Source organism: Pseudoalteromonas sp. A757 (assembly GCF_004103285.1).
GTDB classification, from domain to species: domain Bacteria; phylum Pseudomonadota; class Gammaproteobacteria; order Enterobacterales; family Alteromonadaceae; genus Pseudoalteromonas; species Pseudoalteromonas galatheae.
The window spans coordinates 1-57,172 of sequence record NZ_QNQN01000068.1 but is presented as its reverse complement, the minus strand read 5'-3'; the positions used below and the strand labels follow the sequence as shown (position 1 = coordinate 57,172).

56 protein-coding genes, 1 pseudogene and 1 riboswitch are annotated in these 57,172 nt (G+C 42.6%); of the genes and pseudogenes, 31 read left to right on the top strand and 26 right to left on the bottom strand.

Annotation, left to right across the window (positions count from 1 at the left end; genetic code table 11):
* The first annotated feature begins 73 nt into the window (after nt 1–73).
* The 6 genes from DRB05_RS11220 to DRB05_RS11195 all read left to right on the top strand — a co-directional run bounded on the left by DRB05_RS11220 (nt 74) and on the right by DRB05_RS11195 (nt 6,837).
* Complete coding sequence (locus DRB05_RS11220; RefSeq protein WP_128727021.1) at nt 74–2,497, top strand: M1 family metallopeptidase; 2,424 nt, start codon at nt 74–76, stop codon at nt 2,495–2,497.
* Nucleotides 2,497–2,985 (top strand): DUF6702 family protein, encoded by a 489-nt coding sequence (locus DRB05_RS11215; RefSeq protein ID WP_128727020.1) that lies wholly within the window; start codon nt 2,497–2,499, stop codon nt 2,983–2,985. Before DRB05_RS11220 ends, DRB05_RS11215 begins: the two co-directional genes overlap by 1 nt.
* Before the next feature lie 111 nt (nt 2,986–3,096).
* Nucleotides 3,097–3,984: a hypothetical protein gene (locus DRB05_RS11210; protein ID WP_128727019.1), complete on the top strand. Its 888-nt coding sequence runs from the start codon at nt 3,097–3,099 to the stop codon at nt 3,982–3,984.
* 464 nt (nt 3,985–4,448) lie between these two features.
* Entirely contained in the window at nt 4,449–5,042 is a 594-nt protein-coding gene (locus DRB05_RS11205; RefSeq protein ID WP_128727018.1) for a 1-acyl-sn-glycerol-3-phosphate acyltransferase, read from the top strand.
* A 334-nt stretch (nt 5,043–5,376) separates the two neighbouring features.
* Nucleotides 5,377–6,081 carry a hypothetical protein gene (locus tag DRB05_RS11200; protein WP_128727017.1) on the top strand — a complete coding sequence of 235 codons (705 nt, stop codon included), beginning with the start codon at nt 5,377–5,379 and terminating at the stop codon, nt 6,079–6,081.
* Nucleotides 6,082–6,096: 15 nt separating this feature from the next.
* Complete coding sequence (locus DRB05_RS11195; RefSeq protein WP_128727016.1) at nt 6,097–6,837, top strand: reprolysin-like metallopeptidase; 741 nt, start codon at nt 6,097–6,099, stop codon at nt 6,835–6,837.
* A gap of 76 nt (nt 6,838–6,913) precedes the next feature.
* On the opposite strand, the gene DRB05_RS11190 is transcribed toward DRB05_RS11195, so the two are convergent.
* Complete coding sequence (locus tag DRB05_RS11190) at nt 6,914–7,534, bottom strand: arylesterase (protein WP_128727015.1); 621 nt, start codon at nt 7,532–7,534, stop codon at nt 6,914–6,916.
* On the opposite strand from DRB05_RS11190, the gene DRB05_RS11185 reads away from it, so the two are divergent.
* The 3 genes from DRB05_RS11185 to DRB05_RS11175 all read left to right on the top strand — a co-directional run bounded on the left by DRB05_RS11185 (nt 7,533) and on the right by DRB05_RS11175 (nt 11,515).
* A complete protein-coding gene (locus tag DRB05_RS11185) occupies nt 7,533–8,246 on the top strand; it encodes an ABC transporter ATP-binding protein (RefSeq protein WP_010376092.1) in 714 nt (237 codons plus the stop codon). The two genes, DRB05_RS11190 and DRB05_RS11185, sit on opposite strands and share 2 nt — an antisense overlap.
* Nucleotides 8,236–10,737: an FtsX-like permease family protein gene (locus DRB05_RS11180; RefSeq protein WP_128727014.1), complete on the top strand. Its 2,502-nt coding sequence runs from the start codon at nt 8,236–8,238 to the stop codon at nt 10,735–10,737. The genes DRB05_RS11185 and DRB05_RS11180 overlap by 11 nt, the downstream gene beginning before the upstream one ends.
* Before the next feature lie 160 nt (nt 10,738–10,897).
* Nucleotides 10,898–11,515, top strand: coding sequence for an HAD-IA family hydrolase (locus DRB05_RS11175; protein ID WP_128727013.1), 618 nt, complete (start codon nt 10,898–10,900; stop codon nt 11,513–11,515).
* 19 nt (nt 11,516–11,534) lie between these two features.
* Here DRB05_RS11175 and DRB05_RS11170 read toward each other — a convergent pair whose 3' ends face one another.
* On the bottom strand, nt 11,535–11,915 hold the full coding sequence (locus DRB05_RS11170; RefSeq protein ID WP_128727012.1) for a DUF3224 domain-containing protein: 381 nt from the start codon (nt 11,913–11,915) through the stop codon (nt 11,535–11,537).
* Between the two features lie 21 nt (nt 11,916–11,936).
* Between DRB05_RS11170 and DRB05_RS11165 the strand changes: the two genes are divergently transcribed.
* The gene (locus DRB05_RS11165; RefSeq protein ID WP_240036237.1) at nt 11,937–12,854 is read left to right on the top strand and encodes a helix-turn-helix domain-containing protein; all 918 of its coding nucleotides are present in this window, start codon (nt 11,937–11,939) and stop codon (nt 12,852–12,854) included.
* A gap of 59 nt (nt 12,855–12,913) precedes the next feature.
* Here the strand turns inward: DRB05_RS11165 and DRB05_RS11160 are convergent, their stop codons facing one another.
* Nucleotides 12,914–13,471, bottom strand: a complete 558-nt coding sequence (locus DRB05_RS11160) for a TetR/AcrR family transcriptional regulator (protein ID WP_128727010.1) — start codon at nt 13,469–13,471, stop codon at nt 12,914–12,916.
* A gap of 86 nt (nt 13,472–13,557) precedes the next feature.
* Between DRB05_RS11160 and DRB05_RS11155 the strand changes: the two genes are divergently transcribed.
* Nucleotides 13,558–14,091, top strand: a complete 534-nt coding sequence (locus DRB05_RS11155) for a dihydrofolate reductase family protein (protein WP_128727009.1) — start codon at nt 13,558–13,560, stop codon at nt 14,089–14,091.
* Nucleotides 14,092–14,125: 34 nt separating this feature from the next.
* On the opposite strand, the gene DRB05_RS11150 is transcribed toward DRB05_RS11155, so the two are convergent.
* On the bottom strand, nt 14,126–15,499 hold the full coding sequence (locus DRB05_RS11150; RefSeq protein WP_128727008.1) for an MATE family efflux transporter: 1,374 nt from the start codon (nt 15,497–15,499) through the stop codon (nt 14,126–14,128).
* 94 nt (nt 15,500–15,593) lie between these two features.
* On the opposite strand from DRB05_RS11150, the gene DRB05_RS11145 reads away from it, so the two are divergent.
* On the top strand, nt 15,594–16,466 hold the full coding sequence (locus DRB05_RS11145; protein WP_128727007.1) for a LysR family transcriptional regulator: 873 nt from the start codon (nt 15,594–15,596) through the stop codon (nt 16,464–16,466).
* A 208-nt stretch (nt 16,467–16,674) separates the two neighbouring features.
* On the top strand, nt 16,675–17,184 hold the full coding sequence (locus DRB05_RS11140; RefSeq protein ID WP_128727006.1) for a hypothetical protein: 510 nt from the start codon (nt 16,675–16,677) through the stop codon (nt 17,182–17,184).
* Nucleotides 17,185–17,281: 97 nt separating this feature from the next.
* Here DRB05_RS11140 and DRB05_RS11135 read toward each other — a convergent pair whose 3' ends face one another.
* Together DRB05_RS11135 and DRB05_RS11130 are read right to left on the bottom strand one after the other, a co-directional pair.
* Nucleotides 17,282–17,518 (bottom strand): helix-hairpin-helix domain-containing protein, encoded by a 237-nt coding sequence (locus tag DRB05_RS11135; protein WP_128727138.1) that lies wholly within the window; start codon nt 17,516–17,518, stop codon nt 17,282–17,284.
* A 39-nt stretch (nt 17,519–17,557) separates the two neighbouring features.
* A pseudogene (locus tag DRB05_RS11130) lies at nt 17,558–17,974 on the bottom strand (nuclear transport factor 2 family protein); the annotation flags it as partial.
* Nucleotides 17,975–18,141: 167 nt separating this feature from the next.
* On the opposite strand from DRB05_RS11130, the gene DRB05_RS11125 reads away from it, so the two are divergent.
* Entirely contained in the window at nt 18,142–18,633 is a 492-nt protein-coding gene (locus DRB05_RS11125; RefSeq protein WP_128727005.1) for a GNAT family N-acetyltransferase, read from the top strand.
* Between the two features lie 64 nt (nt 18,634–18,697).
* Here DRB05_RS11125 and DRB05_RS11120 read toward each other — a convergent pair whose 3' ends face one another.
* Nucleotides 18,698–19,522 (bottom strand): DeoR/GlpR family DNA-binding transcription regulator, encoded by an 825-nt coding sequence (locus tag DRB05_RS11120; protein WP_240036236.1) that lies wholly within the window; start codon nt 19,520–19,522, stop codon nt 18,698–18,700.
* Between the two features lie 75 nt (nt 19,523–19,597).
* On the opposite strand from DRB05_RS11120, the gene DRB05_RS11115 reads away from it, so the two are divergent.
* Both DRB05_RS11115 and DRB05_RS11110 read left to right on the top strand, forming a co-directional pair.
* The gene (locus DRB05_RS11115) at nt 19,598–20,245 is read left to right on the top strand and encodes an HAD-IA family hydrolase (protein WP_128727003.1); all 648 of its coding nucleotides are present in this window, start codon (nt 19,598–19,600) and stop codon (nt 20,243–20,245) included.
* Nucleotides 20,242–20,529, top strand: coding sequence for a hypothetical protein (locus DRB05_RS11110; RefSeq protein WP_128727002.1), 288 nt, complete (start codon nt 20,242–20,244; stop codon nt 20,527–20,529). The genes DRB05_RS11115 and DRB05_RS11110 overlap by 4 nt, the downstream gene beginning before the upstream one ends.
* A gap of 462 nt (nt 20,530–20,991) precedes the next feature.
* Here the strand turns inward: DRB05_RS11110 and DRB05_RS11105 are convergent, their stop codons facing one another.
* From DRB05_RS11105 to DRB05_RS11095, 3 genes are read right to left on the bottom strand one after another with little or no spacing between them, the layout of a single operon-like run.
* Nucleotides 20,992–21,324 (bottom strand): DUF3325 domain-containing protein, encoded by a 333-nt coding sequence (locus DRB05_RS11105; protein ID WP_128727001.1) that lies wholly within the window; start codon nt 21,322–21,324, stop codon nt 20,992–20,994.
* Nucleotides 21,324–22,907 (bottom strand): PepSY-associated TM helix domain-containing protein, encoded by a 1,584-nt coding sequence (locus tag DRB05_RS11100; RefSeq protein ID WP_128727000.1) that lies wholly within the window; start codon nt 22,905–22,907, stop codon nt 21,324–21,326. Before DRB05_RS11100 ends, DRB05_RS11105 begins: the two co-directional genes overlap by 1 nt.
* Complete coding sequence (locus DRB05_RS11095) at nt 22,904–23,209, bottom strand: hypothetical protein (RefSeq protein WP_128726999.1); 306 nt, start codon at nt 23,207–23,209, stop codon at nt 22,904–22,906. Before DRB05_RS11095 ends, DRB05_RS11100 begins: the two co-directional genes overlap by 4 nt.
* Before the next feature lie 201 nt (nt 23,210–23,410).
* Here DRB05_RS11095 and DRB05_RS11090 point away from each other — a divergent pair, with 201 nt between their 5' ends.
* Together DRB05_RS11090 and DRB05_RS11085 are read left to right on the top strand one after the other, a co-directional pair.
* Entirely contained in the window at nt 23,411–23,977 is a 567-nt protein-coding gene (locus tag DRB05_RS11090; RefSeq protein WP_128726998.1) for a uracil-DNA glycosylase family protein, read from the top strand.
* A 198-nt stretch (nt 23,978–24,175) separates the two neighbouring features.
* The gene (locus DRB05_RS11085) at nt 24,176–24,538 is read left to right on the top strand and encodes a hypothetical protein (RefSeq protein WP_128726997.1); all 363 of its coding nucleotides are present in this window, start codon (nt 24,176–24,178) and stop codon (nt 24,536–24,538) included.
* Between the two features lie 43 nt (nt 24,539–24,581).
* On the opposite strand, the gene DRB05_RS11080 is transcribed toward DRB05_RS11085, so the two are convergent.
* Complete coding sequence (locus DRB05_RS11080; protein WP_128726996.1) at nt 24,582–25,427, bottom strand: SDR family oxidoreductase; 846 nt, start codon at nt 25,425–25,427, stop codon at nt 24,582–24,584.
* 103 nt (nt 25,428–25,530) lie between these two features.
* On the opposite strand from DRB05_RS11080, the gene DRB05_RS11075 reads away from it, so the two are divergent.
* Nucleotides 25,531–26,427, top strand: a complete 897-nt coding sequence (locus tag DRB05_RS11075) for a LysR family transcriptional regulator (RefSeq protein ID WP_128726995.1) — start codon at nt 25,531–25,533, stop codon at nt 26,425–26,427.
* Between the two features lie 135 nt (nt 26,428–26,562).
* Entirely contained in the window at nt 26,563–26,982 is a 420-nt protein-coding gene (locus DRB05_RS11070) for a DoxX family protein (protein WP_128726994.1), read from the top strand.
* A gap of 51 nt (nt 26,983–27,033) precedes the next feature.
* On the opposite strand, the gene DRB05_RS11065 is transcribed toward DRB05_RS11070, so the two are convergent.
* From DRB05_RS11065 to DRB05_RS11055, 3 genes are all read right to left on the bottom strand, one after another.
* The gene (locus DRB05_RS11065) at nt 27,034–27,759 is read right to left on the bottom strand and encodes an ABC transporter permease (RefSeq protein WP_128726993.1); all 726 of its coding nucleotides are present in this window, start codon (nt 27,757–27,759) and stop codon (nt 27,034–27,036) included.
* A gap of 2 nt (nt 27,760–27,761) precedes the next feature.
* On the bottom strand, nt 27,762–28,649 hold the full coding sequence (locus DRB05_RS11060) for an ABC transporter ATP-binding protein (protein WP_128726992.1): 888 nt from the start codon (nt 28,647–28,649) through the stop codon (nt 27,762–27,764).
* Between the two features lie 148 nt (nt 28,650–28,797).
* A complete protein-coding gene (locus DRB05_RS11055) occupies nt 28,798–29,307 on the bottom strand; it encodes a DUF2141 domain-containing protein (protein ID WP_128726991.1) in 510 nt (169 codons plus the stop codon).
* A gap of 271 nt (nt 29,308–29,578) precedes the next feature.
* Here DRB05_RS11055 and DRB05_RS11050 point away from each other — a divergent pair, with 271 nt between their 5' ends.
* From DRB05_RS11050 to DRB05_RS11040, 3 genes are all read left to right on the top strand, one after another.
* Nucleotides 29,579–30,406 (top strand): pirin family protein, encoded by an 828-nt coding sequence (locus tag DRB05_RS11050; protein WP_128726990.1) that lies wholly within the window; start codon nt 29,579–29,581, stop codon nt 30,404–30,406.
* Between the two features lie 9 nt (nt 30,407–30,415).
* Nucleotides 30,416–31,399, top strand: a complete 984-nt coding sequence (locus tag DRB05_RS11045; protein ID WP_128726989.1) for a glutathione S-transferase family protein — start codon at nt 30,416–30,418, stop codon at nt 31,397–31,399.
* Between the two features lie 165 nt (nt 31,400–31,564).
* Nucleotides 31,565–34,963, top strand: coding sequence for an ATP-binding protein (locus DRB05_RS11040; protein ID WP_128726988.1), 3,399 nt, complete (start codon nt 31,565–31,567; stop codon nt 34,961–34,963).
* Between the two features lie 42 nt (nt 34,964–35,005).
* On the opposite strand, the gene DRB05_RS11035 is transcribed toward DRB05_RS11040, so the two are convergent.
* The gene (locus tag DRB05_RS11035) at nt 35,006–35,581 is read right to left on the bottom strand and encodes a DJ-1/PfpI family protein (protein ID WP_128726987.1); all 576 of its coding nucleotides are present in this window, start codon (nt 35,579–35,581) and stop codon (nt 35,006–35,008) included.
* 238 nt (nt 35,582–35,819) lie between these two features.
* Between DRB05_RS11035 and DRB05_RS11030 the strand changes: the two genes are divergently transcribed.
* A complete protein-coding gene (locus DRB05_RS11030) occupies nt 35,820–37,985 on the top strand; it encodes a M3 family metallopeptidase (protein ID WP_128726986.1) in 2,166 nt (721 codons plus the stop codon).
* A gap of 348 nt (nt 37,986–38,333) precedes the next feature.
* On the opposite strand, the gene DRB05_RS11025 is transcribed toward DRB05_RS11030, so the two are convergent.
* From DRB05_RS11025 to DRB05_RS11005, 5 genes are all read right to left on the bottom strand, one after another.
* Nucleotides 38,334–38,897, bottom strand: a complete 564-nt coding sequence (locus DRB05_RS11025; protein WP_128726985.1) for a manganese efflux pump MntP family protein — start codon at nt 38,895–38,897, stop codon at nt 38,334–38,336.
* A gap of 44 nt (nt 38,898–38,941) precedes the next feature.
* Nucleotides 38,942–39,075: riboswitch (yybP-ykoY riboswitch) on the bottom strand.
* A 76-nt stretch (nt 39,076–39,151) separates the two neighbouring features.
* Nucleotides 39,152–39,871: a nitrilase-related carbon-nitrogen hydrolase gene (locus DRB05_RS11020; protein WP_128726984.1), complete on the bottom strand. Its 720-nt coding sequence runs from the start codon at nt 39,869–39,871 to the stop codon at nt 39,152–39,154.
* A 7-nt stretch (nt 39,872–39,878) separates the two neighbouring features.
* Nucleotides 39,879–40,481, bottom strand: coding sequence for an alpha-ketoglutarate-dependent dioxygenase AlkB (locus DRB05_RS11015; protein WP_128726983.1), 603 nt, complete (start codon nt 40,479–40,481; stop codon nt 39,879–39,881).
* Nucleotides 40,482–40,526: 45 nt separating this feature from the next.
* Entirely contained in the window at nt 40,527–41,828 is a 1,302-nt protein-coding gene (locus DRB05_RS11010) for an ATP-binding protein (protein WP_235956694.1), read from the bottom strand.
* A complete protein-coding gene (locus DRB05_RS11005; protein WP_128726982.1) occupies nt 41,815–43,191 on the bottom strand; it encodes a sigma-54 dependent transcriptional regulator in 1,377 nt (458 codons plus the stop codon). The genes DRB05_RS11010 and DRB05_RS11005 overlap by 14 nt, the downstream gene beginning before the upstream one ends.
* 175 nt (nt 43,192–43,366) lie before the next feature.
* Here DRB05_RS11005 and DRB05_RS11000 point away from each other — a divergent pair, with 175 nt between their 5' ends.
* The 3 genes from DRB05_RS11000 to DRB05_RS10990 are packed head-to-tail and all read left to right on the top strand — an operon-like array spanning nt 43,367 to nt 47,745.
* A complete protein-coding gene (locus tag DRB05_RS11000) occupies nt 43,367–44,614 on the top strand; it encodes an HlyD family efflux transporter periplasmic adaptor subunit (RefSeq protein WP_128726981.1) in 1,248 nt (415 codons plus the stop codon).
* Nucleotides 44,615–44,636: 22 nt separating this feature from the next.
* Nucleotides 44,637–45,326, top strand: a complete 690-nt coding sequence (locus DRB05_RS10995; RefSeq protein WP_128726980.1) for an ABC transporter ATP-binding protein — start codon at nt 44,637–44,639, stop codon at nt 45,324–45,326.
* On the top strand, nt 45,319–47,745 hold the full coding sequence (locus DRB05_RS10990; RefSeq protein WP_128726979.1) for an ABC transporter permease: 2,427 nt from the start codon (nt 45,319–45,321) through the stop codon (nt 47,743–47,745). The genes DRB05_RS10995 and DRB05_RS10990 overlap by 8 nt, the downstream gene beginning before the upstream one ends.
* 109 nt (nt 47,746–47,854) lie before the next feature.
* On the opposite strand, the gene DRB05_RS10985 is transcribed toward DRB05_RS10990, so the two are convergent.
* On the bottom strand, nt 47,855–48,778 hold the full coding sequence (locus DRB05_RS10985) for a diguanylate cyclase (RefSeq protein WP_128726978.1): 924 nt from the start codon (nt 48,776–48,778) through the stop codon (nt 47,855–47,857).
* Between the two features lie 258 nt (nt 48,779–49,036).
* Here DRB05_RS10985 and DRB05_RS10980 point away from each other — a divergent pair, with 258 nt between their 5' ends.
* Genes DRB05_RS10980 through DRB05_RS10970 form a run of 3 tightly spaced genes read left to right on the top strand, consistent with a single transcriptional unit; the run spans nt 49,037 to nt 52,309 of the window.
* Complete coding sequence (locus DRB05_RS10980; RefSeq protein ID WP_128726977.1) at nt 49,037–50,134, top strand: PAS domain-containing sensor histidine kinase; 1,098 nt, start codon at nt 49,037–49,039, stop codon at nt 50,132–50,134.
* Between the two features lie 10 nt (nt 50,135–50,144).
* A complete protein-coding gene (locus tag DRB05_RS10975) occupies nt 50,145–50,564 on the top strand; it encodes a response regulator (RefSeq protein ID WP_128726976.1) in 420 nt (139 codons plus the stop codon).
* A gap of 11 nt (nt 50,565–50,575) precedes the next feature.
* Entirely contained in the window at nt 50,576–52,309 is a 1,734-nt protein-coding gene (locus DRB05_RS10970) for an EAL domain-containing response regulator (RefSeq protein ID WP_128726975.1), read from the top strand.
* A gap of 44 nt (nt 52,310–52,353) precedes the next feature.
* Here the strand turns inward: DRB05_RS10970 and DRB05_RS10965 are convergent, their stop codons facing one another.
* The gene (locus DRB05_RS10965) at nt 52,354–53,814 is read right to left on the bottom strand and encodes a dihydrolipoyl dehydrogenase (RefSeq protein WP_128726974.1); all 1,461 of its coding nucleotides are present in this window, start codon (nt 53,812–53,814) and stop codon (nt 52,354–52,356) included.
* Between the two features lie 290 nt (nt 53,815–54,104).
* Nucleotides 54,105–54,833 (bottom strand): glutathione peroxidase, encoded by a 729-nt coding sequence (locus DRB05_RS10960; RefSeq protein WP_128726973.1) that lies wholly within the window; start codon nt 54,831–54,833, stop codon nt 54,105–54,107.
* A gap of 186 nt (nt 54,834–55,019) precedes the next feature.
* Here DRB05_RS10960 and DRB05_RS10955 point away from each other — a divergent pair, with 186 nt between their 5' ends.
* Entirely contained in the window at nt 55,020–55,553 is a 534-nt protein-coding gene (locus DRB05_RS10955) for a DinB family protein (RefSeq protein ID WP_128726972.1), read from the top strand.
* Between the two features lie 137 nt (nt 55,554–55,690).
* Here DRB05_RS10955 and DRB05_RS10950 read toward each other — a convergent pair whose 3' ends face one another.
* The 3 genes from DRB05_RS10950 to DRB05_RS10945 form a co-directional block, all read right to left on the bottom strand.
* On the bottom strand, nt 55,691–55,954 hold the full coding sequence (locus DRB05_RS10950; RefSeq protein WP_128726971.1) for a hypothetical protein: 264 nt from the start codon (nt 55,952–55,954) through the stop codon (nt 55,691–55,693).
* Nucleotides 55,955–56,216: 262 nt separating this feature from the next.
* Nucleotides 56,217–56,342 (bottom strand): hypothetical protein, encoded by a 126-nt coding sequence (locus DRB05_RS23090; protein ID WP_275669081.1) that lies wholly within the window; start codon nt 56,340–56,342, stop codon nt 56,217–56,219.
* Nucleotides 56,343–56,722: 380 nt separating this feature from the next.
* On the bottom strand, nt 56,723–57,172 hold a 450-nt coding region (locus DRB05_RS10945; RefSeq protein WP_240036235.1), incomplete at its 5' end, for a T6SS immunity protein Tdi1 domain-containing protein.

Here is a 57,172-nt window from a genome sequence, read left to right as displayed (position 1 = left end):
CACTCCAAGCAAAAAACTGAAATAAAAATGTTTATCGGTCAATACCTTGGCAAGATAAAAACGGGAAATAATAATGAAAAAATCAACGCCAGTCGTGCCTTTATTGGTTGCTCTAGTGCTGTCGGGTGTCGCACACGCCAGCGCTATTTCACAAAGCAAAGGGCACTTTGAAGATAAGTTTCGCCAATTAGATGAGACTTTACCAACCCCAAATACCTACCGTAGCGCAGCCGGTGAGCCTGGAGAGCGTTATTGGCAACAAAAGGTGGATTATGATATTGATGTAAACTTGGATGAGAAAGCCAAAAGATTAACCGCTACACAAACCATACATTATAAAAATAACTCTCCTCACACACTCAAATATTTGTGGCTACAGTTAGACCAAAATATCTTCAAAAATGATTCTATCGCCGAGCGCACTGCGACTTTTGGGAACGAATTACAGAGTAATCCGGTTACAAAACATGCAAAAATTTCACTAAATCAACTCAGACGTCAGCAGTTTATGGATGACACAGAACTTGGTTTTGTCATCAATAATGTTAAGGATGGTCGCGGTAAACCGCTTAAGATCACGATTGTTGATACTATGATGCGTGTTGACCTAAACGAACCGCTCAAATCAGGTAAAGATCTACAATTTAGTATGGACTTCGCCTTTAATATTGTTGAAGAAGATGCGGTTGGCGCACGTTCGGGTTATGAGCACTTTGAAAAAGACGGTAATGACATCTTTTTGCTCGCGCAATGGTTCCCTCGTCTCACGGCATATACAGATTATGAAGCTTGGACCAATAAGGCCTTTCTTGGCAGAGGTGAATTCACGCTCGAGTTTGGTGACTATGACGTTGAAATTACGGTACCGGCTGACCATATCGTTTCTGCAACTGGTGAGTTAGATAACCCAAAGCAAGTTCTGAGCAAAACCCAGCGTGACAGGCTAGCGCAAGCAAAAACAGCAAAACGCCCAGTATTCATCGTTACTGAAGAAGAAGCGCTAGAAAACGAAAAAGCCGGTACAGATGACACCAAAACATGGCGCTTTAAGGCCAAAAATGTGCGTGATTTTGCCTGGGCATCATCCCGTAAATTTATGTGGGATGCTAAAGGTTATCAGCAAGGTGGTGACGAGCAGCCTCTGGTGATGGCCATGTCATTTTTCCCTAAAGAAGGTGGTGACTTGTGGAAAAAGTACTCCACCGAAGCCGTTATTCATACCATGGAAGTTTATTCACGTTTTTCCTTTGATTATCCCTACCCAACTGCGCAGTCGGTAAATGGTCCTGTCGGTGGGATGGAATATCCAATGATCACTTTCAATGGTCCTCGTACGAAATTACAAGACGATGGCTCTCGCACCTATTCACTAGCCGAAAAACGTTTTTTAATCGGCGTTGTCATTCACGAAGTTGGACACATCTACTTCCCTATGATAGTCAACTCAGACGAAAGGCAGTGGACATGGATGGACGAGGGCCTCAATAGCTTCTTAGATGGTGTTGCCGGCCGTGAATGGGATCCCACCATACCTTGGGGCGTTGAGCCAAGGGATATTGCTGCTTACATGAAATCTGAAGATCAGTCTCCAATCATGACGCAGTCAGACAGTGTATTGCATCTTGGTCCAAATGCATACACTAAGCCTGCCGCGGCTCTTAACATTCTGCGCGAGGTGATTTTAGGCCGTGAGCTATTCGATTTTGCATTTAAAGAGTATGCCCTACGCTGGAAATATAAACGTCCAACGCCTGCCGACTTCTTTAGGACAATGGAAGAGGCTTCTGGGGTCGATTTAGATTGGTTCTTGCGGGGTTGGTTTTACAGCACAGATCATGTCGATATTTCACTAGATAAAATCTATCAATTACGCCTAGACACCAAAAACCCAGACATCGACTTTGGTCGCCTACGTGAGTTTGAAAAGAACAAGCCAATGTCGTTGTTTGTCAAGCGTAATCAGGAGGAAGGGCGTTCACTTTGGGTTGATAAAAATCAGGACATAACGGACTTTTACGATAACAATGACCAGTTTACGGTTACTAATGAAGAGCGAAATGAGTATCGTGAGTTTTTATCTGAACTTAAACCTTGGGAAAAACGTGCCCTTGAGCGTGCTGTAAAAGAAGACAAAAACTATTACGTGCTTCAGTTTAGTAATGTCGGTGGGCTTGTAATGCCAATCTTGCTTGAGCTTACTTATCAAGATGGGAGCAAAGAAGAGCGGATTATCCCTGCCGAGATTTGGCGTCGCAATGCCCGCTATGTCAGCAAGCTAATTGTTACCGATAAAGATAGGCCGCTCGCGTCCGTGACCGTTGATCCACGATGGGAAACAGCTGACGTTGATATCGAGAATAACCATTACCCAAGACGCATTATAGAGTCACGCTTGGAGCTTTATAAAAAGAAAGCGCGTGAAGGCAAAGTATATCGCGATATCATGCAAGACGTGAAAGCCGAACTAAAACCATTTGAAGAGAAAAAGGATAACTAATGAAAACCTGGCTCTTTGCCTGTCTACTTGTGCTGATTTCGCCATTTGGTCAGGCGCACCAATTAAAGGCAGCGATCACTACTGTGTTATTTAATGAACGCAGCGGCAGTATCGAAATTATGCATAGGTTCTATCTCCATGATACTGAGCACGCCGTAGAAAGCCTATTGAGTCACAATGCCGACATCTTTAACAATCCTGCTGATAGAGCAAGCTTTGCAAATTATGTCAGTAAGCGCGTTGAATTAAAAACAGGCGCAGGTAGAGTGCTACCGTTAAACTTGGTAGGTGCGGAAATCGATGGCCAATTCTTTTGGGTGTATCAAGAAACCCCGTTGTTTTCACCAATAACTGAGCTTAAAATGCGCCATAATGCGCTGAGAGATGTATGGTCAGAGCAGGTCAACTTGGTCAATTTTGAAGGCAAAGGAAAAGTGAGGTCACTGCACTTTGATGGTAATGACGATTGGCTAAGTGTCATGTTTTAGGTTATCTTACTCGCTAAAATAAAAGGCACTTCGGTGCCTTTTTTACTTTATCAACTGACGCTCTGCGCTAAAGTTAAAGCATATATTGTTAATGAGTGGTGAGGGAAAGGAATGATGGCCTCAACAAAGCTGATTTTGACTTTTATATTACTAACGTCATACAGCATCTGTGCAAGCGATCTGGTGCGCTATAACATCTCTAAAGAATTTGCTGATCCGAAACAAGACTACTACATCGCGTTGTTAAGACTGGCTTTAAATAAGAGCCGCGATAAATATGGCGCTTACCAACTAAGTGAAAACTCGTTCGATCATACTCCACAAGGACGCACCTTGGAGATTGTCGAACAAGGGAAGCTCTTAGATGTTCACTGGAGTATGACGTCAATCAAGAGGGAAAAGAGTTTAGCCACGATATATGTGCCGCTATTAAAAGGGATGATGGGCGCGCGTTTATTTCTTATCCACAAAGATACTGAAGAAAGGCTCTCTCAACTAAATTCGCCCGCCCAATTAATGAGTTTCACGCTAGGCAGTGGTATTGACTGGCCCGATACCTCAATCTATGAAAAAAACGGCTTTATTGTCGTTACCAGTAAAGCCTCCTTATTACCAGACATGCTACAAGAGAAACGCTTTGATCTCTTCCCTCGCGCACTTCATGAACCGTGGACTGAATTACTAAGCATGAATAGTACCGTAGTAGAGTCCAGATTTGCGTTTTGCTATCCCACTGCCATGTACTTTTTCGTCAATAAAGGTAACCGTCGGCTCAAGGAGCGCCTCTCTTATGGACTGAATAAAGCCATAGAGGATGGCTCATTTGATAAGCTGTTTTTCGGTCACCCAATTACCCGTGAAGCCATTACAAAAGCAAAATTTGACGATAGAAAAGCATTAAAACTTCAAAACCCAAACTTGAGTGGTCATACAAGGGATATTCTGTTTCACTCCAAATATACTTGGCAACCTATCCACCAGTGTATATCACCCAACTAGGGCTTATCCTGAGTGACAAACTGTTGAAACGAGAGCTATCAGTTTTGTTAGCTTGACCTGATCCTTGGATAAGGAATGAGCTAGCTCGTTGTGTTTAATACTCGCTTTAACTTCTACTCTTGTCCAGCCTGAGAGTTTTAGAGGTAATACTGCGCCCTGCTCTCGCTAAGGAAGCTACTTCCTGTCAGCAAGGCAAATTTACGCATCAATAGTTGTCTAAAGGAAGGAAGTTCAACGCGGCTAGCGCTAAAATTGGTAGCTAGTAAGGCGGTAATTATAGAGTTTCAGGTTACTTGGGGCTTGGATGGGATTCAAAAGCTAACAATTCAGTCGCTCTTCAAAAGCTCCTCCTTATCCAGCTATTGGTTCGTTTTTGGGTAATGGCTACCTACGTTTTGCTAGCCAAAATTTTCAGTTAGAATAAATCCATTGCCAGCAAATAAAAAATAAAGAAGGGCATTATCTTGATCAATATTCCACCTAATATCCCGCGCTCAAACAGCCCTTTCGGTCGAAAGCTTGGAAACTTAATGCTCAAGGCGATGGGATGGAAGATAGTTGGCACCTTTCCAAGTGAAAACAAATTCGTAGCAGCCGTCGCGCCACATACATCAAACTGGGATTTTTTTATTGGCATCGCCGTCAAGCTTTCACTTGATGTTGAAATTTGTTTTCTAGGTAAGCACACCATTTTTATCCCACCATTTGGCTGGTTATTACGCAAGTGGGGCGGTATTCCAGTTAGGCGAGATACACCTCATGGTATGGTCACGCAGGTTCGCGATATCTTCAATGCCAACGAAAAATTGATTTTGGGCTTGGCCCCTGAGGGAACTCGTAAACACACCCCAGAATGGAAAAAAGGTTTTATCCATATCGCACAATCTGCCGAAGTCCCCATTGTACCTATGGCAATAGACTATCGGAGTAAAACTTTTGTAGTTATGCCTGCAATTGACAATGCTGCAGAGCTCAGCCCTGATCAATTACTTAACCAAGTTAAACAACAATTTTCAAAACGAATGGCAAAATACCCAGAACATGCATCAGGACTATGAATAAAATCGTTAGCTAAGGTAATAAATTTTAAATATGTAAATCAAGAAGATGGAAGGTGGTGGATAAACAATGTTATTTATAGAAAAAATAAAGTTAATCTAATCAATTGGTTTTGAATAATTTAGTCTAGTTACATTGGTGTGACAACTATACTACGTATCACACTTAACTACACTATATTGTAAAGATTTGTTAATGTAATTTATATATGTATATCATGAAGATATTTAATTTTAGCAAATCAAAATGAAAACTTTTAGTAAATTAAAAGTTGATCAGAAACCCTCATCATGAATAGTATTTCACCACTTATTAACGTATTCGTGGTGAATTATGCGATGGTTCATTGTTGCATTACTTGTTGGTTTTATTGGAGTAGCTTTTTGGAAAATGATGCCAGAAGCTCAGTCCCCATATGCAAACATAATTCAAGTTTCAAACAACTCGGAAGATGAGCTTAAGACAAGCCCTACGCTTGATATCCTCGAGCTTGATCCTAAGCAAGCTGTCATCGCAGCGGCACCGCCAATACAAAAAAGCAACGACTTTTACGCTGTGAATAAAGTATCGACGCAAGCAAAAGCAGTGCTTTCAGCCGCAAAGGTTTTACCACAGGACCTAAACAATGAAGCTTATATTGAATTTGATTTACCGACACTCAGAAAATTAGAAGGTGGCGATAACTTTGAATTGCTTATTCCGCAAACACAAGAGTCATTTGTAGCAGAGGTGACTGGTATATCTCTGGCGGGAAACGGCGACAAAAGCGTATTCGGTAAAGTAACTGGTGCTGATGGTCGCTTCCACACCACCGTTTTAACTGTGGGCAAAGACGCCGTATATGGTCAGCTCACGGCACCAAGTGGCAACTATGTATTTGAATCAAAAGACCAATATGGTTGGATTGCGGCAAAGCGAGACCTTTACCGCTCCCATAAAGAAGAAGAACTGCATCCACATGATAGCCATGATGAAACAGAACATCACTCAGTTTCTGTGAAGGAAGATATTTTTCAACCCAAAAGTAACGTTAATTAAAAGAAAGGAAAAACAATGAATACAACAGTAAAGGCAGCGTCGCTGGCAACAGCGCTCGCACTATCTGCAAGTGCATCAGCAGTCACCATTGATATCGGTATTCTTTATACTGATCAATCAGCAGCAGCTACATCAAACATTAATACTAAAATCAATCAGCTGATTGCATTTACAAATCAAGTTTACAGCCAAAATGGTATCGACTTGCAGCTACGTCTTGCTGGTACCGAAAATCTAGGTAATCATAATATTACTCCAACCAGTGCATGGCTAAACAGCATTACTAACAGTAATTATGTAGCTAACCTACGCAACACTTGGCGTGCAGATATGGTTGCTGTACTTGGTACAGGTGAGCGCAATGGTAACTACATTACATGTGGTCTAGCTTGGGTAGGTCAAGGTAGCAATGGTAATTTATATTCAAGTATGAACAACCGCATGTTCAGCATTACAGGTATCGATTGTGGTGCAACAACATTTGTTCATGAACTTGGTCACAACCAAGGCCTTACACACTCTCGTAAGCAAGGTGATACCAGCGGTGGTGTTTACGTTGATGGTATGGGCCACGGTGTTCAAGACAATTTCGCAAGTATCATGGCTTATCCACATGTATTTGGTAGCGCAACACAGTATGACTATTTTTCTAACCCAAACTGGTCTCTCGGCGGCGTTCCTTATGGTGTAGTTGGCCAATCATATGCTTGGAAAACGGTGGATGCGACTAAAACAAGCATCGCAAACTTCAAGTAGTTGCTATACGTTCAAGTTTCAAACTAAAACACACCAAAACCCGCGATCTTAGCGGGTTTTTTTGTGCGATATATACTTATTTTGCTAGCCATTTATTGATTTCTTCGTACATAAAGTCACGAATAAGAGGTTGTGCTTCTTTATTTGGGTGTAGGTTATCGCTTTGCATTAATTCCGGTTTGTCCGCCACTTCTAGCATAAAGTAAGGCATAAGATAGCTATTGGTTTGCTCAGTTACTTGTTGGTAGCTTTCGGTAAACATACTGGTATAACGAGGACCTAAGTTCGGAGGAATTTGTATTTCCATTACGGCAACGTTAGCACCTACTTGTTGGCTAGATTGCACTAGTTGTGTGAGATTCGCCTTCAACCTTTTTACAGGGAAGCCGCGCAAGCCATCATTACCGCCCAATTCGATTAGTACATGAGTAGGCGAAATAGCTTTCAATTGCTGATTTATTTTTGCTACAGCATTACCAGTTGTTTGACCGCTAACGCTAACATTGATAATTTCGATCGGATTTTGTTCTGTTTCGTATTTATTTTGTAACAATTTAACCCAACCATCATCTTGTTTCAGGCCATAAGCGGCGCTTAAGCTATCACCAACTATCATGAGTTTTTGCTTGGCATTTGCGCTTAACGGCGTCATTACAATAACAAGTATGAACAACAACTTTAGGAAATAGTACTTCATGTCAGTGCTTTCTCAGTTAAATATGATCCAAGTAAAAGGCCTTACTAAACAGGTCTCTACCGTTGAAGGTAATCTCACTATCCTTAGTGATATCGATTTCACTGTCAAGTCAGGAGAGTCCGTGGCTATCGTTGGCGCTTCTGGCTCTGGTAAGTCAACCTTACTTAGTTTACTTGCCGGCTTAGATATCGCATCCAAAGGAGAAGTTCACTTAGATGGCGAATCATTGCAAAAAATGGATGAAGAAGCTCGAGCTCAGCTGCGAGCAGAAAAAGTCGGCTTCGTATTTCAGTCATTTATGCTAGTGCAGAGCTTAACGGCACTTGAAAATGTGATGCTTCCTGCTGAATTAGCTGGGGACAAAGGTGCAAAAAATCAAGCTACAGAGTTATTAGAAAAGGTTGGCTTGTCTCATCGTCTAACGCACTATCCTTCACAACTTTCGGGTGGTGAACAGCAACGAGTGGCCATAGCCAGAGCCTTTGTTGGTAAACCCAAAATCTTATTCGCCGACGAACCATCGGCCAATTTAGACAGTAAAAACGGCCATCTTATCGAACGTTTACTGTTTGACCTAAACAAAGAGAATGGCACCACTTTAGTGCTCGTTACTCATGATGAGCAACTCGCCCAACAGTGTGACCGCATTATTCATATTGAAGCTGGGAAACTAGAAGTAATAAAACAAGGAGCAGCAGTCAATGTGGTTTAAGTTAGCACTTACTTTATTCTCTAGGGAGTTTAGACGAGGCGAGCTAACCATCATTTTAGCTGCAATTGCGCTTGCAGTATTGACTGTGTTTAGCTTGTCTTCCATTACTGAGCGGATCCGGTTGAACATAGAACAAAAGTCCGCTGATTTTATCGCTGCTGATAGGCGGCTTTCAAGCAACCATGATTTTGACGACAGAGTATTAACCACAGCACGAGAATTTGGCTTAAATACCGCCAAGCAAGTTTACTTTGACTCTATGTTATTTGCCAACGATGAGTTAATACTTGGCTCATTAAAAGCCGTAACAGAGACATACCCGCTTAGAGGCAAGCTTACTTTAAGAGACAGCTTAGAGGGCGAGAATTACCAAATACAAGCTGCCCCAAAGAAGGGCAATGTATGGCTTAGCGAAGGCCTCTTTTACTCACTAGGCCTAAAAATTGGTGATGAAGTAGAAATAGGGGCAGGGCAATTTACCGTGAGTAAGGTGCTCATTAACGAGCCTGATGCGCCTTTCTTTTCGCTGGCGGGTAACAAACGCGTTCTCATCAATTATGATGATATTCCGGTGACTAAAGCCATTCAACCCGGTAGTCGGGTATTTTATCGCCTACTATTTTCGGGCTCAGAGCAACAATTGGGAGAGTATTACACTTGGCTCAAGCCGCAACTCAAAAGCAATCAATCTTGGCAGGGAATAAAAGACAGACAATCACCTTTAGGTGAAAACTTAGCTCGCTCAGAGAGCTTTTTGCTCCTTGCTGGGCTCTTTGGGATCATGCTTGCTGCTGTGGCGATGGCGGTATCTGCAAAGCGCTATTGTGAACGTCAATATGACCCCGTCGCCATGATGAAAACGCTCGGCGGTAGCCGAAAAACTATTCGCCGAATTTATCTTTTACATCTCTCTTTAGTGACCTTTTTCTCTGTTGTGGTTGGTCTCGTCATTGGTTATGGACTGCAAAATGTTGGTGCCTCTTACCTAATTAACTTTATGGATACAGCTTTGCCAGAAGCAGGGTTTAGGCCTTGGCTGCTGAGCATTGCCGTGGGTGTGGTGTGCGCCATGATGTTTTCACTGAAACCACTATTAGATTTGTTTGATATCCCGCCGCTACGCGTCCTAAGACGCAACCTTGGAGATACTATCGCGATTAGTCGAATTCATATGGCACTCTCAGTTTTAACTATCTTTGGATTGATGTGGTTATTTAGTCGTGACATTAAGATCACCGCGATTTTATTCGGCGCAACCTTGCTACTGATGGTCGTGTTGTACGTGATCTCACGACTCTTATTTTCAGCGGGTAGGAAACTGGGGTTGAGCCCAGGCTCAAGTTGGTCTCTTGCCATTGCTACGCTACAAAAGCGTGCTAATGCAAATGCGGTACAGCTCATTAGCTTTGCCCTCGCTATCAAATTAATGTTGTTTTTAGTGGTGCTAAAAAATGACATGATCTCAGATTGGCAGATGCAAGTGCCAGAAGACGCGCCCAATGCGTTTTTTATCAACATCACGGAACAAGAAATTCAGCCAATGCAAAGCAAACTCGATGAAAGTGGCATCAAACATGAACATTTTTATCCCGTATTTTTGGGTCGTGTCAACGCGTTAAATGGTGAAGAGTTTGCACGCCGAGTCTCACTGCAAGAAGGTGAAGAAAAAGACGAAGATGCTCGTGATGGGGTAGGGCGTGAGCTCAATCTTACTTGGTTAGATGAATTGCCAGCGGGCAATGAAGTAGTCGATGGCAAGTGGTTTGATGACTCTGATGCGCTTCAAGTTTCCGTTGCTCAGGGGCTTGCAGAGCGAGTAGGAATAAAAGTGGGTGATACGCTTAGCTTCCTAATCAATAGTCAAACACTTGAAGCTAAAGTGACGAGTTTACGTAGTGTCAACTGGGGGTCGCTGAAGCCTAATTTTGTGATGATATTTAATGATAAAATCGCCGGCCAATTCCCAGTGACTTACTTTACTGCCGCGAAGCTTGAAACAACCGACACTAAGGTGATTAGTCAATTCTTGAAAGCGTATCCAACAATTAGCATGATAGATATTCAGAGCCAGCTTAAACAGGCACAGTCGATGATTTCTCAAGTCTCATTGGCGATTAGCTTTGTACTGAGTATTGTACTTATCAGTGGCTCTTTGGTACTAATTTCTCAGGTTCAGGCAAGCCTCGCCGAACGTATGCAGGAAATCGTTATTTTACGTACGCTTGGTGCTAAAGGTCGTTTAATAAAGCTCGCCACGCTTTATGAGTTTTTATTACTTGGCGGATTGGCAGGGCTGGTAGCTGCTGTGGTCAGTGATATTGCACTTTTTGTGATCCAAGTTCAAACGTTTGATGTGGATGGTCGCTTTCACCCTTATATTTGGCTGTTAGGGCCAGCCACAGGCGCAGCGTTCGTTGCCGTGATTGGTTACTTTATGGTGGCGAACACCATGAAACAAAACACGCAAGGGCTACTACGCAAACTCGCATAAAGCACTTGTCAGGCTTAAAAAGTGGCTCACTGTTTTCATCGATGAGCCACTTATCTCGCAAAAGCAAAACTCCATCGCCTTGATCTTTACAAACTTCAATTACGTACCTACCTTTAAGTAGGGCTACGCAGTACATATGCGAAACCAAAGGATATTAAAAATGGATAGGATACCGGTTAAAGGCATCATTTTTGACCTAGATGGCACCCTAGTGACATCTGAACTCGATTTTTCACTTATTCGGGCGCAAATAGGCTGTCCAGTGGGACAAGACTTACTCAGTTTTATCAGTGCATTACCTTCACCTTACATGCGTGAAGAAGCTATGAACATCGTCCACCAACATGAGTTGTGTGATGCACAGCACTGTGATGTTATTCCTGGAGTTAAGGAGTGTATTGCACAACTTTCGAGAATGGGAATTCCGCTAGCCGTTGTGACCCGAAACTTTGCAAAAGCGGCGCGATTGAAGCTTAAAACAGCGGGATTGCCAATTCCATTGATTTTAACGAGAGACGACGCGCCAGCCAAACCAGACCCAGCCGCACTGCTGCAAGTTGCTCAGACCTGGCAAGTGCCACCTTATCAATGTGTTTATGTTGGCGATTACCTCTACGATATAGAGGCGGCACATAACGCCAATATGCCGTCATGCTTGTTTGCCCCCAATGACAAACCTCACTACGCAGAGCAAGCAGATGTTGTCATTAGTCACTTTGCAGAGTTAGTTGATGCGCTGCACACGCTAGACATGAGAAGGCACCGCTACTTAGCCTAACGCGATAATATTAAAGCTATCAGTTATGTGTTATTTGATAGTTTGCTTTTTTGCCTTCAGTTGACTCAAATGATCCTTTGTCACCCACAGCAATATCGTCAACATCGCTCTGTATCACGGTAAAGTTGCTCTGTGCTTTCCCGTGCTTAAAGCGGCCGTTGTGCATCAATACAACCTTACCTTGTTGCCCAGAAAAGCCCCCGATTACTGCTTCAAAGCCATTAAACTCAACATCTCCTGCTTCGGTATAGTGAAGTTGATAATAAACTTCGCTACTGCCTTCAATTTCGCCTTCATAACTGAGGCTCACCACGGCTTTTGAGAGTTTAGCTCCATCATCAAATTGTTTTTCTGTGGTTTCTTGCCAATTGATAATTTCGTACACACCTGTTAGTTGCATCGTTTATCCCTTAATTTTATAGTGGAAAAGTTTGACCTTGCTCTGCAGTTTTATGCAGCTTGTTTTAAATCTAGCACGCGATTTCAAATTGGTATTGTAAAAACGCGACAACAAGCGAAGAGCTTTATCCATAACAAGGCAGCGATGAAATCTAACCATAGCCAAATTAACGGCGTACTTCACCAACAACAAAGCGCGCCAAATTACCAGCTCAGACGGTATTTCCCATCTACAGAGTTAGTAGGTCTTATCGAGCAGTTTTGGTTTGTCGACTGGTGTTTGCCGGATAATAAAACCCATACACAAAGAAACCTACCAGATCCTAACTTTCATTTGCTGCTAGTCAGTAATGAAATAAAAATTATTGGTCCTGTAAGCAAAGTATACGATTACACAATGCGCGGAAAAGGACAGATCTTGGGGGTTAAATTTAGGGTCGGTGCCCTAGTGGAGCAATTTGATATCACCCCTTTGACATGTATAGACAAAACCTTTTCTTTGGAGTCTCTCTGCGATGTACCGTCGAGCTCACTTATTGCTCCATTAACGATGGCGAATGATGATGCAGAGCGGGTAAAAGTACTATCACAGTTTTTAATGCCATTGACACCCCCCTTAAGCATAGGTGCAGCTATGGCTGAAGATATTCTCAACACCTTACAAGATCGCAGCGATATTTTTACGGTTGAGCAACTGGCCGAACAATGCGACATGCCAATACGAAAAATACAAAGGCTCTGCCAACATTACATCGGCTTTAGTCCCAAATGGCTAATTCGGAAGTATCGCCTGCACCAAGCGCTTGCAATGCTTGAATCCGATACGAGCACAATGGCAGACATTGTGGCTCAGTTGGACTATACCGATCAGTCCCATCTTATAAGAGATTTTAAAGAAATAATCGGCACCACTCCCAATCGTTATCTCAAGCTTCCCTAACAGGTAGTGTGCCTATGTGTGTTGTAATGCCCCTTTACAACACCACAACGCAATGACAATTAAGCTTCAATCGCTTTACAAATTAGTGCAATTGCACCGCTTGTCATCGAGGCATCCAACGCTTCTCTATCTGGGTTACACTCCATAGCAAGTGCAAAACCATGTAGATAATCAACCAGTAAGTTAATCGCATCTTGTTGTGCCTTTCCTTGTAAATCAAGCGATTGAGTGATCTCCTCAAATCGAGTTTGAAATACTTGAGCTGGACCTACAGAGTCCATTGACAGTAGCACAGTTAGCAATCCTGGATAGTCGTCGAGTAGCTGTAAATAACTTGCACTGAGCTGTTGTAGTTCTGTTTGCCACTTTTCAGCGCAGCTAGGTTCATAGATTTCATCGACTAAAGAGCAAGTCAAAGCCTCGAGCAGAGCCTGTTTGTTTTTAAAGTAGTGATAAATAGCCATTGCATCGACATTTAGGCAGCTCGCCAACGCTCGAATACTAGGCACTTTTCTACTTTCCTTCATCTGCAATTTGGCTGTTTGTATGATCCGCTCCTGACTTAGTGCTTCATCTTCCGCTAGCGGTCGGCCACGCTTTTTATCCTTGACACTCATTGTTTACTCTCGCTAAGATAAAATAAATTCTACAGTGTAGAATTTATTTTATCTTGAAATGGTATAGGGTTCAACCGGAGTATAAAATGGCAAATATCGTCTATATTGGGGCAAGCCTCGACGGCTTTATCACGGATAAAAATAACCGCTTAGACTGGCTACACGAATTACCTAACCCTGAAGGTTTAGACTTGGGGTTCGCCGATTTTATGGCCCGTGTAGATGCCATCATCATGGGGCGAAATACCTTTGAGACAATCCAAGGGTTTGATTGCGAATGGCCATACAACAAACCTGTTTTTGTATTGAGTAATACACTTAAAGAGGTACCAAAAGTCTTTGCGGATAAGGTATCGCTTGTGCAAGGTGAACTGACAGATATCGTCGAACAACTTGCTCAGCAGGGCTTTAAAACCCTTTACATTGATGGCGGAAAAACCATACAAAGCTTTCTACAACAAGATCTCATTGATGAGCTAATAATCACAACTATTCCAACTATTTTAGGTGGTGGAACACCTTTATTCGGAACACTAAATGAGCCGCTTAAATTTAAACATGTGAATGCTGTGAGATATTTAGATTGCGTGGTAAAAAATTACTACGTACGGCAAAGATAACGCCAAGAAGGCGCTTAAAATAAGCGCCTCAGTATTAAGCGCACTGCTTATCACCTGACGTAGCTTCCATATCTGCATGCTTTAACTGATATAAATCACGCCAAAGCAGAGGGATGATAATAACAGTTAACGTGATGTTTGAAATAGGTACCGCAAGCCACACCCCATCAACACCAAACCAAAAAGGTAATACGTATAAAAACGGCAATTGCACCAACATGTTTCCAAGCGAAATAGCCAAGGCTTTACCGCCTTTGCCAACCGCAACAAAGTACATTGAGGTAAGAAATATAAAGCCATCCAAGAATAACGTGGATAGATGTAGCTGCAAACCACGCTCGGCCGCGTTGAGCAAAGCTAAATCCTCACTAAAGAGCCCAAGTACATACGTCGGAAATAGATAAAACACCGTTACCATCACCACACCAAAACCCAAGCTCACTTTGAGCGCTAGCTTAAACATAGTGCGAATGCGCTGGTAAAGGCCAGCTCCAAAATAATAACTGATGGGCGGCTGGACACCACTGGCCACACCTTCTGCAATAAAATAGTAAATAACGCCAAGGTAACCAACCACAGCGAAAGCCGCCACCTCAACTTCACTGGCAAATATCAGCAACTGCTTGTTATGTAACGCAATGATAAAGCCAAAATACAAGAACATTACCAACCCTGCAGCGCCTTGCTTAAATATTTCGAAGATTAGAGAGAGGTTAAGTGCCCCTCTCGGCTTATTTTCTCCACAGGAGTTGAGTAAAAAGTAAAGCGCGCCAAGTGCAACTATCCCTTGTGAAATTAGCGTAGCAAGTGCAGCGCCGAGTAGTTGCCAACGTAATTCTACAATCATAAAATAATCGAGTACTATGTTGCAGAGCGCCCCTACAATCAGCAAAGCCGTTGCAATTTCCGGTTTACCATTGTTTCTTAGTAGCAATGGTAATGCACCTGCTGCGATTGTGACCCCGGCCCCCCAGTTCAATATCTGTAAGTAGTCTAAACTGGAGTGTAAAAGTTCACCTGAAGCACCTTGTATCTCTAGTAATGTCGGTCCGAATAATACAAGGATAGTTATTACAAACACAGTCAACATGGCGATAAGCCAAAAGCTTGTGCTTATCAATTGCTGCGTATTTGTATTGTCGTCAGCACCACGATAAATCGATAGCAAACTACCAGATCCCATCCCCACTAGAACACCAAAACCGATAATGATCCCTATAATGGGCCAAGCAAGGTTTACAGCGGCCAACCCCTGAGCACCAAGGTAGTGACCAATAAAAATACCATCGACGATTTGGTACAATCCATTGACCATCATTGCGACAACGGCAGGGATGGTGTAGCGCCAAAAAGTGCGGGTAACGTTAGCGTCCTCAGTTTGTGTTTTGCTCGTTGAATCTAACAACATGATGAAATCCTTAAGCGTGAAAAGTGGTTATTATCCTTGAAATTGAGATTGGTCAAAGTTAGTATCCATCCGAAATTCGGATAGGTTAATCATTATGCATTGGACACTCGATCAACTTGAAGCCTTTGTCACCGCAGTAAGGCTGGGGTCATTTTCAGCTGCGGCAAGGCATTTGGGAAAAGCGCAATCTCGTGTCAGCACCTCAATTGCCAATCTGGAAGCTGATCTAGGTTTTGCACTTTTTGACCGCTCAGCCAGACTACCGGTGTTAAATCAAGCTGGTCTCGATCTGTTTAAAGAAGCCGAAGCGGTGCTTATGCAATGTCAGCGACTGCAATCAAGAGCCAATTCACTTAATTATGGTGAAGAGGTGTCTCTCACCGTTGCTATGGATGAAGCTGTACCCATCATCGCATTTGAGTCTTTGTTTGAACGACTAGCTCAGCAATTTCCGCTATTAAAATTAGCTATTATCAACGGCTCCCAAGACGATATTGCGCAATGGGTGAGTGCAGAAAGGGCTGAGATAGGCATTTTATTTCACCAGAAACCATTACCAGAATCGCTGGATTTCACCTCAATTAGCAGTTTTAAACAAGTCTTGGTCTGCTCCCCTCATCATCCGCTTGCACAACACCCAGCCCCGAGTATTGAGGAGTTAAATCTGCATCGACAGCTTGTAATACGTGATCGTATTGGAAATACTCAGTCACAAGCCATATCTACAAGTCACTGGCATATCGATAGTTACTATTACATCATGGGTTTAGTGATTAGAGGGGTTGGTTGGGCGTTGGTACCTGAGCATGTTGTCAACACGCCGTGGTATATGGGCGAACTCGTTGAGCTGTCAACTGAGCATATTCCTAACCCTCTAATTGTCGAAATGGGTATAGTACAACGTAGAGACCAAAGTAAAGGACCTATCGTCCAGTGGCTCTATAACGAAATAGCAAACTTATTCTGATCTTCATGCTTGCGTTAGACTTAGACTATATTTGCTGTCGTTAAGCTGGCGTTTTTAGTAAACAGATGGTTAAATTAGCGTGTTTTGGATAAATCGCTTTTAGTGCGGTAGCATAGGTTCACGTATACGTAGTAGAGTGGCATATAGCCAGCACATCATATTTAGGAGAGCGTGGTCTTAGCATTTAAGACCGCAGTTAGGATACATTATGTTTGATAAAAATACGCTTATTGAAGCCTATGAAAATGTTTTAATTACACTTATTAAAAAGCGCATCAACGAACTACAGTTTTATGTAAATCAAAGCGCCTACTCGCATATGTTATTATCTGTTGAGTTTTGGCATTACGATGTAAATTGGAATATCTACAGCCTGCCGGAAAGTCATTTTGAACAGCATAAAAACGTTGCCTCAGATGAATTTATTATTTTATCTGACTTTGAAGAGGACTGCCCAGAAGTCGCTAAGTTAAGAGATATTTTTGAGAGTTGGGAGGAACTAGAGCTCGCTGAAGATGAAGATGAGAACATGGATCTGTTATTCAAGCTTTCTCATGGAGCACTCGCCGAAGCGCTATGCGGAAACGAAGTTAAACCACTATTGTCAGACCTCTTCGCTGAAAATAAGGCGCTAAAAAATAGACCATTTAACGAGCTTATCAAAGTAGAAGATCCAGACGGACGTTTTGATCTCAACTTTGTGGAGGCTGTTGCTTAGCAAACCATTAAATAAACCTATACAAGATACTTATTGGCTTGCTTTAAAGTAGGTAAATTTCACTGTGTAAACCCCTGTTGTAAAGGGGCTTTACACGCTAGTTCATTTCACGTGCCTTTGTGATGGCGATTTGAATCGCAGCTTTGGCCTGTGGGCTGTTTTTCCAACAAGTTGTTCGCAACATAGAAGCGACCCGCTCAGCAATTTCTTCAACTTCATAGGTCGCAAGTTCGCTTAAACTACAAATACCGATTTCTTCAAAACGCTTTATCACCGTAGGGCCGATTCCCTTGAGGGCAAGTAAGGTGTTTTTTTCACTGTCAGAGAAAACCATAGAACAGCTATTCTTTTCTTTATCCAAACATTCAACATTGCGCGATAATATTGAAATTCTATCACTATCTTGACTTGAGAAGTCTGGGTCAACATAAATGTACATTCTTGTGATCAAGTTATCAGAGAGTTCGAACACACTACAAAAACGGCCAGACGAAATTTGATTATCAGGCCAGTGTGTACCATCACGCATTACTCCACCTTCTTGTCCTTCAACAACTACTGTTTTTCCCGACACGATGAAATTAAAATGTGCAATATCGTGCCAAATACTGTTTAGTGAGCTGCCTATTTTATCACCAAATTCAAGTAATGCTTGTTTACCTACGGCGTCACCAAACTTTGGAAAAAAGAACGTTACTTCATCATGAAATAGGTCTAAATAGCTAGAGTCTCCAGCATCAACCTTTTTAAAGTACTCGGTTACTGACTCAATTAAGGTATTTTTATCCATAGTGTTTTCTTCCTAATCCTTGCAATTAATTTGTGATCTCACTCTCTTTATTAGGGCAAACGAAATAAAAACAATATAAGCAATCTCAATTACAAGGTTTGTATACCACAATAAGGAGTGGTAACTTATTGATGAATATAAGCTAAAATCGATTTAAAGGGAGTTCAATGTTCAAGCTAAGACCATTCCGAGCCAATGATGTCGCCAATATAGTCGCGATTTTGAACGATCCTGATGTTGTTCGGTATTTATCAACAAAAATTCCGCAACCTTACACCGAGCAAGATGCAATATGGTGGATAAATGAGGGAAGTAAACACGGCCATATTCGAGCGATATGCGATGGTCAGCAGCTTATCGGCTGTATAGGTGTTAATCCTGGCGAGTTTGAATATCAGCGCTCTGGTGAAATAGGCTATTGGCTCGCAAAAAGTCATTGGCGTAAAGGAATTACTCATAAAGCCATTTTACACATTACGTCAGAGGTATTTAACGAGACCAGTATTGAACGGATCTTTGCCGCCGTATTTGACGACAATCATGCATCAATGAAGCTACTAGAGAAGTCAGGTTTTGAGCAAGAAGCGGTGTTAAAACGCGCTATATTTAAAAATGAGCGTTTCTACAACAATCACATTTTTGCCTTATTAAAGCCTTAAAGGGGCGGTTGCTTAGTTCAACCGTAAGTAGGCTACTCAAGCAACCCAGTAGCTCCGTATTAACCTAGACCAAAGTAAGCGCTATCTCTAGCGACTCAATCTGCTTTTTTAAGCTTGGATTGATTTCTTCATCGGTAATAATTGTGTTAATTTCGTTAGCGGTAACAATCTGATAAGTAGCGACTTTATCTAGTTTATGGCTCGGTCCCATAATCACAGTGTGATCGCTTTGACGAATAGTCGCAGAGAGGATCTCCGCTTCTTCGATATAGCTTGCACTAAAACCGTGGTGAATATGGAACGAGCAAATCCCCATAAAAACAATATCAAAACGGATCCGTTTCACCATTTCGATCGCCGTCATGCCTACCACCCGCATTGCAGGTTTAAACATAGGACCGCCTAACACAATCACATCCACTAATGAATGGTAGGCCAGCTCTTTGGCGATTAGTGGACAACCCGTAACCACCGTCAACGGCATATTTTTAGGTAAGTGCTGAGCCAAATAACGGCATGTCTCGCCAGAATCAATCACTATCGTTTGTCCAGGCACGAGCATCGCTAAGGCAGGTTCAATATAACGAATTTTACTGGTATCGGGCTTATCTAAACGCTCAATATAGTCAGGAGTATTATCCTGCAGCGCTAAAGCGCCACCATGAACGCGCCGCAGGAGCTTAAGTTCAGCCAGTTTGTTTAAATCCCGACGGATTGTGTCTTCGCTCACATCAAGCGTTTGCGCCAAGGACACTGAGGTGATCCGCCCTTGTAAATTAAGCTGATCGAGAATGAATTGATGACGTTCTGCCAATAGCATTGCATGTTCCTGCATGTTTTTGCGTAATTTTACTTGAAAAAGATCGAGATACAAGCGTATTATTTGCATGAATATGCATTTTAAAGCTGGTTTAATATAGGTTAATGCCTGTTTGTGCATGAAACATTATCATAAGGAGTAAAAATGGCACTAAATTCACTCAACCTGAACCACTATCAGGGATTGATATTCGATATGGATGGCACACTTGTTGATTCTGAAGTTGCAGTACGACAGGCCGTCGCGCCTTGGTGTGAGAAACATCATGTCGATTTAGAAATGGTATTAACTACGGGCAGAGGTGCACGTTTCAAAGACTTTATAGAACAATTTACTCCGCATTTAGATTGCCAGCATGAAGTCGAGCTGTTGGAACAAGCAGAAGCCGATCTTGCCCATACCGTAACAGCCATTCCCGGCGCTAAATCGTTTTTAAGCGAAATAAAAGCACAGCAACGCAAGTGGGCCGTTGCAACTTCTGCAAATCGTCATAATGCAATTGCACGACTCACCACAGCAGGTTTATCTATTCCTGAAATATTAATTACCGCAGATGATGTTGGGCAAGGTAAGCCTCACCCTGAGCCATTTTTATTGGCGGCCAAACGACTGGGAGTGGCAACCTCTAAATGTCTTGCATTTGAAGACTCAGATCAAGGGGTAAGATCCGCACTTAACGCAGGCTGTGAAGTAGTCGTAGTTAACCGTTTTTGTACCATTCAACATGACCATATTGTTGCCCGTATCAATCACTATCAGGATATCTACTTATCAGAGGAAGTAAGCAAATGAAAACATGGCTGACAGGCTTTTATCAAACGAAAGATACCTACTGGGATTTCGCCGGTGTGCTCTTCGGCGGTATCGGGTTTATCGCATTATTAGGTCAGCTATTCAGTGAACTTGAGCGCCAAGGCCCAACCAACTTGTCCTATACGTTTTTAATCGGGTATGTTCTGGTATTTAGTTTTTGGCTGATGTACGGGCTGAGATTTCAGCGGCTGGCAATTATTGTTACCAATGTACTTTGCTTATTCTTGCAGATCTTAATTTTACTAACTGCAATTTTGCGTTGAATTATTGGTAAAGCTGTTCCAACAATGGAGCGTAGTTAATCTTATCGGTGGTCTTCTTATTTTCAAATAGATGGCAAAAATAAAAGAATTTACTCTACATAGGGATAGTAAAGATCGAGTGTGATTTTTGCTTTAAGTCGACGATGGTGGCTTAGATTGTTGTTGTTGAGGGGTTGGATCAATATTTAACTAACGGGCCCAACTCCTTTAGCCTCTTGGATCAGAATTTTACCAAGCTAATTCTAAAAATAGATTAATAGATCATATTTTTACTAACTAATGAGGAGAATTTAGTTGGGTAGATCACTATTTTACTAACAATATCGTAATTGAGTTGGTAAATTTGCGGTGTATAGCGCAATTGTTGCTGATATTTTATGCTAAGTGGTGTGGTTTCAATAGCTTAATGGAAAAGTGTTAGTAAAATAATGATCTAAAAAGGCGCCAAAGATGGCGCCTTAGTTAAAATATGATCCAGTACAGCGTACTAACCAGCATACCTATGATGACTAGGTAAAATAGTGATCTGAAATAACTCGGTTTAGTTGCAAAGATAACGACAAGGAGTAGCACAGCTAAGGTCGTATAACCAATAAACTCTAAGCTACCGTAGGTTCCCTGAGTTGTAAGGGCCAATGCTAAACTTCCGCAAAGGCAAAGCCAGCTGGCAATGGTTAATTGGCTTGTTACGTTACCTTTTGGGCGTGTGCCAAATACTTCTTTATAGTGATTGGGTTTTGCTACTGCAAAACCCATAAACGCAAGTAGACAAAGTAAAAACGTTAGCCATTCCATTAGGCAGTTACCTCGCGCTTTGCTTGGCGACGTGGTGTCGTTGGCGCTGCTTTGGTACTGCCGAGCTTTTTAGCTTGAACTAAGAAACCGATAGCGATACCAATAGCTATTGCATCAAAACCAAATAATACCCACTGACCATTAATGAAATAGCTTACAAGGTTGCCCTCTGTGGTCAGCATATTTACGACAGGCAGTAAGCCCCACACGATTGCATTCACTTTCGCAGATAGCAGCCACGCGAGCCTATTCGACTTAAAGAGCGCGGCCAGAGTGAATACTCCCCAGGTAACAAAGAACGCCAGAACTTCTTTGTCTGCACGGCTCGATAACTCCATTGGAAGCAAACGGTTTGCATAAAAGAACATTGCCGTTGCGGCTGGTAGTCCCATAATGGTGCCTAAATTGAGCGACTCCACAAGCCTAAGGCCTACACCCGGCTTGTCACCACCTTTGAGCTTTTGGCGCAGTCTTTTTGCCCACATAACAGCACCCGTTGCAATCATGGCACAGCCTGCCAATCCCGCGATAAAGTACAGCCAACGCAAAAGCGGCTCTGCTAAGCGCCCTGTATGCAGTGCTATCATTCCGCCGTAGAGATTTTCAGCGCCAGACAGTGTCACATTGTGTGTTTTTAACAACTCACCTGATGCTGCGCTATACATCCAACTTGGTGGATCGTCCTGCACGGCGCGTTGAGCATTGGCATAAAGCTTTATCGTTGCACCTGAGTCTCCTGGTGATGAGATCACAATGCGGCGAAGTGGTGCGTCGCCAGAGTTAGTAAAATAATGATCTAATGCTTTGTTTAATGCTAGATCCGTTAGTGGCTGTCCTGTTTCAGGGATCTCAGCAAGAAAGGGGTAGCGCTCGGCTCTGAGCGTTTTTGTATCTTCAAAGCGCTGTTCTGCAGGTTGTGGCAGTAACATAAAAATAAGCGTTACTAAGCCGGTGTAAGTGATCATAATATGAAACGGTAATGCCACTACTGAAGAAACGTTGTGAGCGTCAAGCCAGCTTCTCAACCCTTTCCCGTTTCTAAATTGGAATAGGTCTTTGAAGATGCGCTTATGGATCACCACGCCAGAAATAAGCGCAATTAGCATAAACAGAGTTGCAAAACAAACAATCCAACGCGCGGTGATTGCGCTCATGTAATGCAAATCAAAATGCAGTCGGTAGAAAAAGTTACCGCCTTTGGTCTCCCTAAACTCAGGAAGCGCCTCCAGCGTTACAGGGTCAAGATACTCAGAGTGACGTTTTCCGCGCCTTTCTCCTTCGGCTGGCTTTTCGGAGTACATCAATAGCAAGCTCGGGCGACGCTCTGTTGGCATCTCAATACGCCAAGACTCGGCGTTTGGCGCTATCTCTTGAAACCGTTCGATACTCTTTTTGACCGTTTCATTTTGTTGGGCACTATCATAATGAGGTAAATGGTGCGTTGCTGGTTGCGCCCATAGACTGATCTCATGTCTGAAAAAGCTCGCAGTACCGGCAAAAAAGATTAAAAACAGCAACCAACAAACGAGTAAACCCACCCAAGTGTGTAACCAAGTCATACTACGAAAAAATGACTCTCTCACAGGGAGCCTCCAAAATGCGTCAAAGTGCCGTAGAGAATACAAAGTAGTCCGATCATGCCAAGAAATACCTTTTTAAAAGAGCGGCATCCAAACACCCAAATAAAGACAATGGCGTAAAAGACGATGCCGGTTGTTAATGCATATAAAAGCGCATCTAGGCGCGTAGTTGGTAAAGTTAAAGCCAATAAAGATGAAGCTAAAACGGTCACATAATAGCCGCCGAAAATAGCGATGAAAAAGCGTGCTAGTACTTCAGCTTTATATAAAATAGCCTTATTATTTGTGTTATCCCGACTAGGCATAGCACCCCTTTAAAAGACAGCAAACGTAATAGAATATTATCCAATAATTTGCATCTAAATGATAGTGATTCGCACTTGTTTTAAGTCGAGTGGAGTTGTTTTAACGACTAAGTACTTTAAGTTTTGCTAGTTAAATGGGGTTTTGAATATGGTTATGTCATAATGATCCTTGGTGATGTTGGGTAAAATAAATAAGGGAAGATGGAAGTTTTTGAACGTGTTAGGCAATGCAAGCTGTGCGATAAAACGCTTCCTATGGGGGCAAAACCTATTATTCAAGGCAGTTGCAAGGCTAAAGTGTTGATTATTGGTCAAGCACCGGGATTGAAAGCACATCAAACCTGCCAGCCGTTCAATGACCCTAGTGGAGGTAGATTGCGAGACTGGCTTGGTGTAAGTCGAGCGCAGTTTTATAACCCAGATCTATTTGCCATTATGCCAATGGCATTTTGTTACCCAGGTAAAGGGAAGTCTGGAGATTTACCACCGCCGAAAATTTGCGCGCCAACTTGGCATCACCAGGTGCTAGCTACGCTCACTCAGGTGTCGCTGACACTACTTATTGGGCAATATGCGCAAAAGTGCTACTTAACGCAATATTCATCGGTAACTGAGGTGGTTAAAAATGCTGACTTTTCCAGCCAAAGTCATCTGCCATTACCGCACCCAAGTCCTCGCAATCAAATCTGGTTAAAAAAGCACGATTGGTTTGAAAAAGACAGTGTACCGCAGCTAAAGACAAGAGTTTCAGTTGCACTATCGTCTTGATAGTTATGAAATTAATTTTTAATTAATGCTTTTTACTTAGATTTTAAGTTAAAGGTAGTTATATAGGTTTAAAACTAAGGAATAAAGGTCATATCAGTCAATATTCATAATCATTTAGTTGCGTAATTACGAGTATTACCTCATACTCCATCCTGTTTACATAACGAACATTTATTAACATTTTCAAAGGACTTGATAATGATATACAAAACTACCGGTTGGGCTGCTGTATTACTCTCGCTCATCGCATTTTACCCTAGTATACAACCTGGTGCGTTTTCTGTAATGGGCTTCTATCTGTGCTTATTTTCCCTCATTATCGCAGCGTTTGCGAGCCACATGGATAAACCGATTTATTTTCGCAGCGTGATCACATTGTCTCTTATTAACATTCTATTGGTTAATGATGGGACTCGTGCAAGTCTTTGGTTTGGCCAAAGCGATTGGGTTTATATTGGCTCTATGTACGGGATCTTTCTAGTCGTAGTAAGCATTTGTGGCTTTTTGGTCAGTCGAGACCTTTTTGTATCGACGCTAGAGGGCAAAGCTGAGACCGAGTAGGATTCAGTGCACAAGCGGGAGCTTGTACACTGGGTCTATGCGCTTAATGTGCAACTAGCGACTGGGCCACACTTGTGGTCGGGCGACCAATCAACTGGCTGAGCGCATTACTCTGGGTTGCCAAATATCCTTTTTGCGCTTGTGCCTCTGCGTCAACCAGTAATGCGGCAAAAGTTGCTGGCACGCCTAGATCAACCAAGTGGACCAAATATTCTTCATCAGATACAAACTTTGCTTTTACTTCAACATGAGTATGCTTTGACACAGCTTGTGCCAAACCTTCAATTGTAAAAGCGTTATCGCCAGCCAGTTCATAGACTGAATTATCATGGCCAGCGCTACTTAATACGGTGGCAGCAGCCAGTGCGTAGTCTGCACGAGCGGCGCTGTTGATTTGAGCTTGCGGCGCAATTGAGGTAATGGCATTATTTGCTGTAAATACAGGCACTAAATCAGTGTAGTTCTCGTTATACCATCCATTTCTCAGCATGCTATAAGCCACGCCGCTTGCCCTCAAATAAGCCTCTGTTTCTTTGTGCTCTTTAGCCAGCTCCAGTGGTGAATCGTCCACATTCAAAATACTGGTATAGGCAATTAAGCGCACTTGGTTTTTCACAGCGGCGTCAATAACTGCTTTGTGTTGAGGTGTGCGGCTTCCGATCTGGTTGCCGGAGATTAGCAGCAGTTTTTCAACACCTGCAAGTGCTGCGTCAAGTGTGTGCGGTTTGTCGTAATCAGCTTGCCTTACGGTGACCCCTAAATTGGTGAGTGCCTTTCCTTTATCGAGATCTCTGACTAGAGCCACAATATGTTTGGCTGGTATCTTCTGTGCCAAAAACTCGATAACTAATTGACCTAATTTACCTGTTGCGCCTGTGATTGCGATCATGATGTATACCTCTTTTTAAAATGAGAATGTATTGGATGTGGCTATTATGGGTGGTAATTTTTGTTATCATAAGTGGGTTAATTCGATATGGTGAGTTCTGAAATTGAGTACAATAGACTTAAATGCATTAAAACTCTTAGCAATATTTGCAACGGTTGTGGATGTGGGAAGTTTTGCTCAAGCCGCTAGAAAGCTCGCAACTAGCCGTTCTAGAGTGAGTGAACAAGTGTCTCAGTTAGAGACTATGCTAGGCGTTAGACTACTGCAGCGTAGTACGAGGCAACTCACGCTAACGCGAGAGGGGCGTGACATTTTGGCTCAAGCACATTCATTACACGCTATTTTGGATGATGTTGAGGTATTACTAGATAACAAAGAGCCTCATGGTATGGTCTCAATAACCATGACACACGACACCGCACATAAATTTCTGTTACCAAAACTACCTGAGCTCACGGCGCGATATCCGAAGATCCAATTAAATATCATTGTTGATGATGACAAGCGCGATATTATTAATGACCAAATAGATCTCGCTATCAGGGTTGGCTTTCCTAAAGACAGCGCACTGGTTGCAAGGCAATTACATCAAGAATGTTTTAAGCTCTATGCAAGTCCTAAACTGATAGCATTGCATGGTTTACCGAGCAAAGACACACAGCTAAATCAGTTACCTTGGTTACTGTTAGAGCAGGCTAAATCAACGGGGATGACACAATTTTATCGTGGTGGTGAAACCATAAACTTTACACCAACTCAAGTGCATTGGTGCAATTCTCCTATGTTGTTACAACAAATGACAGTGGCAGGATTAGGAGTTGCGCAGTTATTGCCTTCTACTGTGAAGCAAGAAGTTGAGCGTGGGGAGTTACAAATGATCTGTCCAGAGTTAAGTAGCGAGCAATTGGTGTTTTCTCTCATTTATCCATCGCGTAAACAAATTCCACCTAGGACACGGGCGGTAATTGACTACCTATTGGAAGCGAATCTGTTTGGATAGCTTTAATTCTTCTTAATAGAATGATTCATGATGTTTTTACTAATTTAATTATTTTAAAGCGAACGTATACTTTCTTCCATCGGCTCATCACCGAGAGCCAATCCAATACAGTCTATATTTATCGAGGAAAGTATCATGAACCTAATTAACATCATTAAACCGAACAGTACAATGGCATCAGTATTATCTTTATTTGGCCGAGTAGGGCTATCAGCCATTTTTATACTGGCTGCGATTAATAAAATCCAATACTTCGAAGGTAATGCTGCATACATGGCTTCAAGCGGATTACCAAGCGAGCTGCTGCCATTGGTTATAGCCTTTGAATTGATAGGAGGGCTTTTCATTCTTGCGGGAGCATTTACTCAACTGACAGCAATTGCATTTGCAGGGTTTAGTATTGTCAGTGCGTTGCTGTTTCACTTTGATCTGGCCGACCAAATGCAGTTCTTAATGTTTTTTAAAAATATTGCCATGGCTGGTGGTTTTCTCGCACTTGCCGCGTCAGGTGCTGGTAAATTCAGTATCGATAGTAAGCTCGTAGAGAGTAAGTAATTACAAAATAAAAGCGCACAGGGTTGGGACCGTGCGCTTTTGGTTGTCCTGTTACGCCTGCTTAAATTTAATTTGCGCGACAAAAAATAATGCTAGCGTTTGTGTAATTAGGACGGTCACGTGAAGGTAAACAGGAAAACCCAAAGTTGCATCGATGGTCGAAAGCGCCAACTGGGAAATATGGAAAGTGGGCAACAGCCAAGCAAACCATTGCATTGCTTCAGGAAATAGCCCGATAGGCAGCCACAGACCTGAAAGCAGCGAAAGTGGTAGGTAAACTAAATTAACCACCGCAGGTGCCGCTTTTGCTGACACTGACAGCCCAACTAACAACCCTAACATACACAAAGGCAAGGTGCCGAGCAGGGAAATTGTAACCACGAGTAACCATTGAGCTAAACTTAAAGACAAGACGGAAAATAATGCCAGTAAGCTCATTAGGCAGGCTACGAGCAATGAAAAAGCCGTCGCACTCACACATTTTGCGAGCAGATACTGATAGGGAGAAACGGGAGATAGTTGTTTGAGTATCAGCCAGCCATTTTGCTTTTCAAGGGCGACGTTAACGCCAAAGGAAAATAGCGCAGGTCCTATCATGCCAAATATCAGATAATTGATATACATATAGTTATGGGAGTCACTATGACTGAACACCACGCCGAAGAAAAGATAAAATAAGCAAGGAAATAGTGTGGCTGGGATCACAAAACCCTTACTTCTAAATGTGCTCAAAAGTTCAGTTTTGCTTTCAAGTATAAAAGATGCAGTGTTTATCATGGTTAAGCGCTCCTAGCATTCATCAGTGATAAATAAGCCTCTTCGAGGCTCATTGGGGCTACATGTAAATTGCGAATAGAAAATTTTTCTAATAACTGCTGCAAAATATGATTTGGCTCATCCGTCAAGATAGTGAACTGATCGCCTTTAATATTCAGGTCTATCATAGGTATCGCATTAACCAGTGCTGCAGCAGACAGGTCGCTGGTGAACTTGATTTGTGAACGACGATAGGTGTTGGCAAGTTCAGGTATGTCGTTAAGCTTGGTACATTTTCCTTCTTTTAAAACTAACAATTCATCCGCTAATGCTTCTGCCTCGTGAAGATAGTGTGTGGTAAGGAGTACCGTTTTACTTTGTTGTTTTAACGTGCGTACGGCCTGCCACAGCTGCTGTCTTGACTCTACATCCATACCAACACTAGGTTCATCCAAAAAAACAATGTCGGGATTGCCTACGAGTGCAATTGCCATAAACAGTCGTTGTTTTTGCCCCCCAGATAACGTATCGAAAGTTTGTTCTAAAAATGGTGTTAATTGGCAGAGTGAAATTAAACTCTCTAATGGAATTGGGGCTTGATGGTAACTTGCAAATAACGCCAGAAACTCCCTCACCTTGGTTTGCAGAGGTAGCCCGCCTAATTGCATCATGGCACCCACGCGCTGGCGGCAAAAGTCAGACTCAGGTTGGTGGCCAAGAACAGAAACTCGTCCTGACGTGGGTCTTAGTCTGCCGAGCATTATGTTGATCAAGGTGGTTTTTCCTGCGCCGTTTGGGCCAAGAATGGAATATACCTTACCCTGTTCAAGCGTAAGGTTTAGATCTGCTAATATCGGCTTAGTATTGTCGTATGCAAAACTGATATTTGATAACTCAATGGCATTGCTCACCGTCTTCGCTCCTACTTAACTGTACGATTTGCAGTATGCTTTGCTTTAAGGTGAGATGTGAGTGAGGGTTGTCAGAAAATAAAATGACAAATGTAATGACTTGAGAGGATAACTCACAGGCGTAGAATTATCTGTGAGTTATAGAGTATTACAGCCCTGTCATTTTTGATAAATGCGTGGAGAGGACTAGCTGAATTTTAGTGTCAGGGGCCTTTACAGTAAATAAAGCCTCTTCGAAATCGCCTTTTGACAAGCTATCGTGAATGTTGTTTGACAGTGCGTAAGGCTCACTAGGCATCCCCATAAATGGGAAAATCATTCGATCCATGCCACCGTCACTATCTTCGTCGTGGATAACCTGAATAGCGTATTGACCTGCAGGTACGTTTTCAAAAGTGACTCTGGTGTTGGGCGTTTGCGGCGTAACAATCAATTTGCGAAAAAAGTTAGCATCAGGATCATTCACATTTTTGTCGCTGTGGTAGTCAGCGCTGTTGTCAAATAACAGTACCAGCATTTGACCATCGGTATTGGTGACATCCGTAATTTCAACCGTTAGATTGGTTGGGGGACCTGTAACCGTATTTACACTTACCGGACTTGTTGAACTACACGCCGCAAGTAATGCCAGCGCAAACAATAGACTTAGGGACCTCATCCTTTGCTCCTATTAAGGGTTAAATTGTAGCCCCTCTAGCTTGTCAGAGAATAATCTAATTACAATTAAAAATTGTTCAATATGGTCGGTATCAGAAGCTGTTCAGACCAGTGATTGACGGCGCTACTTATGGTTTGTGATGTTCGTTCTTTTTAATCGAACAAAATAGCCAAATTTGACTAATTTTATTCTCTCGCAGGTTTGATAGGCTAACCATTAAATTATTGAGCTGAACGTATTACTTCATGTTCAGGCGAATTTGAGAGCTATTATGAAGATTATTCGAATTAACAAGGCACAGGCGACACGAGATGGTGCTGGTGTAAATATTAACCGCATCGCTGGATTTGATGGCAAGAGTTTAGATCCTTATCTCATGATTGATGAATTAAAGTCAGATAATCGCAATGACTTTGTGGCTGGCTTCCCACCGCATCCACACCGAGGCATTGAAACCTTTACCTATATTCGCAAAGGTGGCTTTGAGCATAGAGATCAAATGGGTAATATCAAAGCCATTCGCAGCGGTGATGTACAATGGATGAGTACTGGGCGTGGTGTGGTGCATTCAGAAATGCCGCTAAGTGACGCAGAGGGCATGCATGGCTTCCAGATTTGGTTAAATATGCCAGCAAAAGACAAAATGCGAACGCCTAAATACCAAGATACAACTGAGCACCCTGTGCCGCAAATAGCGATAGCAAAAACAGGTCATTTCAAAGCATTGGCGGGCACATGGCAAGTGGCAGGCGAAGTACTGACATCGTCATTACAGTCTCTTTCAGGCGGGGGAGCACTTGCAGATGTGGCTTTAGCTGCGGGAAGTCAATTGCACCTTGAACTGGTTCAGTTTGGCAAGGTGATGATTTATATTCATACGGGCAAACTTGAAAACTATGGGGAGCAAACGTTGCTTGAGCTTGACCCAAGCCAAAATTTTGATCTCCTCGCGACGGATGATGTTGGCTTTTTGATCCTTGCTGGGCAGCCAATTGAGGAAAAAATAGCGTATATGGGACCATTTGTGATGAATACTCAAGAGGAGCTTCATCAAGCAGTAAAAGATTATCAACAAGGACGCTTCGGCGATATTGTATAGGGGGTTTACATGGGATTATTAATCGAAGGTCAATGGCATGATAAATGGTATGACACAAAAAGTAGCCAAGGCAAGTTTGAGCGTGAGTCTGCAAAGCTAAGAAATTGGGTAACAGCAGACGGCAGTGCGGGGCCAACGGGTAAAGCGGGCTTTAAAGCCGAGTCCGGACGTTACCATTTGTATGTTTCTCTTGCATGTCCATGGGCTCATAGAACGCTCATTTTCCGAAAGCTTAAACAGCTAGAGGCGCATATCGACGTATCGATTGTTGACCCTGATATGTTGGACCAAGGGTGGCGCTTTACGAGTCAGCGTCCAGAAGTCGGTGATAGCCTGTATCAGCTCAGCTTTATGCATCAGCTGTATACTAAAAACGATCCAAGTTATTCGGGCCGAGTCACGGTGCCTGTCCTTTGGGATAAACAAACGAAGCAAATCGTGAGCAATGAATCGAGTGAAATTATTCGTATGTTTAATCATGCGTTTAATCAGATAACGGGAAACGACACCGATTATTACCCAGAGGCGTTAAAGCATGAAATCGATGAAATAAATGAGTTTGTTTACCACAATATCAATAATGGTGTATACAAGGCCGGATTTGCAACTACCCAAGATGCCTATAGTAGTGCTGTAAATGCGTTATTTAACGCGCTAGATAAGCTCGAGGCAAGGCTTGCTGCGCAACGTTATCTTGTGAAAGGACAATTAACGGAAGCCGACTGGCGATTATTTACGACTCTCATCCGTTTCGACAGCGTGTACCATGGTCACTTCAAGTGCAATATTAAGCAAATCGAAGATTACCCCAATATTTCTGCGTATGTGCGTGACTTATATCAACATCAAGGTATTGCAGATACGGTTGATTTTTACCACATTAAAAGACACTACTACTTTAGCCACACGATGATCAATCCAACCCAAGTAGTACCAGAAGGGCCAAGCATTGATTATCACCGTTTTCATAATCGTAAAGGTATTTCGTTGTAAATGACCTGACTTATTATGCTGAGTTCATGGCAAGGAAGCTTTGTCTTTGTTTCTATTTGGACTAGATTTAATAATGCGTTTGCTTGTAGCTGCCTTTTGTGCTTAAGTGCGAACGCATTTTAGGTCTTTATGCCTAACACTCAGGCCACTGTCCAAGGAGAAAATGTGTCTTCTTCCAATATTGCTAAGAGCGCTATCGCACTGCTGCTCGCCGTGATGGTAAGTGCTATCTTATATTTTGAAAATAGCATCCATCGTGACCTAAACGAGAGCTTTTTCCAGCGGTTAGAGCAGGTTCATTCAGCGCAAAACAGTATTTATTTGGGAGAAATCGACGATAATCGTCGGTTTCTTTATTTTCTATTAGACACCCCACCAATTCAGGGGATCGCCAGAGCGGAAAAAAACAATGGTATCGACCCTCAAGAAAACACTCCGCTTGATATTTGGCGAGCACGACTAAGCACGATCTTTAGGTCAATGTTGTATTCGTATGATGGCCTTAACCAGATCCGCCTACTTGATGCCCATACAGGGGTTGAGATGGTCAGGGTTGAGCGACAACTCGGACAAGTCATAGCGGTACCCGATAGCAAGCTGCAAAATAAGAGTGAAAGCGATTACTATATCAAAGCACTGCAACTGTCAGAGCGCACTATCTATTCTACAACTACCAATCTAAATCGTGAGCACGGACAAGTTGTCACGCCTTTTCAACCCACTAAACGTTTCACCTTGCCAACTTACGATATAGATAATGACTTATTTGGCATACTGGTGATCAATACCAACGCTGAAAAGATGATAGAAAGGATTGTCTCTCAAGCGCCAGAGATGCAAAAAGTGATGCTCTTGGGCGCTGATGATTCGTTTATTTATCACCCTGATTTTTCGCTACGGTACAGCAAAGACTTAAACCCCGAAATCAACTTTCAAACATTATATCGCGTGACCCCATGGTCGAATAAAGTCCAGCTGGTGGAAGACAAGTCGACGGGAGAACAGTTTTTAGCGCTCATTAACAAGGTTGAAGGGTCTAACTTTAATAATCTAAAGGTTAAGCTTGTTAATCTGCTCCCTTTTGCTGCTTATCAGCAAAGTTTGAATGAAAAACGGTTAACCACCTATGCTTTACTCGCTGTTGCTTGCGGTGTATTTGCGCTAGTCTTTTTTGCGTTTTGGCAATATACCAGTAGTTTACGTGCGCTCGATTCAACGCGAGCAGAGTTTAAGGCGATTTTAGATGGCGCATCAGATGGTGTACTTGGCTTTGATAACAACCTAAAGCTCACCAGCTTTAATGAATCAGCAAAACACTTCTTTAAGCAATTAAAAAATAGCAGTTTAGGTAGTAACTCACAGTTTCTGCCAGAAGCTGTGCATCAGTTTGTATCTCGCTATGCTAATACGGTTTTACAGGGTGAAGTGGTGGAATCTAAGTCATTACAACTGAAGCTGAATGCCCATGAAAGTATTTGGCTTTCACTTAGTTTATCTCCAATCTACGCGGGAAATGAACGCATTCAGGGGGTGGCATTATTTGTTGAAGACATTACTGCGAAAAAAGAAGCGGAAGCACAACTAGTTGGTGCAAATGAGCGCTTAGAACAAGAGGTGAAGGAGCGTACCAAAGAGCTTGTGGATGCTCGAGATAAAGCCGCCAAAGCGTCAGAAGTGAAAAGTGCCTTTATATCTACTATCAGCCATGAAATGAGAACTCCCCTCAATGGTATTTTGGGGTCACTAAATTTGGTGAGAAAAGAGCCCGTTACTAAGCACCAGCATAAGTACCTAGAAATGATGGAAACTAGCTCGACTACGCTTTTGTCGTTAATCAATGATGTACTTGACTTATCGAAGATAGAGGCGGGTAAACTAGACATTGATAATGAACCATTCAACCCGCTCTCTGTCATTGAGCACGTCGCACTTTCTATGTCGGCAAAGGCCAAGGAGCAGAAGGTTACTTATATTTTAGATCAAACGGGTTTAGCGCATATTGAGTTGTGCGGTGATGCGGCGCGCGTTAAACAAATAATTTATAACCTTCTTAGCAACGCGATTAAATTCACTAAAAAAGGCCATGTGAAATTGACCGCAGTTACCGAGCAACTAGACGATACGGTATGGCTTAAAATCACAGTTGAAGATACTGGGGTCGGTATTGAAAAGGCCAATCACGGCAAGCTATTCCAATCGTTTAGTCAAGAGTCAGCTAACACCTCGAACGAGTTTGGTGGAACTGGGCTTGGGCTCTCTATTTGTAAACAGCTCGTAGAAAAAATGCTCGGCCATATTCATTTTGAGAGTGAAAAGTTTAAAGGGAGTAAATTTTGGTTTGAACTACCGTTTTCTAGTTCGCAAACTAAACCCATTGACGTGCCTGAAGTATTAGCTGGAAAAACAGCCTCTGTGTTCAGTAAAACAAAATTAGAGTCAGACATGATTGCTAAACTTATCAGTAAATGTGGTGGTGAGCTTGTACAGAAAGGCGCACAGAGTGATATATGCATCGTTACGAGTGAGCAAGATTACAATCAAGTAAAGTCGGCTCAAAATCAATTTGAGAAGCTTGTTTTAGTGGGGGATGAGCTTCAGCATATTAATGATTTCGACAATATTGTGCATATCTCTGCTCCTCTTCGGGTGGGGGAGTTTGTCGCGCTATTTGATTTAAATAAAGCAATTAGATTACAGCCCAGTTTGAAAAAGTCTGGTGAGACAGTGGCATTAAGCGGTAATTTAGTCGCGGGTTGTCATTTCTTGGTGGTAGACGATAATCAAATCAATCGGATTGTGGCTAAAGGCATCTTAGAAGGACAAGGGGCTAAAGTGAGCTTTGCCGTTGATGGCCAAGATGCCGTGAATAAACTACTGCTATTTGAGCATCAAGAAGTTAACTTTGATGCCATCTTTATGGACTGCAATATGCCAGGAATGGATGGTTATCAGGCCACAAGGGCAATTCGTCAAGGTCAAGGTGGTGATAAATACAAAGATGCGATCATTATTGCGATGACTGCCAGTGCACTTGCGGGTGAAAAAGAACGTTGCTTAAACGCGGGAATGGATGAATTTGTGACTAAACCTGTGGTCGTTGAGCGATTATTTGAAGTGCTGGAAGTCTTAGGAGTACACGCTAAGGATGATGACTCTGTGCTTATTCATCCCTTCGAGAGCGAGGAAGAAAAACAAGCGAAACAGCCAATAAATGAAGCTAACGTGCTAGAACGCCTCTCTGGAGATGATGAGTTACTTAAACAAGTATACACTTTGTTTTTGAGTGACTCTGAAAATCAAATGCAACAGCTTAGATTGAGTATTAAAAATAGTAATTGTGACGCATCAGCGAGGTACAGCCATGCACTTAAAGGCCAAGCAGGTGATTTGGCTGCAGATACGCTATTTGATTTGCTCGATAAAATAGAAACTTATGCGCGAGAACATCAAGCAGGACAGTGTAAATCACATTTGGCACAGGCGCAAAGTGAATACGATAAAGTCGTAGTATTTGCGAAAAAACGTGTGAGTGAGCTGGAGCTTGCAGGTGTTAGCGGTGAGTAGACCCGCGTGTGGTAGAATTAATAATGGTGACATTCACCATTATTAATTTCTAGGCCAATCGTAATCCATTTGCGTTGCTGTTTTTCTTGCAATAGATTGCCCGAAACGTTTTTTCACTAGCTCTAAACTCATATCAATACCAGCTGAAATACCCGCTGAGCTAGTAAAATTTTGATCCATGATAAACCTTACGTCCTCAACCACTTCTAGAGAAGGGTATTGTTCTCTCAAATCGTCGATATCTTGCCAATGGGTGGTGACTCGCTTTCCATCAATGAGGCCTGCTTCAGCATATAAAAATACGCCTGTACAAACTGATGCGCATTGAGAGGTATGGTTGGCAGTTTCTGCAAGCCAATTAAGTACGTTGTGATCGCTACAAATTTGGTGATGAAGCCCACCTACAACTATGAGCAAGTCAAACTTTGGATGCGAGTAGATGCTGTAATGGGGGTTTACACTCATGCCGCCACGCGAGGTTACTGGGATATGACTTGGCGCGACAAGGTTGACGTTAATCGGAGTCTCGATAAATCGCTTTGCGGTATTGAATACCTCAAACGGGCCGCAAAAATCTAAACACTCTGCACCGTCATAGATGAAAATACCAACTTCCATTATTTTTCCCTACAGATCAGTTTTTTACTAACTTGGCTGATTTTGGTTAAATTTTCAAGGTAAATTGTAACAACCGATGAAAAAACACCTTAAATCTTGGTTTAGATACATTCAAACAGTCATGAATTCTCGCTTCTCTTCTCCATCGCAGAGAATCTTGCTTCTCTCGCAAAGCGATTGCACTTTTAGAGACGATCCGTAATATCTTACCCACGATAACAACAAGCGATGTAACAATATGTTCAAACCTACCATCACACTTTTAAGTGCTGCTGTATGTTTAGCCCTTGCGGGTTGTGCGGGCACAGCGGATCAAACTCAAGAACCAGTAAAACTACTTCAAAGTAAGCAATATGATAATGTGCTTTTGCAAGAGTTTTCAGGCCCTTATCAAGGCGTTCCTCATTTTGATAAAATGAAGCTTGAGGATTTAGAAGCCGCACTTGAAATAGGTATGGCTGATAATTTAAAAGAAATTGAAGCGATAGCTAATAACCCTGCGAAGCCAACTTTTGAGAACACAATCGTTGCGCTGGAAAGAGCGGGTGCTGCTTTGGATCGTGTATTTACCTACTACGGTCTTTGGCGTTCTAATATTTCAAGCCCTGAATTTAGAGAAATTCAATCGCGAGTGGTACCTAAGTTTTCAGAGTTCAGCTCTAAAATCACCCAAAACCAAGCGCTTTTTGAACGTGTAAAAGCAGTCTATGAAGGTGCTGAATATAAAAAGCTAACCGCAGAAGAGCAGCGTATTACTTGGATGCGTTATAACGGCTTTGCCCGTAATGGTGCGACGCTAAAAGGTGAAGACGCTAAGCGTTACGCAGACATTAATCTAGCGCTATCAAAGCTACATACTCAGTTTGCAAACAACGTCCTTGCAGACGAAGAAAACTACGTGGTTTACCTCACTAAAGCGCAATTGTCAGGTTTGCCTGAGTCGTTTGTTGCGTCGGCAGCGGCTGCTGCAAAAGCGCGCGGTAAGGCGGACATGTACGCGATTACCAACTCTCGCTCATCCATGGATCCATTTTTAACCTACTCAACAGAGCGTGAGTTACGCGAGAAAGTATGGAACAACTACTATAACCGTGGCAACAATGGTGGTGAGTACGACAACAAAGCGATTATCTCTGACATCTTAAAGTTGAGACATGAGCGCGTTAACTTATTAGGCTACGATAATTATGCGCAGTGGCGTCTCGAAGACCGCATGGCGAAAAAGCCTGAAAACGCGATGGCGCTGATGAAAAAAGTATGGCCAGCTGCAATTGCGCGTGTGAAAGAAGAAGTGGCTGACATGCAAGCGATCGCTGACAAAGAAGGTGCTGATATCACCATCAAGCCTTGGGATTATCGTTTTTACGCTGAGAAGGTACGTCAAGCCAAATATCAATTGGATTCAAACGAAGTTAAGGCTTATTTACAGCTAGATAATTTGCGTGAAGCGATGTTCTATGTGGCAGGTCGTTTGTTCAACTTTGAGTTCACTGAAGTGCCGAAAGGGTCGGTGCCTGTATTCCACCCTGATGTTCGTGTTTGGGAAGTAACAGACAAAACCACTGGTGATAATATTGGCCTCTGGTATCTAGACCCGTTCGCACGTAAAGGTAAGCGCTCAGGTGCGTGGGCCTTGTCATACCGCAGCCATACAACGTTTGATGGTAAAACAAATGTGCTTAGCTCAAACAACTCCAACTTTGTGAAAGCGCCAGAGGGTGAAGCAACTTTGATCTCTTGGTCTGATGCAGAAACCTATTTCCACGAGTTTGGCCACGCGCTGCATGCGCTTTCTTCAAACGTGAAGTATCCAAGTTCAAACTCTGGCGTGCGTGACTACACTGAGTTCCAATCTCAGTTATTGGAGCGTTGGTTGTCAACGGACGAAGTGATCAATCGTTACTTAGTTCACTATAAAACAGGCAAGCCTATGCCTAAAGCGCTAATCGAGAAAATCAAGAAGTCAGCAACCTTTAACCAAGGTTTCGCAACGACTGAATATCTTGGTTCGGCTATCATGGATATGCTTTTCCATACCACAGATCCAGACAAGATTGGCGACCCTGTTGCATTCGAAAAGTCTCAGTTAGGTGCGCTAGGCATGCCGGATGAAGTAGTGATGCGTCACCGTACCACTCACTTTGGTCACGTATTCTCAGGTGAAGGTTATTCAGCGGGTTACTACGGTTACCTGTGGGCTGAGGTATTAACCTCAGATGCAGCTGAAGCATTTGCTGAAGCGCCAGGTGGCTTCTATGACAAAGACGTTGCACAGCGTTTGGTGGATTACCTATTCTCAGTTCGCAACTCAATGGATCCAGCAGAAGCGTATCGCAAGTTTAGGGGTCGTGATGCTGAGGTTGAAGCGCTGATGCGTGATAGAGGCTTTCCGGTAGAGAAGTAAAAAAGCTTACTCAACTATTCGGATAATAAAAAACCCTTTGGCATGATGCCAAGGGGTTTCTTTTAGGATTAGATAGAGCTGTAGTACGAGAGTAGTTTGATATTGTCAGTCACTTTGCTATGGTAGTAAGTGTTCGCAAAACAACCAAAGGAGATTAGTTATGGCGAAGAAAAGCGATGTTAAAGCGCTTAAAAAAGAGCTGAAAGCGCGTAAAGCAAAGATTGAAAAGCATGAAGCGAAAATCAAAAAGCTGAAAAAAGCGATTAAAAAAGCTTAAAAGCCATTAGCCCTAGGTAAAGGGTATAAGTAAGCGAGCGGTAAATATACCGCTCTTTTTTGCGAGTCAGATTAAATCGAAAGGTGGCTATATAGCAACCAAGTTCCCACACAGATTAAGATCACCCCACCAAAGGTTTCAGCTCGACTACCAAGAAACTTTCCAGCCGAATGTCCAATCATCACACCAATTGTCACCATCATGGTGGTGGCGAGGCCAATGAGTGCGGCGGCGAGCCATATATTCACATCAACAAATGCGAGACTGACGCCGACAGCCATTGCATCAATACTAGTGCCAAATGCTGTGATAATGGTTTTGAACCAAGGCTGTTTTGCGTGTTGAGTTGGCGCTTCGTCATCACCCTTAAGGCTCTCATAAATCATATGAGCGCCAAGTCCGAACAGTAAGATAAAGGCAATCCAGTGATCCCAAGCTTCGACATAGCCTGCAGCAGATTGTCCTATTAACCAGCCAAGCAGCGGTGCACTGGCTTCAATAATTCCAAAAATAAGGCCGATTTTTATGGCTTGAGTAAGCCGAGGTGATTTTAAGCTGGCGCCTTTACCGATTGCCGCGGCAAAAGCATCGGTAGACATAGCGTATGCTAATAGTAGCAGGGTGACGAAATTCATTTACATTGCTCCGGTCAGGCGATTTGAGTCCACGATACATCCACACGCCCAACCACAGGCATGGATACATCGATGGTCTCGCCAACCGAGAGGTGTCCGCACCATGGCATTTTGGCCAATTATGTTGATACGAACTCTTCCGAGCATTGGAAGCAGGCTACTCCCCAACGAGTTGCGATAATATCAAGAATTACATGGGAAGCAAAACCAAAATGGGTTTACTTATTCCGATAGAAAGCATTTGCAGGCTATCCTCACGAAGGGGCGAAAAAGTCTATTTCGGCTGTGATAAGCTGCTCCGTTGAATCCCCAAGCATAAGTACTTCACCATCAGGGCTTACAAGAATGCTTTGGCCGATAAATTGAACTCCTGTTTCAGTAACGTGGTCCATACCAGTGCGATTTGCTGAAATAATATGGACTTTATATTTCTTAGCTTGCTTTATAATTGTATCAAGACTGTCTTCACCACAATAATTTGAGGGATTTACAATTAACTGCACATCTTGCTTTGTAAGTTGAGTGAGTCCCTCTTCAAACCAGATGTCGTAACATAATAAAATACCCACTTTAACCCCCATTATTTCGTGCACTTTGAACGTATCACCGGCTTGAAAAAAGCGTTTGTCGGGTGGGGCTAAAAAAACCTTACGATGCACGCCGACAGCTCCTTCTGGCTTAACTATAACTGCACTATTAAAGTGATCACGGCCAGCTTTTTCAATGATCCCTGCAATGATAGTTCCTTGTCGCTGCTGTGCTAAAGGTTGGAGTAGGCTGAGAGTCGTGCAATTAGGTAATTCCTCAGCCATCTCCTCCATATGAGTGTGATTAAGAAAGAGGCAACCTGAGGTACATAACTCGGGTAACACAATGAGATCAAAGTCTGCCTGTGATAATGCCTCGACTATGGTCGTTCGGTTGTATTGGGGGTCACCATATTTGACTGCAAATTGATAAAATCCTACTTTCATTTTTCACCTATGTTACGTTTGGCCAAGTAAACTTCCTAAAGGTCAGATTAAATCTAGCGCCAACCTCTTTAGGTGCGGGCGGGATGGCATGTTGGAATTGTGTTTGAAAGCCATGCCCCATAATAAATAATGAACCATCTTCTAGCTGCTGTTCAAATTGTTCATCGGGTTTTGCTTGATGACGGACTCGAAACAAGCGCTCAGCACCTACACTCAGAGAAGCAATCACATCGGTTGGTCCAAACGCGGATAGATCACTGTGAAAGTCCATGTACTCATCACCATCTGAATAAAAAATACAGACGCAGACGCTAAATTCGACGCCTATTTGAGCTTGTAGCCGTTGTTGTATTGATGAAATCAAATTAGGCCAAGCTTGGCGTCGACCATGGTAGCTAGGAAATACTTCCGGATCTTCGAGACTAGGGTCTACAAACATCATTTTCCAAGGTCTAATTTCCGTATTTTCACCGTTAGGCAAGGTGATGGTTTCAGGCTGAGACAAATCACAGTGTGTGATTAACCACTGATACAGTAATTGGCTCTCTGCCTTGGTAAGAAATGCTGGAATATATTCTGCCTCGGCATTATTTAAAAGTGGAAGCTTCATGATTAACTCCTTGTTGTTGCTATTTTTCTTTAAAAAAGAAAAGCACTAAAGCAATACACTAAAGCAGCTCCCTTTTCCTACTTCAGAAGTCGCGCTGATCCTCCCTTTATGGCGGTGGATAATTTGCTGGCTGAGTGCAAGTCCAATTCCCGAGCCATGAGGTTTTGTGGTAAAAAATGGTACAAATATCTTATCGAGTGCGCTGGGCTCTATTCCTTCCCCGTTATCAGCAACTTTGATCTCACATTTGCCGTAGCGATTAATCGTTGCTGATACTGTCACTACTTTTTCTTGGTTGTTATGTTTCATGGCATCTTTGGCGTTGTTTAGTAGGTTGAGCAGCACTTGCTCTATCATCTTTCTATCAACATTAATGCTTAGCGCAGCGGGCGTCACGTCAAAGTGTAGGCTGATATTTGCGTCACGAAAGTCGCTTTTTATCAATGGCGTGATGTCATCAAATAAAGTCTGTACTACAAGCGGTTGGAGGTCAAGTTCAGGGATATGTGTGAGCTTTCTGTAGTTATCTATAAAGCCAAGTAAAGACTGGCTCCTAACACCAATCGCTTGTAGGCTTTGTAAGTAGTCTTCAACGAGTTCTTGGTCTGTCACCGCTTCGGCTAACTGATTATTGGTGATATTAATTAGCGTATTTGAGAGCGAATAAATCGGTGCGACGGAGTTTCCTATTTCATGGATAAGCACGCGGATCAGCTTTTGCCAAGATTCGATTTGGGTACTCTCTAGCTGCTCTGAAATTGCAGTAAAAAGCCAAAGTTGGTATTGGTTGTCTTGATTGGAAAACGTAAAATATTTAAATAGTAAGTCTTTGGTAATGTGGCTACCTACTTTGGCTTGTTCAAGCTCTGGGTGTGCTGCAAGTAGTGAGTGTCCAGACTCTGCGCCGCGAATATCCAACAATTGCTTTGCGCTGTTATTACAAATCAAAATGGTGTGGCCATTTTTGATAAGGATCAGACCTGCTTCTATGTGTTGTAGCATCGTTTCATAAGTGGTGACGAGCTCTGTCTGCTTGGCTTTATCTTGCTGAGCTTTCTGAATAAGCTCGTTACAGGTTGTAAGTGCTTGCTTACTTATTGGGTGCTTTTTATCAATTCTAAAGCTGCCATCTTGATACTTGAGCGCAGTAAACACCTCTTCGAATCGTTGTTTTTGTCTTTTCAGTGTGGCAATAGACAGCACTGTGAATAGCACTGCAATCGCAATGGATAACCCACTAAACAAAAAGACGTAGCTGTGGAGAAAGCCCAATACACCAAGCGTGGCGAATACAATGGCCGCGAGTTGAAAAATGGCCATGCGAGCGAGGCTATTATTCCACATCATACTTCTCCATTTTACGGTACAGTGACGCGCGGGTGATCCCAAGCGCTTTAGCTGCATGGCTGATATTTCCCTTAAAGTCTCGGACCGCCCGCTCTATGGTGTGTTGCTCTATTTCTGCGAGATTGTAGGTGTCAAAAAGTCCCACTCTCTCTTGCGTGCTTGCCGCTGGACTGGCGAGCTGAAACTGTAATTGGGTTGAGTCAGATAAAATAACAGCACGTTCAACCAAATGTTGTAATTCTCGAATATTACCGGGCCATTGATATTTGACTAAATCAGCCATCATTTTGTCGCTGACCGTTTTACACGCGAGCTTGTACTTTTTGCTGTATAGATCAGCATAAAACTCAATAAGTAGTGGAATATCTTGAGGTCTATCTCGTAGTGCTGGAAGTGTGATCTCTACGGTATTAATGCGGTATAACAAGTCCTGACGAAAACTGCCTTCGCGCACCATGTCATACAAATTCATATTGGTTGCGGTGATAAGGCGCAGATCCACCTCTATTTGTTTGCTGCCACCTACTGGCGTAACTACTCGATTTTGGATCGCAGTAAGTAACTTTCCCTGTAACTCGAGCGGAATATTAGCTATTTCATCCAAAAATAAAGTACCGGATTCCGCAAGTTCAAAGCGACCTGGCTTATTGGCTTTCGCATCTGTAAATGCGCCTTTCATATGGCCGAACAACTCACTTTCGAACAAAGAGCTGGCTATCGTGCCCATATCTACAGACATGAAGGTATTGTCTTTTCGTAAAGATTGTTTATGTAGCTCTCTGGCAACGACCTCTTTACCAGTGCCGCTTTCACCTAAGATTAAGACGTTGGCGTCGGTTTTAGCGGCCTTTTCTATAGTTTGAAAAACTTGCTCCATTGCTGGACTCGAAGCAATTAAATGCTCGAATGGCTTGTTTTGCGCTGCCATTGAGATTTGTGCGATTTGCGTAAGTTTCTTGGACTTTTTCCGTTGTTCGCTCAACTCGATGCAGTTGGCAACCGTTGCGAGTAGCTTTTCATTTTGCCAAGGCTTGAGGACAAAATCGTTGGCGCCAAGCTTGATGGCATCCACTGCCGTCGCTAGATCGCCATAGGCGGTGAAGAGCACAACCACAGCATCTTCGTCCAGGGCTTTTATTTGTTTGAGCCAGTAGAATCCTTCGGCGCCGGAGGTTGATTCTCGAGTAAAGTTCATGTCGAGTAATATTAGTGCAAAATCCTGTTCCGACATTGTTTTAGCGATGTCATGGGGATTCTCTAGCGTCACCACTTTTTTGTAATATTGTTTGAGCAACATTCTCGTGGCGACGAGAATTTCGCTGTTGTCATCGACAACTAAAATTGCCTTATCGCTGATAGTCATTACATTTCCTTTCCCAATCAAACTGTACGATATCGTACACTAGGTGTTTAATTTTTTTACACTCTTTTGTTCCATTATTCTATAGAATTAATTTATGAATTTGATTTTTATGGGTTTTTTGATTTGGCACGCAACTTGAGTTATTAGGCTAACCTAAACTCAAGAGAGTGACAAAATGGATAGAAAAATCACACCTAACAAAAGACTTCAGCTGTGGTGGCTGGCGCTACCTATTATAGCGGTAGCGTATTTTGCATTTGATAGTGCAGCGAGTAGCAGTGGGGAGCGTGTTAATCTGGCGATGGATAAAGTCAAGATAAGTACAGTGACAAAGGGTGAGTTTCATGATCTTATTCCGCTTAGAGGCAGCATCATGCCGAGTAAGTCTGTGTATCTAGATGCCATCGAAGGTGGGCGAGTCGAAGCGCGCTTCGTCGAAGAAGGTGCGATGGTTAAAAAGGGTGACAAACTGCTCGCACTGAGCAACACCAGCTTACAGCTGGATGTGATCTCCCGAGAGGCGCAGATCTCAGAGCAGCTAAATAACCTACATAATACCCGCTTAGCGATAGATCAAAACCGTTTAAACTTAAAACGAAACCTATTAGAGCTAGATTTTCAAGTAACGCAAAGTGAGCGAAAGCTTGCACAGTTCAAGCGCCTTGGTAGTGGTAATTTAGTTTCAAAAGATGAGCTACAAGCGGCCGAAGATGAAACTGAGTATCTAAAAAACCGCCGCAAGTTAATTATTGAGCAGCAGCAACAAGATGAAAAAATCCGTACGGCACAAATTGCACAGCTAGAAGATAGCGTCGAGCAGCTCAATAAAAACTTGAGCTTTGCGCGTAAAAATCTTGAAAATCTAATTATCAAAGCGCCTATGGATGGTCAATTGACTGCGCTAGACGCAGAATTAGGTGCGTCAAAGGCGAGAGGATCACGTTTAGGGCAAGTGGATATTGTGTCTGAATATAAAGTGTCGGCCCAAATTGATGAGTTTTACCTAGGCCGCGTGTATGCAGGACAAACCGCAAGGTTAACGCTGCAAGGAAAGCCTTATGAGCTAACGCTCGCAAAGGTCTATGCCGAAGTGTCAAATGGTCGCTTTGAAGTGGATTTAACTTTTAATGCTGCGCTGCCCAGCGACATTCGTAGAGGTCAAAGTTTGCAGTTGGAGTTGTTATTAGCAGATGCGAAAGCCGCGACTTTAATACCAAATGGTGGATTTTATCAAGATACCGGCGGCAAGTGGGTATTTGTACTAGAGCAGGGCAGCCAGGTGGCGGTGAAGAAATCGGTGACGTTTGGCGAGCGTAACAACAAATATATTGAAGTACTCGATGGGCTGGCAGTCGGCGACCGAGTGATCACCTCAAGTTACAGCAGCTTTAAAGACATGCAGTCGGTCAGTTTGACTCATTAATAGAATTAAAAGGCAAAAGAATATGTTACATCTAACTAAAATAAATAAAGTTTTTCGTACTGAGCTGGTTGAGACTTACGCCCTTGAGGATGTCACGGTGACCGTAGAGCGTGGCGAGTTCGTTGCTATCATGGGACAGTCAGGTTCAGGTAAGTCTACCTTACTCAATATCATCGGCATGCTAGACCATATTGATGGTGGCGAGTATGTTTTTGATGGCAAGAACATCAGCCATTTAAGTGAAGGCCAGCTTGCTGATATTCGTAAAGACAATATTGGCTTTATCTTCCAAAGTTTTAACCTTATCGATGAGCTCACTGTGTATGAGAACGTTGAGCTTCCGCTTATTTATCAGGGGATCGCTAAAGCCGAGCGAGCACAGCGTGTGATTGCCGTGCTTGAAAAAGTAAATATTGCGCATCGCAAAGATCATTACCCACAGCAGCTTTCAGGTGGTCAACAGCAAAGGGTTGCAGTTGGGCGTGCTATTGTTGCAAAGCCAAAAATGATTCTAGCGGATGAGCCAACCGGTAATCTTGACTCAAAAAATGGTGAAGAAGTCATGGGGCTGTTAGCACAGCTTAACCAAGAAGGAGTAACGATAGTCATGGTGACGCACTCAGATCACCATGCAAATTACGCGCATCGCACGATCCATGTATTGGATGGCCATATTGTTTCGAGTCAAATGCAGGAGGTTCGTTGTGCTTAAAAACTACCTGTTAATCGCGTATCGCAGTTTACTACAACAAAAGCTCTACTCGACAATCAATATTTTGGGTTTGGCGATTGGTTTAGCTATTTGTATCAGTATGGCCATCTTTGTTGAGTCTGAGTTGGGTTATGACAAGTTTATTAAGGGTCATCAGCAAATCTATCGCTCGTCTGTAAAATGGATGCCGCCAAGTGCGCCTGAACAATACTATGCGCAAGGGCAAGTATTTAACGCTGAAAACTATCAAGCACATTTTGAAGAAGTGATCGATGCTACTCGCTTTCGAGAAGTGAGTGTTGCGCTTGGACACGGCAAGGAAAGTTTTCTTCATGATGGTGTATTCCTCGCTGATCCCAACTTTGTCGATTTTTTCTCCTTAGATGTAATTGACGGAGAGCGTCAGTCGGCACTTGAGGCTCCAAACACCATTGTTTTAACCCAAGCAGCTGCAATGCTCTATTTTGGTCGTACGAATGTTGTCGGAGAGTCTTTACTTGGTGCAGGAAAACTACCGTTAAAAGTGAGCGCCGTGATAAAAGATTTGCCACTGCGCACCCATTTAAATGTCTTTGCGCTCATCAGTATGGCAACGGCCACCACTTATTATGGTGATAACAGCTGGCAGCGTGACCCAAGTTTTAACTATTTCACCTACGTTAAATTAGCGGATGGGGTAACCGGTGAAGATGTTGAAGCAAAAATCCCAAATTATTTAGAAAATCATTATGGCCCAGGAACTAGCGACACCCTTGGCTTTGAATTAATGCCTGTCACCGATATTTATCTTCACTCACATCAGTATGGTGAAATGAAAGAAAATGGTGATATCAATACCGTTTATTCGTTTAGTGTTATTTCAGCGCTTATTCTCTTTATTGCGTGTGTTAACTTTATGAATTTGTCGACTGCCACAGCCACCAAGCGCGCAAAGGAAGTGGGAGTACGTAAGACATTAGGCGCTAAACAGCAGCATTTAGTTGTGCAGTTTGTGGTTGAGGCGATGATGTTGAGTTATATCGCGTTGATCATTGCTGTAGCGCTGGTTGAAGCTGGTTTGCCCTTGTTTGCGAGCTTTATCGGCAAGCCGCTCAGTTTTGACTTCTATTCAGAGCCGTTAGTGTTGACTACGCTGTTGCTGTTAGGGTTATTCGTTGGCTTAATCTCAGGCGCATACCCTGCCTTTTACCTAAGCCGCTTTAAACCTGCTAAAGTGCTAAAAGGAGAAGTGACACAGGGTAAATCTGGTGCGCTGCTGCGTAAAGGGCTGGTGGTATTTCAATTTAGTGTAGCCGTGGTGCTTATTATCGCCACCACAGTATCTAACCAGCAACTAAAGTATGCCAGAGCCATAGAACTCGGTTATGACAAAGACAATACTTTTGTGCTGAGCCGTCTTTATACAGACATCGCCAGTCAACAACGTAGTGCACTAAAAACACAACTGCTCTCTCATCCAAATATTGTCAGTGTGACAGCAAGTTCAGCGGTACCAACAGAGACCATTGTCGATGCTTTTGGGATGGTTAATCCAAAAACACAATTGTCACAAACCATGCCGACATTGGCAGTAGATGAAGATTATTTTAGCAGCTACAACATAAAGTTACTGAGTGGTCGAGGGTTTAGTCGCGATTTTCCTGCAGATAAGTTTGTGATGCCGAGTGCGGCTGAGCCAAATCCGCGTTTTTCGGTTGTGATTAATGAAAAGGCGGCGCAGAGTTTAGGATTTAGTGCTGATGAAGCAGTTGGTAAGACATTTGAAGTACGATTAACTCGCCATTCAAGCGCTATGGCGACTATCATCGGGGTAACGCACAACTATTATTTTTCTTCACTTAAAACAGAGATAAGCCCAACGTATCACTTGCTAAGAGAGAGTGAAGGCAATTCGATGGCGATAAAATTTAAAGGTGATACAGCGCAAACTCGCGACTTCATAGAGGATACCTGGCGCAAGCTAGTACCAGAACAAGAAATGGAGCTGACTTATCTACAGATTAAATTTGAGCAGATGTATCGCCAAGAAGACAAAGAAATCATTGTGTTTAACTTGTTCTCTATACTGGCTATTTTCATTGCATGTTTAGGTTTATTTGGTCTTGCCTCTTTTACTACAAAAAGGCGCACCAAAGAGATTGGGGTACGTAAAGTACTTGGAGCTTCCGTGATGGATATTGTGATATTGATCAACAAGGAATTCTCAAAGCAAGTGCTGATTGCAAACCTGATAGCGTGGCCGCTTGCGTATTTTGTGATGCAGCAGTGGTTAAACAACTTTGTCTATCGTATTGACCTTTCAATCGTGCCATTTTTAATTGCAGCAAGTTTAGCGTTTGCAATCGCTTGGCTAACGGTTGGCTCGTTAACGTTAGTTGCTGCACGAGCACGGCCTGTAAAATCACTAAAATATGAGTAAAAGGAATAAACTCCTCCGGTGCTGTTATAGCAAAAGTAATTAACTGCGTTGAATTTACGTACCAGCTTACTGTTGGTACGTAAATTCACCTTGCCTTTAGGAATAGCTGCTAGATTGCCTCTCCAAACACTCGGTTTTTACCATTTTCTTTAGCTTCATACAGCGCTTTGTCTGCTCTTTCTACTAACGCTTCAACTGGTTGATTGATATTATCCTCGCTAAGTGTAGCGACGCCTGCACTAACCGATACGGCTTTTAGTGGCGAAAGTTTATGTTCAATCGCGGTTTCGAAGAAAGTTTGTACAACTCTTTGCGCGATCTCTAAGGCGAAAGAATAGGGGGTATTAGGCAGTAAGATGGCAAACTCTTCACCGCCGTACCTGTACAGCGCATCCATAGGTCGACGAATATGATTTTTAGCGGTGTTTACAAAAACCTTCAAGACATCATCACCCATCAAATGACCATATTCATCGTTATAGAGTTTGAAATAGTCAACATCGAGCATCACAATACTAAGCGGACTGTTTGAGCGCTTTGCACCGCGATAATGGCGCTCCAAGTCAGTATCAAATAACCTGCGATTAAACGCTTCGGTAAGTCCGTCAACGTATGAATACTCTCTAAGTTGATCGGCTTGCTTTTTATACTTCAGATGGGTTAGTACGCGATTAAACAGCGTGCGCGCCACGATTGGTTTACTGATGAAATCAACAGCTCCTGCATCCCAGCACATTTCTTGCTGATTTTCTTTAATGTTGGATGTCACAAATATGACGGGAATTCGGGCGGTTATTGGATCTTTTTGAAGCTCCGTACATGCTTCTATGCCCGTTATCCCTTCTAACATCCAGTCCATTAGGATTAAGTCTGGTAATGCAAGTTTTACATGTTCCATGGCCTTCTCAGCACTTTCAAAAGCAACTACTTTGCATATATCTTCTAAACATGCGCATAGCACCTTTTGAGTGAGTGGTGAGTCTTCTATTACTACTATGGTACAGTTGTTTAGTTCTACTACGTCTTCAAACATGCTACTGCCTTGGTTTCTGTTGCAGGCTCAGATTAATGTGCTACGTCTCTATTTAAAAAGTAGAGTGTGCTTAAGCGACTATGATTAGTCTTAGCACTAGGCAAGCATTGCACTATAAATAAAGAACCCTACGTAAGATATAGTGTAGACATTTTTATGCTGTAACACACTTATTGCGTAACATTTAAATTACTTTTATCTTGAATAATGTATTTTTCCTACTATAGATCTTATTACCTGTTCCCAAAGTAAATTCCTATGACAGACTCAACCTCACTTGAGAAAGCAGACAGATTTATTGGTGATGATTCTCTTTCCGATTTAATTTTTGACAATATCCCAGACTACGCCTTTATCAAAGATGATCAGCTTAGGATCGTAAAAGCGAACGATGCTTTTTGCTCCATGTATCCAGAAGAAGCCAGAGAGAAAATTATTGGCTACACCACACTTGACTCTTATCAACCAGAAGAAGTTGAAGAGTTTATCAAAGATGATAAAAAAGCCTTGGAAACAGGGTATGCAGAGTGTTTGGAGATTATCAATTTCCCAGATGGTGGCGTCAGAACATTATTTACTCGCAAAAAGCGATTCTATGATGCCAAAGGCGCGACGTTTATTTTGGGGCTTTCCAGTGACGTGACCGAAAGGGAGCATCTTGTTGCTCAGTTAAAGCGCTCCAATGAAGCCTTAGACGAATTTGCTTATATTGCCTCTCACGATTTAAAAGCGCCACTCAATGCGATTTCTAAGTTGGTAACTTGGATTGATGAAGACTACGGCGATGAGTTACCCGAAGGCGCTAAGGAGAATTTTGATTTAATTCAGCAGCGTGTGTCGAGAATGAGTAAATTGCTCCATGATTTACTGATTTACTCGCGGGTAAATCGAAAGCATAGCGAAAACGAAACGTTTGAATTCTGCGAATTTACAAAAGAGATATATGACTCTATTGATATTGAGGCGAAGCTGAAATTGGAATGCACTTCTCTAATTGTAACCTTACCGAAAACGGCATTAGAAGTTGTTACCCGTAATTTAATTAGCAACTCGCTTAAACACCATGACTGTGAAAATGGCTCACTAATAATCCACGTTAAAGAAAGCGCTAAAGAGTATGAAATGCATTTTATTGACGATGGTCCAGGGATCCCACCTGAGTATAGGGAGAAAGTATTTGAAATGTTCCAAACGCTTAAACCTAGAGATCAACAAGAAGGTAGCGGTATGGGATTGGCAATCATTAAAAAAGTGCTCAATCACTATGGCGGTTCAGTTGATATTGTAGATAGTAACGTTGGCACTGAGTTTGTACTCAAGTGGCCAAAAGTAGATACCAGAGTTAACCCTAATTAGGATTCATTTTATGCAAAATAATGATATTACAGTGCTGGTCGTCGAGGATGATGACATTGACTATATGACAGTAAAGCGCAGTTTTGCAAAGCGCAAGATAATGAACCCTATGGTACGGGCAATTGATGGCGTTGAAGCGTTAGAATTCTTACAAGCTAAGAAAATAGAGTATCCATTTATTGTTTTATTAGATTTAAAAATGCCTCGTATGGGTGGGCTTGAGTTTTTAGCTCGGTTGAGAGAAGACCCTGAGCTACAAGATACCGTTGTGTTCGTACTTACTACTTCGAAAGATGAAGATGATATTCATCATAGTTATGAAAAAAACGTAGCGGGATATTTTTTAAAAGAAGAAGCAAGTAACTCAATGATGAGCCTCGTTGATATGTTGGATGGGTATTGGCGAATTGTACAGTTTCCAACTAAGTAATGAGGTTGTAAATGAATATATTGCTTGTTGACGATGATATAGTTGACCGAAAGATGATCCGCCGCTCCCTAGTGAAAGGTGGGATTGAACATCAATTGACAGAAGTCAGTACGGTAGAAGAAGGAATATTTGCGCTCGAAGAGCTTTGCTTCGACCTATTACTACTGGATTACAATATGCCGTCCAAAAATGGTTTGGACTTACTCATCGAACTCAGGCGTGTTAACCATATTAAAGATTTAACCATAGTCATGATCAGCAATTCGCATTCTGAAGAGTTGGTTTTGAAATGTCTAGATTTGGGTGTACAGGACTTTCTACTCAAAGAAGAGGTCACTGCATCGCTTTTAAGCCGTTCTATTATTCAAGCCAGAAAACGTTTTGAGTTAGAAAGTCAGCTGCATAATAGCTACTTGCAAGTAAAGCAGATGGCCGAGCGCGACTCATTGACGGGGTTGTATAATCGTTACTACTTCGAGGAGTCTTGCCAGCGGCTGATGCAAGCCGATAAAAAGCGCTATAAGTGTGTTGGGATCCTTGTCGTCGATATCGTCGATTTTAAAAAGATAAATGACCGTTTTGGCCATGAAATCGCCGATCAACTTTTACTTGAACTAGGAGCAAGCTTTAATAGGCATACCAAGCAAGAAGATATTGTCAGTCGCTTTGGTGGAGACGAGTTTGCTTGTTTGATGGTGACTTGTGATAACCCGCTGCAAATTAAAATAGAAGCTGAAAAGCTTGTTCGTTTGTTGAGTCGAAGCTATTCAATTTATGAGCTGGACATCTACTGCCAAGTAAGAATGGGAATTTCTCTTTATCCGCTCAATGGTAATAACGCTGATGATTTAATACGTTTTGCTGATATTGCACTATTTAGGGCTAAATCCTCCCAAAGTACAATGGCGTGTATTTTTGAAGATAATATGCAGACCGAGTTCCAGATGAAGTATAACGTGGAGCAAGATTTACGAGGCGCAATAGATAGGCAAGAGTTAGAGTTGGCATTTCAGCCAATTGTCGATATTCAGCAGGCTAAAGTGGTGTCTCTAGAAGCGTTGATCCGGTGGCCTACGGCAAAATACACAAGCAATCCTCAAGAATTTATTGCGATAGCTGAAGAGTCGAAGCTCATCGAGCCTTTGGGAAAGTGGATTATTGAGCATGCGATCACCACATTAAAGCAGATACAGACAAAGTGCGGATATCCTATTCGTTTGGCAATAAACCTTTCACCATTACAGCTCGGAGACATTGCTCTGCCTGCGTTCATCAATGATTGTTTAAAGCAAGCAGATATGGACGGTACTTTATTTACGTTTGAGCTAACAGAAACAGCGCTTTTAAATGAAAATAAACGGGTAACATCAAGCCTAAGCCGCATAAAAGAGCTTGGCTGCAAGATTGCGCTAGATGATTTTGGAACGGGCTATTCTTCAATATCACATTTGCTCAATTATCCAATTGATATTGTTAAAGTGGATAAATCGCTTACCGACAGAATTGAGGTAGACGATAGAGGGAAAAGGATATTTTTGGGTTTGATTGATATGCTCAAAAGCCTACAGTTGAGCATTGTTGTTGAAGGTGTTGAGAAATATCAGCAGTACTATGTTTGTAAAGAGGCAAAAGTAGATAAAATTCAGGGTTATTACTTTTCGAGCCCTGTTTCTGAAAAGTCCGTAGTGAAAACGATAAAAGCGGTAAATCGCGACCTTGCCAGAGAATTTAAAGCAATGCAGTAGAAAGATAAAGCCAGCAGTAGCGGCTGGCTCCTGTGATGTTTGTATTAAGCGCCAGGACCACACTCCAAACAGTGTTTGATAATATCTGGGCCAAACTTCAAGTTTGCATTAAGATTCCTTAGTGCCGTTCTTAGGCCTTCTTCTATCACTGGGTGGTAGAAAGGCATGTCGAGCATTTGTGGCACGGTCATCTTGTTTTGTAGCGCCCAAGCAAGTAAATGCGCCATATGCTCAGCAGCGGGGCCGACAAATTCGGCACCTAAGAATAACCCGGAGCCTTGCTCAGCGTAGACTCGCATATGGCCTTTGTTTTTTAACATCACGCGGCTGCGGCCTTGGTTTTCAAAGCTCACCTCTCCGATGGCAAAGCAGCCGCAATTGCCATATTGCTTTTCCAGCTCTTTATAACTTGCTCCAACCATAGCAATTTGTGGGTCGCTAAATACCGCCGCAAGCTTTGCACGGCGTAGTCCCACTCTCACATCAGGGAAGCGACCAGCATTTTCACCTGCAATCGTGCCCTGATCTGCGGCTTCATGTAGAAGCGGGATCTGGTTACTGGCATCACCCGCAATAAAAATCGGGGCGTTACCTGAGCTATCAAGACATTGCATGGTATGTGGGTCGGCTAGCGGAACGCCTCGGTCATCAAGCTCAAGTGTGGTATTTTCTAGCCCTAAGTTATCAACATTGGGCACACGACCTGTGGCTGCCAACACATAGTCAAACTGCTCGGTTTGTGGTTTCCCTTGTTTGTCAATGTAGGTAAGCTCGGCTTTGTCACCGACCTGTTTCATATCTGATACTTTGGCATCAGTATCGAGGTAGAACTCATCGCTAAACACAGTGGTGGCATAGTCTTTGACGATTGGATCGGTTAGTGGACCAAGGCCACCGCCGACACCAAATACTTTGACCTTTACGCCAAGTCGGTGTAGCGCTTGACCTAGTTCTAAGCCAATCACACCGGGGCCAAATACGGCAACTGAGCCGGGTAAATCGTCCCAGTCAAAAACGTTATCGTTAATGACTAAGCGGTCGCCAAAATTATTAAATGCACCGGGGTAGCTAGGTCTTGAACCCGTAGCGATAACAAAGCGTTTAGCTGTGATCTGCGTGTGGTCGTCCAACTGTACTGTATGGCTGTTGATAAATTTTGCACTGCCGCGTAGTTTATCCTGCAGAGGCAATTCGTCTACAGCTTCGACGACAAAGCCAACGAAGCGATCTCGCTCACGTTTGACTCTCGCCATAACCGCTTTACCGTCAATTTCAGCGGGTTTTAAATTAATACCAAATTTAGGTGCGACTTCAATTTGGTGTGCGGATTCAGCAGCGGCAATCAGTAACTTGCTCGGCATGCAACCAACCCGTGCGCACGTTGTGCCGTATACACCGGACTCAATCATCAGAACTTCTGAGGTATATTTTTTGGCGTTTCTATAGGCGCTGAGACCCGCTGTCCCCGCACCAATCACGACTACGTCGGTGTTTATCTTTTTCATTTTTTGCTCCGAAATCAGAAAGTGTAATACCAATTTACTTAATTAAGAGGTCTATTTGAGGTGAGAAAATCTTGTCGATAACCAGGCAAAAATTTTGCTATTTAGTTGTTCTAAATGAGAAATTTTTAACGCAGTTAGCGTCAGATTTGCTCCTTCAAATTGAGCAAGTATTAAGTTAAATTGGTATACTCCCCCATGACAGCCATTAGCTATTGAGTTTTGTTGTGTTGAGGGGGAACATTTTGACTTGGTGAACAAGTTCACCAAGTCATGTTGTGGGGGATGAGTGATTAAGCGAAATATTCAGCTAAATCGTCTGAGCCACCGATGTGTTTACCACCGATAAATACTTGCGGCACGGTTTCGCGACCAGATAGCGCTTTAAGACTGGTTAGCGATGCTTGTTGACCAAGTACCAGCTCTTCATATGCCAGTCCTTTTTCTTTTAGCAAGGCTTTGGCTTTTTCACAGAATGGACAGCCAATCTTGCTAATAATGGTAACCGGCTCTGGTTTGATTTGGCGTGGGTTAATGTACTCCAACATAGTATCTGCGTCTGATACTTCAAACGGGTCGCCAGGCTTTTCCGGTTCGATAAACATTTTGTCAATCACACCATCTTTTACCAGCATTGAATAACGCCAGCTGCGTTTGCCAAAACCTAAATCGTTTTTATCAACTAACATGCCCATGCCGTCAGTGAATTCGCCGTTACCGTCAGGTAGTAGTGTAATATTCTGCGCTTCTTGGTACTGTGCCCATGCGTTCATTACAAACGTATCATTAACGGATAAACACACGATTTCGTCGACACCATTTTGCTTAAATACGCTGGCAAGCTCGTTATAGCGTGGTAAATGCGTTGACGAACATGTTGGTGTAAAGGCACCAGGCAAAGAAAATACAACCACAGTTTTGCCTTTAAAAATTTCATCGGTGGTGACGTGCTTCCACTCTTCATTTTCTCTAATTGGGAATGTAACCTGTGGTACGCGTTGACCTTCAATACTCTTTAACATTTTGCTTTCCTTCTTAAGTTGATGTAGCCATTATGCCGTGCGCATTTTGATTTGTATAATTGATAGTTGAGATTAAAGTGTTCAATAAAATTGATTGTTTTCAACTTCAAATATTTGTATTTTTTAACCTAGCCAATGCCGCTAAATTGAGATTAGTCAATTTTTACGGGAGTAGGGAATATTTAGATGAAAGCAAACTTTGAATTAATGGCGGATTACAATCGCTGGATGAACGAAAGGTTATATGAAGCTGTTTCGGGATTGAGCGCCACGGAATTACACCAAGATCGAGGGGCTTTTTTTGGTTCCATCATGGGATCGTTAAACCATATTCTTGTTGCTGATATTATTTGGCTTAAGCGCTATACAGAGCATAGCTATCATGTTGAAGCACTGAACGTTGTAGCAACGATGCCGCTGCCGACAAAACTTGATGCGATGCTGTATGAAGATTTTGCAGCGTTGAGACAGGCAAGAGCTGAAATGGATAAGGTGATTGTTGAATTTGCGGATGAAGTCACTGAGGAGGCGCTTGCTGCCGATTTACACTACAAAAACACACAAGGTAAAACCTTTTCTCGCCAGTTTGGTTTTTTAGTGCATCATTTATTTAATCATCAGACGCACCATAGAGGGCAAATAACGACATTGCTCAGCCAGATTGGTATTGATATGGGAGAAACCGATCTATTAGCTCGGATCCCTACATCATTTGGTTAGTGGTCTAGCTTTACCGCTTCGGTTATGTCTAGTGTTATCAGCAATGAGAAGGGTTATAAAGCTAGACATTAGCTCTACAGGCCTTTAAAAACCGTGTTCGGTAAAGCCTGCTAATAAGAATTTCACTCGCTAACTTTTCATAATAACTCTGAATAGAGCTCCTCTAGCCATTCATGAAGGTCCTCTATCGAGTCAAAATCTTCGTCTGTTAATTCTTCATACTCTGTTAGTGAAATAAGATTTAAGTCTATAACCTCCCGAAGTTGAGCTCTGACTTTAATCAAGTCATAAGGGTAGTCTTCTCCAATGCCGACAGCTCTTCTCAAAATACTGGGGTCATGTCTTTCGACATGACAATAAGTTTTTAAAATGGTTCTTAAAGGATCTTCAAGTTTATTCATCGTATATTTACTTCTTTAGTTCAGGGTATAATGTGTGCAATTTAATGTTACCATCTTCTATTAGATATATAGCTTTGGCGTTTCCGTTTGAAAAATCTGTAACCTCGTATCCAGTGGGGTTTTTCTTGGAACCTAGTCTAGTTATTCCGCGTACCGCATTTCTGTAGTTAGAGCCAAAAATATCTTCAAGTGGTATTTATGCGCTCCTGTTTATTCCTTTAAAACGATGTTATTGAGCGAATTAAGAAAGCTTCGTCCCCCATCACACCGACTCCTCAAACCACAAGCTGATATAATATAGCGTTGTGGGAGTCGGTTTATCCGCCGAGAAGTTGTGCTTTTCTGGTGTGGTGTTGGTGTCGTCTAGGCGTTTTACCGTGGCTTGCATGTCTTCGATAGCGGCGTCTGGAAGCTGTAGGTCGTAGTGCCAGCTGGTAGATATGTCATCAAGTGAATCGCGTAGGCCTTTGACGGTGTTTTTAACTTCCGTGGCGGATTGTTTTCCGAGGTCTTGCCAGTTGATGTCTCTCCAGTATTTTTTTAAGGTAACTTTGACTATGGTTATGATGCGTCTTGGGCCTCTATTTATGGCTTTGTCTTATCACTGCATACCATCTCAGTAGAGTAGTTAAAGATTAACAACCGTGGTTTCTCTAATTAAAAATGTAAACGAAAGCAGCAGAAGAAATTTGGTGGAGAAATGTAGGCTAGGAAGATGGTTGAACCTAGCCTGGCGACACCTTTGTATTTAAAGGACTTAAAAAGGTGCTATTGGTTATGGGGTAATTGGTTAGATAGCGCGACGATATCAGCCATAACACGTTTCTCTCCAAGATCAGCTAGGAAAGCTAAATGTTCCGTGGCTTTTACCTTTTGGAGATTCTCAAGTTTAGGTTCGCCACCAAGGGCAAGAGCTGGCACAAAGCCATAGATCTCTCCATTTTCAAGAGGGCCTAGCTTTTCGACAGCACGTTCAAAAAGAGGTTTTTCATTGTGATCTTTTAGATCAATTTCGGTGCTCATTTTTGTTGAGAAAAATAAGTCCAAAGTTAGCTCCTCACCATTTTCTAAGTAATCATCGTTACTAAAATTAGGAAATATCATGCAGTAGGGAGAAGTGATTTTCAGGCAATTACCCGAGTTTTTACCCCAAATATACATTTTTCCAAACGCATCTATTGCAATGACATAGAAACTATCTACACCGTCATTTTGCAT

Bases quoted from the DNA above. Each gene is read 5' to 3' on its own strand.
- DRB05_RS11220 (WP_128727021.1), top strand. From the start codon at position 74: ATGAAAAAATCAACGCCAGTCGTGCCTTTATTGGTTGCTCTAGTGCTG.
- DRB05_RS11215 (WP_128727020.1), top strand. From the start codon at position 2,497: ATGAAAACCTGGCTCTTTGCCTGTCTACTTGTGCTGATTTCGCCATTT.
- DRB05_RS11210 (WP_128727019.1), top strand. From the start codon at position 3,097: ATGATGGCCTCAACAAAGCTGATTTTGACTTTTATATTACTAACGTCA.
- DRB05_RS11200 (WP_128727017.1), top strand. From the start codon at position 5,377: ATGCGATGGTTCATTGTTGCATTACTTGTTGGTTTTATTGGAGTAGCT.
- DRB05_RS11195 (WP_128727016.1), top strand. From the start codon at position 6,097: ATGAATACAACAGTAAAGGCAGCGTCGCTGGCAACAGCGCTCGCACTA.
- DRB05_RS11185 (WP_010376092.1), top strand. From the start codon at position 7,533: ATGTCAGTGCTTTCTCAGTTAAATATGATCCAAGTAAAAGGCCTTACT.
- DRB05_RS11190 (WP_128727015.1), bottom strand. From the start codon at position 7,534: ATGAAGTACTATTTCCTAAAGTTGTTGTTCATACTTGTTATTGTAATG.
- DRB05_RS11180 (WP_128727014.1), top strand. From the start codon at position 8,236: ATGTGGTTTAAGTTAGCACTTACTTTATTCTCTAGGGAGTTTAGACGA.
- DRB05_RS11175 (WP_128727013.1), top strand. From the start codon at position 10,898: ATGGATAGGATACCGGTTAAAGGCATCATTTTTGACCTAGATGGCACC.
- DRB05_RS11170 (WP_128727012.1), bottom strand. From the start codon at position 11,915: ATGCAACTAACAGGTGTGTACGAAATTATCAATTGGCAAGAAACCACA.
- DRB05_RS11160 (WP_128727010.1), bottom strand. From the start codon at position 13,471: ATGAGTGTCAAGGATAAAAAGCGTGGCCGACCGCTAGCGGAAGATGAA.
- DRB05_RS11155 (WP_128727009.1), top strand. From the start codon at position 13,558: ATGGCAAATATCGTCTATATTGGGGCAAGCCTCGACGGCTTTATCACG.
- DRB05_RS11150 (WP_128727008.1), bottom strand. From the start codon at position 15,499: ATGTTGTTAGATTCAACGAGCAAAACACAAACTGAGGACGCTAACGTT.
- DRB05_RS11145 (WP_128727007.1), top strand. From the start codon at position 15,594: ATGCATTGGACACTCGATCAACTTGAAGCCTTTGTCACCGCAGTAAGG.
- DRB05_RS11140 (WP_128727006.1), top strand. From the start codon at position 16,675: ATGTTTGATAAAAATACGCTTATTGAAGCCTATGAAAATGTTTTAATT.
- DRB05_RS11135 (WP_128727138.1), bottom strand. From the start codon at position 17,518: ATGGTTTTCTCTGACAGTGAAAAAAACACCTTACTTGCCCTCAAGGGA.
- DRB05_RS11125 (WP_128727005.1), top strand. From the start codon at position 18,142: ATGTTCAAGCTAAGACCATTCCGAGCCAATGATGTCGCCAATATAGTC.
- DRB05_RS11120 (WP_240036236.1), bottom strand. From the start codon at position 19,522: ATGCAAATAATACGCTTGTATCTCGATCTTTTTCAAGTAAAATTACGC.
- DRB05_RS11115 (WP_128727003.1), top strand. From the start codon at position 19,598: ATGGCACTAAATTCACTCAACCTGAACCACTATCAGGGATTGATATTC.
- DRB05_RS11110 (WP_128727002.1), top strand. From the start codon at position 20,242: ATGAAAACATGGCTGACAGGCTTTTATCAAACGAAAGATACCTACTGG.
- DRB05_RS11105 (WP_128727001.1), bottom strand. From the start codon at position 21,324: ATGGAATGGCTAACGTTTTTACTTTGTCTACTTGCGTTTATGGGTTTT.
- DRB05_RS11095 (WP_128726999.1), bottom strand. From the start codon at position 23,209: ATGCCTAGTCGGGATAACACAAATAATAAGGCTATTTTATATAAAGCT.
- DRB05_RS11090 (WP_128726998.1), top strand. From the start codon at position 23,411: ATGGAAGTTTTTGAACGTGTTAGGCAATGCAAGCTGTGCGATAAAACG.
- DRB05_RS11085 (WP_128726997.1), top strand. From the start codon at position 24,176: ATGATATACAAAACTACCGGTTGGGCTGCTGTATTACTCTCGCTCATC.
- DRB05_RS11080 (WP_128726996.1), bottom strand. From the start codon at position 25,427: ATGATCGCAATCACAGGCGCAACAGGTAAATTAGGTCAATTAGTTATC.
- DRB05_RS11070 (WP_128726994.1), top strand. From the start codon at position 26,563: ATGAACCTAATTAACATCATTAAACCGAACAGTACAATGGCATCAGTA.
- DRB05_RS11065 (WP_128726993.1), bottom strand. From the start codon at position 27,759: ATGATAAACACTGCATCTTTTATACTTGAAAGCAAAACTGAACTTTTG.
- DRB05_RS11055 (WP_128726991.1), bottom strand. From the start codon at position 29,307: ATGAGGTCCCTAAGTCTATTGTTTGCGCTGGCATTACTTGCGGCGTGT.
- DRB05_RS11050 (WP_128726990.1), top strand. From the start codon at position 29,579: ATGAAGATTATTCGAATTAACAAGGCACAGGCGACACGAGATGGTGCT.
- DRB05_RS11045 (WP_128726989.1), top strand. From the start codon at position 30,416: ATGGGATTATTAATCGAAGGTCAATGGCATGATAAATGGTATGACACA.
- DRB05_RS11035 (WP_128726987.1), bottom strand. From the start codon at position 35,581: ATGGAAGTTGGTATTTTCATCTATGACGGTGCAGAGTGTTTAGATTTT.
- DRB05_RS11030 (WP_128726986.1), top strand. From the start codon at position 35,820: ATGTTCAAACCTACCATCACACTTTTAAGTGCTGCTGTATGTTTAGCC.
- DRB05_RS11025 (WP_128726985.1), bottom strand. From the start codon at position 38,897: ATGAATTTCGTCACCCTGCTACTATTAGCATACGCTATGTCTACCGAT.
- DRB05_RS11020 (WP_128726984.1), bottom strand. From the start codon at position 39,871: ATGAAAGTAGGATTTTATCAATTTGCAGTCAAATATGGTGACCCCCAA.
- DRB05_RS11015 (WP_128726983.1), bottom strand. From the start codon at position 40,481: ATGAAGCTTCCACTTTTAAATAATGCCGAGGCAGAATATATTCCAGCA.
- DRB05_RS11010 (WP_235956694.1), bottom strand. From the start codon at position 41,828: ATGATGTGGAATAATAGCCTCGCTCGCATGGCCATTTTTCAACTCGCG.
- DRB05_RS11005 (WP_128726982.1), bottom strand. From the start codon at position 43,191: ATGACTATCAGCGATAAGGCAATTTTAGTTGTCGATGACAACAGCGAA.
- DRB05_RS11000 (WP_128726981.1), top strand. From the start codon at position 43,367: ATGGATAGAAAAATCACACCTAACAAAAGACTTCAGCTGTGGTGGCTG.
- DRB05_RS10995 (WP_128726980.1), top strand. From the start codon at position 44,637: ATGTTACATCTAACTAAAATAAATAAAGTTTTTCGTACTGAGCTGGTT.
- DRB05_RS10985 (WP_128726978.1), bottom strand. From the start codon at position 48,778: ATGTTTGAAGACGTAGTAGAACTAAACAACTGTACCATAGTAGTAATA.
- DRB05_RS10980 (WP_128726977.1), top strand. From the start codon at position 49,037: ATGACAGACTCAACCTCACTTGAGAAAGCAGACAGATTTATTGGTGAT.
- DRB05_RS10975 (WP_128726976.1), top strand. From the start codon at position 50,145: ATGCAAAATAATGATATTACAGTGCTGGTCGTCGAGGATGATGACATT.
- DRB05_RS10970 (WP_128726975.1), top strand. From the start codon at position 50,576: ATGAATATATTGCTTGTTGACGATGATATAGTTGACCGAAAGATGATC.
- DRB05_RS10965 (WP_128726974.1), bottom strand. From the start codon at position 53,814: ATGAAAAAGATAAACACCGACGTAGTCGTGATTGGTGCGGGGACAGCG.
- DRB05_RS10960 (WP_128726973.1), bottom strand. From the start codon at position 54,833: ATGTTAAAGAGTATTGAAGGTCAACGCGTACCACAGGTTACATTCCCA.
- DRB05_RS10955 (WP_128726972.1), top strand. From the start codon at position 55,020: ATGAAAGCAAACTTTGAATTAATGGCGGATTACAATCGCTGGATGAAC.
- DRB05_RS10950 (WP_128726971.1), bottom strand. From the start codon at position 55,954: ATGAATAAACTTGAAGATCCTTTAAGAACCATTTTAAAAACTTATTGT.
- DRB05_RS23090 (WP_275669081.1), bottom strand. From the start codon at position 56,342: ATGCAAGCCACGGTAAAACGCCTAGACGACACCAACACCACACCAGAA.